Raw genomic sequence first — 57,671 nt, 5'->3', positions numbered from 1 at the left:
AACATTCAAACTCATCTCCATTAGATCAAACGGATCTAGATCAAGTCATTGAGCAGCAAGCTGAACAAGAACAGCAAAAAAACAATTCATCATTTGATCCTTTATCTTCTCTAGATTTGACCGACTTAGCTGAAATTGGTTCGAATATTATAGAATTGGGTTCAGATGCTTTAACATGGGTGAGCGATGCACTCAGCGATATCAGTATTGATCTATAAATTATCTATTATTTCAATTAACTTCATAATAAACAGCCTTTATTGAAAAATCTCCGAGGAAATATTCCGTGATTTTTCAAGTTTATAAATTATTTCTAAATAAATTAATCAAATACCTTTGAACCGTTAAATTATTAAATTAGGAAAAGGCAAATTAGAACGAATATTTCGGCGTGAGAGCTTGCATCTTTTTCTAAATAACATATTATAAAAACATATAATGTTTTGTGGCTGATGAATATGCATCCATTTCTAACTGCTTTTCTCGGTGGGACCTTATTGGGCCTGGCCGCAGTTGGCTACCTATACGTACATGGTCGAATCGCAGGTATCAGTGGTTTAATTGCGCAAACGCTGAATCGCCAAACGATTTTAAAAACACCCGCGATCTGGTTTTTAGCAGGACTTTTTATTGTGCCTTTTATCTACGGGCAATTGACCTCTGTGACAATCGAGCTGGATGCAAGTCCATGGATGATGATCATTGCCGGTGTTTTGGTTGGATTCGGAACTCGATTAGGCTCAGGTTGTACTAGCGGTCATGGCATTTGCGGTATTAGTCGTCTTTCTAAGCGTTCATTCTTTGCAACTGCTAGTTTTATGTTGGCTGGGATTATCACAGTTTATGTAATGAGACATGTAATCGGAGCTTAATGATGAAAAATATATTGGCTTTTATTTTTGGTGGAATTTTCTCATTAGGTTTAATGATTTCGGGCATGTCTAATCCAGAAAAGGTCTTAAGTTTCCTTGATATTACAGGGCAGTGGGATGCGAGTTTAGCTTTTGTGATGATGGGAGCCATTGCAGTTGCATTTATTCCATTTCAAATGGTAGTTCGTCAATCAAAACCGACAACCTTTGATAGGAAGGCGATTGAATTACCGAGTAATAATCAAATTGATGCAAAACTCGTCATGGGGAGTGTTATCTTTGGAATAGGTTGGGGGATTGCAGGGATTTGTCCTGCGCCAGCCTTTACTTTGATCGGGCTTGGCTATTATCAAGCGATTTATTTTGTTATAGCGATGTTTGCAGGCGTCTATCTACATCGAAAATTTGCGGGAGCAAATTAATGTCAAAGCGTGCACAGGTACAACCTTTTTTTGATGAAAATACCAATACATTTAGTTATGTGGTATCCGATCCGCAAACAAACCGATGTGCGATTATAGACAGTGTATTGGATTATGATGCTGCTTCTGCAACTACTCAAACGAAGCATGCAGATTTGATTATTCGTTATATTCAAGAAAATAGCCTAAGCGTAGAATGGATTTTAGAAACGCATGTGCACGCAGATCACTTAACCGCATCTCAATATTTAAAACAGGTTCTTGGTGGCAAAATTGCGATGAGCCATAACATCAAGATTGTGCAGGAAACATTCAGCGCCATTTATAATTTTGATGTGAAATATTTTAATTCACATCAGTCTTTTGATTATTTATTTGCAGATCATGAGGCATTTAAAATCGGTGAGTTAAAGGCCTATAACATTCCAACGCCTGGACATACACCTGCTTGTCTGAGCTATGTGGTTGGTGATGATGCTGTGTTTGTCGGTGATACCTTATTTATGCCTGATTATGGCACAGCACGCTGTGATTTTCCCAAGGGCAGTGCAGCAGTATTATTCGATTCAGTACAAAAGATTTATCAGTTAGCACCTGAAATGCGCTTGTTTTTATGCCATGACTATTTACCAGAAAATCGGTCAGAATACTGCTGTGAAAGCAGTGTACATGCGCAAAAACAGCAGAATATTCATATCCACGTTGGTACGAAAAAAGAAGATTTTGTCAAAATGCGAACTCAGCGTGACGCAAAATTGGCTATGCCAAAACTGATTTTACCTGCAATACAAATCAATATGGATGCAGGTAAATTTCCAAAACCAGAAGGGAATGGTATTCGCTATTTAAAAATTCCTTTTAATCACTTTAAATCTGCAAATTAAAGACAAAGATCTTTTAGGTTGATTGCGGTTGGCTATTTTATTTATAAAATAGCCTAAGCAAGTTAAATCATATACCACATACAAATAGCCTAAGTAAGACTAATAATTTTTAACTGTCATTTGATTTCATTCCATCAACTAGGCATCATAATATCAACATAGCAAAGTATTCAAAAATGATCCTAAATTACGAATATCATCAAAAATTAGAGGGCGAAACGCATCCACTAGTCTTTATTCACGGTTTATTTGGCAGCCTCAGTAACTTAGGGATGCTTGCCAGAGCTTTTCAAAATTCACATTCTGTCATTCAGCTTGATTTACGAAACCATGGTAAATCACCTCAAAGTACAGAAATGGATTATCGTGAGATGGCAAACGATGTACTTGAGACATTAGATGCGATTGGCATCGATAAGTTCTCAGTGATTGGCCATTCCATGGGTGGCAAGGTCGCAATGCAATTGGCTTTAATCTCAGAGCGGGTAGTGCAACTTGTTGTACTGGATATCGCGCCCTTTGCATATCAAGAACGTCATCATGATGAAATATTTAAAGCTTTGATCGCTGTACAAAATGCACAAATTCAATCTAGACAACAAGCGGTTGAAATTATGCGTGAGTATATTCATTTCGATATGGTGATACAGTTTCTGCTCAAGTCTTTTAGCAAAGGACAATGGTTGTTTAATGTAGATGCGTTGTATAAACAATATGACCAGATTATTGGTTGGGAAAATATTGAAAATACTTGGCAACAGCCTGTATTGTTCATCAAAGGTGGACAATCACCTTATATTTCAAAAGCGGAACATACTAAGGCGATAGAACACCAATTTCCACATGCGAAAATTGTAGAAATAGAAGGTGCAGGCCATTGGTTACATGCAGAAAAAACAACTGAAGTTATAGAGCAAATACAAAATTTTTTAAATTAATACGGTGTGCCTTCAAATATATTTTGCAGGCACAACATCGAAATATTACTCAATCGAAATGTTATTGGCTTGAAGCTGACCTTCAGAGGTGAGTAATGCCGCCATCTCTGCAGTTTTTTTCAGGCCTGGCATACGATATTCTGTATGACCATAATCTTGAATAGATTTCCAGCGTCCACCCCATGTTAAACCGACAGACTCAGCGGCTTGACCATAAAGTTGATAACCACGCATAGCCCAAGGATCTCGCTCAGTAATGACCACTTTGCCATTGCGTTTAAAGGCGACATCGGCTGCTAAACCAAACTGATGATAACTTTGGAAACCACGCGCACGAGTGGTATTTTTATTGGTGGCTAAATTATTTTGACGCTCTGGACTACGATAACCTTCAAGCAAAACCATTTCATAACCATGTTGTTCACGCATGATTTTGAACACCATCAATAAACGCTGCTTATAACGTGGGTTCATTTTATGCCATTTACGATCTGCTGAAGGCACATCTGTAGAGTATGAATGCGTATGGATATCTTGAACTTCTGGGTTAAAGCTTGAAGCCATAACAGATGGCTGCTCAATCATTGCCGCTTCTTCAGCGATTGCTTCTTGAACAAGATATTCTTCGACTTCAGGAGGCGCATCTAAAACCTGTCCATCGAGCATGGCGTAAATTTGTGGATCGACTTTACGTAAATAATCCGCTTCAACTTTGCTTGCAGTAATCGGGCGAGTAAAAGCAAATAATAAAATACTGGCAAACAGTAAGAAGCCTGCAAATAAAATCCACCATTGTTGTAAATGCCAGTGTGATTGAATCTGTTGTGGTGCTGCAGCATAGTTCAGTTCATAAGCAAAATTTTTGGCGTGTTGAATTCTTTTTTTACTTTGTGGAATGATTTGAAAGAAAAAATCTTGAACTTTAATTCTTAGCTCATAAGAAAAGCAAAGCACTGTCACCAGTGCTAAGACAAAGAAACAACTAACCAAAAAAATGATCATGGAGAAACTGTAGCGCTCACAGTCGCATTGGCAGTGCTTGTTGCAGCAACCACTTTTGGACGTTTGGTTTCAGAAATTTGCGTTCCGCCCATCGGTTCTTCGAAGTGCTCATCTTCTTTTACTGCTTTCGTAGATGGCTCTGTAGGCTTGGTCACCTTGGCTGTTGTTGGCGCAGCTTTAGGTTTTGCTAATGTGGTTGGAATATGTTGTTTAACGGTTGTTGTAGCAGCTACAACAGGGCGCTGCGGTTGGGTAATTTCAAAAGGCGAACGGTTATTCGCTACAGCTTGAACAGGCTGAGTCACTTTTGTTGTATTTCCATGATTGAAAGCGGTAGCTAAATCATTCGAATATAAACCATTATCCGGATCTTTTTCTTCAGTTGCATGAACGGTTTGCGGTGCTTTTTCAGCTGAAGCTTGTTCATTTTCACTTTGACGGGGCGCAGCGGATACCTCAGTTTCAGTTTTATCTTCAGTTGAGGTAGAAGTAGTCATCTCTGTATTTGCAGGCTGATCGTCAGAACTTAGATAAAAATATCCCAGGCCAGCAACAATAATGACCGCTGCACCAACAAGAAAGCCAATCGCAGCATGAGCTAAAGGCGGTAAATTATTCTTTTGAGTCGACTGTAAAATTCTAACGTTATTCGATTTTTCGTTTGCCATGGTGTCTAAGTCTTATGGTAAATGAATGGTGATATAAGCCTGTTCCGATGGTGCAGTTATGACATTTTGATATTGTGATAACGCCTGATTATTTTGACTGGATAACATATATTTCAGTCCACCAAATGCTAATACAGCAAACAAAGCCCAAAAGATAATGATCCAAAAAAATGGTAATTCACGGTGAATAATGTTTTTAATTTGATCCGGCAGTGCCGCGAAAGGCGAAAACGCCTTTTTACCTTTCATATAATCAATTTCATCACCGACACGTGCAACGAGTGAATTGAGCATTTCAATCGATTCAAGTCGGTATTTACCATGAAAACCAAGGAGCATGCAGTAATGATAAACTTCAAGTGCTGCTAAACGATCTTTATTCTTAGAACGAATTTGCTCTAAATTTTCGAAAAAGCGGTAACCCGCAAGCTGTGAACCAAAAAGACTTAATTGCAATGGATTCATCATCCAATTGTTTTGTAAATCAAAAAAGCGTGCATCTTGTTGGGTGACAATGGTTTCATCTAATAAAGCGCAATAGGCATATTTTGCGTCCGTGATATCTTCATTGCTGAATTGAAGCTTACGGGCTTGGCTTTCAAATCGGTTTAATAGATCCATAATTTTTGTCCTGAAACTTTCAGGGCTGGATGGAACATATTGATTTTTGAGTAAGAAAACAATGTAAAACCCATCATGCAGTAGATCAACTAAATTAGTTGAACTGTTGATTTTCGGTTCAGCACTTGGTTTTGAAGAGCCTAATCCTATTTGACCGTCGTCAAAAAGTGAAGGGGCATTATTTGAAATATTCATGATTGCTCCTTAACCATTCATCACAGCAATAAGTTCAATCGAGATATCTTGGAAGCCAGCTGGTATGTAAACGCAGATGGATTCAGAATCAAGCATACGTTGATACAAATCATTATTTGGCTCAACTTCAAAATAACTCACACCTGAACGTACCGGAATTGCTGTTGGCACTTGCATCATATGTTGCAATGGCACAGCCGGTAATGCCGCCATGACACGCTGTTCAACATCAACGGTATTACCGACTTTAAAGCGCAGCGGTACATAAGAAATAATGTCATGTGTAGGCATCACACTACTTGAAACAGCTAAATACAGGCGAGAATCGCGAGTAATTTTGTCACTTTCAAGGCTGCCCACCCAGTAGGATTGACGCGTTTCTTTCAAGTTAATACTGATATATCGATTTGAAATAATCGTATCGAGCAACTCACGTAAAATCACATCTAATTGAGCAAAACTTTCTTGCAAATTATGATGTTGATACTGTGGGAGTTGATCTACTTCATAAGCTGTAGAGAAGGTGAGTAAAGAACCTGTCAGACGTAATAATTCAAAATATAAACGTTCAGGATGAATCAGTGGATATTGCAATAAATGGTTCAGGGTTGCATGCGCAGTATTTAGCGCATTAACCAACCAAAATGACACGATATCACCTGAACGGAATTCAATTAACTTTTGTTCGTTTTCACGATTATTCGATTGAATGGTTTTTATTTTAGCTTTGATAATATTTAGCGTTCGTTTAAGCCCCGTAATCAGCGAATCACACGAACTAATATGTAATATTGGTGGGATAAATTGATAATCTAAAACAAAATTACCAGAACTTTGGCGCTTGATTCGGCCAATAGGCATGTAAAGGAAACCATCAAGATTATGCTGTGGTTCTTGACCTAATTCAAAGATTTTAAACTCTGCACGGCGGCGTAATAAAGTGATTTCAGCAGCCGTCGCATCTGTAAACAAATCATGAGTTTCAGTCAAATGTGAATGATAGCGACTCGATTGGGTATTTTCTTCAAAATTGACGTTTCGTTTATTCGGTTGAACGATCGGTAATGCTAAATAAATTTGCATTTCACCACGTAAATTTAATGAATCAAGTAGTACAGGCTCAGGTAATAAATCTTGTGCAGGTGCTTGATAAATCTCGCCATCTTGCCAAATCATTTCGACTTTATTCAAAGCCAAAATATTGGTACTGAGTTGTGATTCATCAAAAATTAAACTTTGAATACCATAAGCGAACGGTATCGTTGCGCGAACCGTATGGTTTAAACGCTGTTCATGATAAGCATCTTGTAATTGAAAGTGTTGTGGGCGTAAAAATAATCCTTCACCCCATAAAATTTTTTCTGCTTTAAACATTGTTTTTACCAGTCGCTATTCGATTCATTGCTTTGTTGCTGAACACCTAACATTTCTTGTACAGCTTCAAGAGGGTTTTCATCCTTAATCACATGAGTTAACCATTCATGCAGTGGCATTTGTGACCATTTAATGGTCTTTTGCAGCATATAACTGACAGGGCTATGCGGCTCATTCACTTGGAAATAGTCCGCAATATCTTGCAAGACTTTCATGGCTTGTTCACGGTTTTCAAGATGATTTTGCACTTGAGGTTTAAATTGCTGCGTATGCTGTTGTTGTATTATTTGCATATCATTCTGCACGGAAGTTACAGTGGAAAGTGTCTGGCTTTCAATTGGAGAATTTGATTGAACCTGTTCAGCGCTCGATGAATTGATAAAAGCATCTGCTTTATAGATTTTTTTTAAGCTCAAGTGAATCATTTCGATTTGAGAGTCAATGCCAGCAAAGCTTGGCGCATCTAAACCCATCAAATCATCAAGAGTCGTTTTTAAGTTTTCCCAATGGTTTAAAATATCTAAAAACTGTTGGTAATACTGGTATTGAATTGATTTTGACGTATTGAACAAGGCATGTTCAAACTGTTCCATACCATTAAAAGACTCTTCTTGATCATCATCTTCATGGTTGGATTTACGTCTTTGGTTTTGAACATGAAGTAGTCGATCATAGTCGGATAGGGAATACGCTGCCGCGCCATGAACGATTGAAACTGATTTAATTAATGTTGGGATTTGATTAATTATTCCTTGTAATAAACCTAGACGTTGATCAAGGTCATCATCTTCAATTTCAGGATGAAGTTGTAGCCAAAAGTCTTGCAAACTTTTTTGTGTAAGTTCAATCCCTTTGGCAATCCCTTCGAAACCATGAATGTGAGTCCACGCTTCAAGCAACCAACCATATAAGCGAATATCTTTAGTTTGTTCGCGAAGTAGATCTGACGATTTTTGGTGCACAAAGCCCCAATCTGCTTGTTTCGGTTCTGCGATCCAGTCGCCTTGATCCAAGAGTGGGTCATCTTGTGTTTTAGCTTTTTTAATTGCATGAAAATCATTGGAAAATGAAAAATCACTACCGCAAGGTAAATCATCCGTAATCGGTTGCAATAAAGCGTCGAGCTCTAAACTCATATTCTACATCGTTCCTAGCTTATGCTTCTAAGGTTTTAGTCTTTTTGCTGCTGCGTTTTTTCGCAGGTTTACTTTTAGGATCTAAAACATAAATAATTTCATCGTCTTTGACATCGATTTCAATGACCGATGGAATCTTTTGCTCACTCATTGCCATGAGTAATTCAGTGGCTAAAGCAGGCAAGACCGTCGCATTTAAAATGTTGTCGACATTACGCGCACCACTATCGACCTCAGTACAGCGACTTAATAATAATTCGACTAAATCATCGGTATAGCGTGTTTGCGTACCATATTGTTTTTCAATACGCGCGGTGATTTTGCCTAATTTATGCTGAATAATGCGTACAAGCAGATCATCGTGTAAAGGGAAATACGGCACAATACGCATACGACCTAAAAATGCCGGCTTAAATTGTTTATACAATGCTGGTTTTAATACATCTAAAAGTTCTTCTGCTGACGGCCATTCTTCTACTGGCTGATTTAAACAAGCCTGCATAATGGCACTTGAGCCTGCATTTGAAGTCAATAAGATCGTGGTATTTTTAAAATCAATTACACGACCTTCGCCATCTTCCAAAGTACCTTTATCGAATACTTGGTAGAATAGCTCTTGAACATCGCTGTGTGCTTTTTCAATCTCATCGAGCAAAACCACACTATATGGATTTCGGCGAACTGCTTCTGTCAGTACGCCGCCTTGGCCATAACCGACATAGCCCGGAGGAGCACCTTTTAAAGACGACACGGTATGTGCTTCTTGATACTCAGACATGTTAATGGTGATTAAATGTGACTCACCACCATATAACTCGTTTGCTAACGCAAGTGCTGTTTCGGTTTTACCCACACCACTTGGGCCAACCAGCATGAAAACGCCTTGAGGTTTATTTGGATCTTCCAATTTTGCCTTAGAGGTTTTAATGCCTTGTACCAGTTGATGCAGTGCATAATCTTGACCCATCACACGTTGTTCTAACTGTGCTTCAAGCTTCAAAATTTGCTGAATTTCATCATTCACCATTTTACCAACAGGGATGCCGGTCCAGTCTGAAATGATTTCATTAATAATTTGAGCATTTACACGTTCAAAAACCAGCGGCGTTTGACCTTGTAAAGTTGCCAGTTGGTTACGAATATTGCTTAAAGTTTCAATATTTTCTGGTTTTTGCTCGGACTCTTGTTCAAGCGTTTTAATCTGTTGAACGATTTCGAGTTCTTTTTTCCACTGCGTTTCTGTTGACTGAATCTCTTGTTCAAGCGCGGATATTTGTGTTTTTACACTTTCAATGCGTTCGTGGTGAATCGGAATATTCTTATGTTCATTTTCAAGAATCGCCAATTCAAGCTTCAAATTATGTAATTGAGCTTGAAGTTGATCCAATTTTACTGGTTGTGCATTTTGCGTTAACGCAACACGCGCAGAAGCTGTATCTAAGACACTTATCGCTTTATCAGGCAATTGACGGCCAGTGATATAACGGTGCGAAGCATGGACTGCAGTAACGATAGCTTCATCGTCAATTTGTAAATTGAAATGTTTTGCCATCACTGGAATCATGGCACGCAGCATATCGATTGCGACTTCTTCAGTCGGTTCTTCAACCTGAATTACTTGGAAGCGTCGGCTTAATGCGGCATCTTTTTCAAAATACTGCTTATATTCAGCCCATGTGGTTGCGGCAATGGTTCTTAACTCACCACGTGCAAGCGCCGGTTTTAACAGGTTTGCTGCATCATTTTGACCTGCTTGACCACCCGCACCAATCAACGTGTGTGCTTCATCAATAAATAAAATGATTGGATGTGCAGAGGCTTGAACTTCATGAATGACTTGTTTTAAGCGATTTTCGAACTCACCTTTAACACTGGCGCCCGCTTGTAGCAAGCCCATATCTAAAGTATGAATGCTGACATTTTTTAAAGCATCTGGAACTTGGTTGGTTGCAATTTTTAATGCCAGACCTTCAACAACGGCCGTTTTACCAACACCAGGCTCACCCGTTAAAATCGGATTGTTCTGACGACGACGCATCAAAATATCGAGCATTAGGCGGATTTCAAACTCACGACCAATCACAGGATCAATGCCACCATTTTTAGCTTTTTCAGTTAAATTAATGGTGTATTGGTCTAGAGCAGGTGTTTTAACTGGCGTTGTTGCATTCGTTTGAGCAGCTGATTTTTCATCTGGTGATGCAGTTGCTAAATCTTCATTTTCAATGCTCTTTAGGCAAAGATCTAAAAATTTATGTTTAATCGTATCGATAGGTAATAAATCGAAAAGAGAAGAAGCTCTTGCTGCAATTTGGTATAAATCTGGCGCGGTAAGGAGCGCAACAAGTAAATGACCACTACGAATTTGTGGATCTTGTTCAGCAGATGCTAATAACCAAGCTTGTTCAAGTAAGCGCACAATGGATTGGGCAAAAATAGGGGTGCGCGTATTTCCTTTTGGTAGTTGAGCAATACTTTCTTTGAGGTCATCTGCCAAACCGTCTGCAGAAACTTTGTATTTTTCTAAGAGTATTTGGAGGTCATTTTTATTGTTATAGGTTAATAATTCGAGTAAAAAATGTTCAATTTCGATTTCATAATTTTGCTGTGAAATACATGTATTGGCTGATTTTTCGAGTGAAATGCGGGCGTGAGGTGAAAGTTTAGTAATTAAAACTTTTAAATTATTCATAAATAACTCATCAAATTTAGAATCCACAGTACGAAATTTTACAAGTTTGACTGTGATCTCTTTTTTCTTGCTATAAAAATAAAAACTTTAAAATCAACACCTTATATATTATTAGTGTCTTGCTTTAGGCGATATAATACAGACTAAATAAAAAAAGGAAAAAGATTTTTTTATAAAATGAAACAAAAAAAAACAAATAGTCGACAAACTTTGGAGCATTTGGCACATTTTTGTATTGACTCTATGTGCTTATTTTTTGTTAAATCTGCAGCATATTTTTAATTTTGATAAATGAAGAGAAAACCCACGGGAAAATAAGTGGTGATTTCTCCACATAAATTAAGTTTTAGCACGTAGAAATACAGAGGAAATTTTGAATAAATTTAGTGTTTTATTACCTATAATTTTAGCAGCCAGTTTAACACAAACCGTTTTTGCAAAAGATAAAGCGGCATCTGTGAAAAAATCCTGTTTAAAGGATTATCCACTGGCAGTAGGTGATACAGATCCAGAGATTATTGGTTTTTATAATCAGTTATGCGACAAAAAAAATAAGAAAAATGAGAACTTAAAAAATGAAATTTTTGTAGATATTGCCAAAAAATATCAAGCTAATGGTTACAATTTAAAAGCATTGCAAGCGGTCAATCTGCTGCGAGAAAAGAACTATCAGTCGCCTGAACTTACTGATGTCACTTTTTTAGCAGGTATCGCTATTTCTTATAATGCGCTGAATCATATGCGGAGTAATGAAAATCGTACTCTAGATGAACAGACCTATTCTCCTGCCAAAGTGTTGTCGGATAATATTCGTTATATTCAGCCGACGATTGATAAATCTACGTCTGCTGCAGCAGATGTTCGTGAAAAAAGTACAGAATCTTCGAGCAATGTGAAATCTAAACAGACAACACCAGCTAAAAAACGAACCAATACAGCGTCTACCAAGTCTAAACAAACGACTACAGCAGCAAGCAAAAAGAAAACTACCACGACAGCAAAAACGCAGACTACAGCGAAAAAACCTGCTGCCAGTGGTTCACCTTTCGATACATTAAAAAATAAATAACAAGGAAAAGCACTCATGGCAAAACGTGAAAGTGTACAGAAAAAACTTCAACGAATTCGTCCTCCTCGTGTTCAATTGACTTACGATGTTGAAGTTGGCGACGGTAAAGAAATTAAAGAATTACCATTCGTTGTAGGGGTGTTAGGTGATTTCTCAGCGGCATCTGAAGTAGAGAAAACCAAATTAAAAGACAAGAAATTCATTAATGTTGATTTAGATAATATTGATGAGGTAATGGAGTCTTTAGCGCCACGTGCTAATTTTCAAGTTGAGAATACCTTGACTGAAGACGGTGGAAAAATGTCGGTAGATCTTACATTTAAGAGCATGGCCGATTTCACTCCAGAGCAAGTTGTACAACAGGTTGATCCATTACAAAAGTTAGTTGCTGCACGTGAGCGTCTGTCTGACTTGCGTAATAAAATTTCAAATAATGAACGCTTAGAAGATTTACTGGATGAAGTGTTACATAACACTGATCAAATTCGTAAGTTGAGCGTGGAGGCAGAAAATGAGTAATTTTAATACTGCAACTGCTGCAAACCTTGAAGCAACCGAAGAATATTCACTTTTAGATTCAATTGTCGAACAAAGTCGTATCGCGCGTACAGATCAAGAACATGATCGTGCAAAAAGTTTGATTGGTGAACTTGCCAAAGAAGTCATGGCAGGTACCATCACCGTTTCGGACAATATGACTTTATCAATTGATAAGCGTATTGCTGAAATTGATGCGTTGATTTCATCTCAGTTAAGTAAAATCATGCACCATGCTGAATTTCAAAAAATTGAATCGACATGGCGCGGTTTGTATTATTTCTGCCAAGAAACGCCTTCAAACTCTTTAACAAAAATTCGTATGTTAAATACGACGAAAAAAGAATTGATTAAAGATTTCCAAGGTGCGACCGATTTTGACCAAAGCACATTGTTCAAAAAAATCTATGAAGAAGAATATGGATCGTTCGGTGGTGCGCCTTATGCAACATTGATTGGTGATTTTGAGTTTGACCGTACACCTTCTGACATGTATTTGCTTGAGCAAATTTCACATGTCGCGGCGGCTGCACATGCACCGTTTATTTCGGCAGCAAGCCCGAATATGTTGGGTCTAGAATCTTTTACAGATATTGATCGTCCACGCGATGTGTCGAAAATCTTTGAAACCGCTGAATATGTACAATGGCGTTCATTCCGTGAAAGTGATGATGCACGTTATGTTGCATTGACAATGCCACGTGTATTGGGTCGTTTGCCATATGATCCAAAAGAAGGCATTGCCACTGAAGGATTTAATTTCGTCGAAGAAGTTTCAGGTGAAAACCATAATGAATATTTATGGATGAACGCGGCTTATGCCTTTGGTACGCGTTTAACCAATGCATTTGATATGCACGGTTGGTGTGCTGCGATTCGTGGTGTAGAAGGTGGTGGTTTAGTTGAAGGCTTGCCTGTCCATACATTCAAAACCAATGATGGCGAAGTGGTCTTTAAGTGCCCAACTGAAATTGCAATTACCGACCGTCGTGAAAAAGAACTGAGTGACCTTGGTTTTATTCCGTTGGTACACTGCAAAAATACGGATTATGCAGCATTTTTCGGTGCGCAATCGACGCAAAAACCTAAAAAATATGACAGCGATACAGCTAATGCAAACTCTGCATTGTCTAGCCAGATCCAATACATCATGGCAGTTTCACGTATTGCACATTATTTAAAAGCAATGATGCGTGACAAAGTGGGTAGTTTTGCATCAGCGGGTAATGTTGAGACTTTCTTAAATGAATGGTTGTCGCAATATGTATTACTCGATGATGGTGCATCTCAAGAAGCTAAAGCTCAGTATCCATTGCGTGAAGCTTCTGTAAAAGTTGTAGAAAATCCAGCTTTGCCTGGTCACTACAAATCTGTGGTTTTCTTAAGACCACATTTCCAGTTGGATGAGTTGTCTGTTTCATTACGACTTGTGACCGAGTTACCTCAGTCCTCAAATTAATTTTGGGTCAACACTATAATAACTTTAAATAAATAGGTATTCAGAACAATGAAAGATATATACATTCAATTTCGTGGTAAGTACAAAGTAGACGGCGAATCTCGTGATGCAGAGCACAAGAGTTGGTTAGAAGTAAACTCTTGGACGCATAACATCCGTCAACCTAAATCTGCGACTTCTTCAAGTGTGGGTGGCCACACTGCAGAACGTGTAGAACATTCTGATATGGTTTTTGTTAAAGATTTAGATGCGACAAGCCCTAAACTTTGGGAAGCGTGTTCAGCAGGTTATACATTTGATGAAGTTCAAATTGATTTCTACCGTGCGAATGGCGACAAACGTATCAAATATCTTCAAATCAAACTGAAACATGTGTTGGTTTCTAGCGTGACTCCAACTGTAAATGATGAAGGTGTTCCACACGAATCATTTGGTTTGAAATATGCTGCAGTAGAGTGGACATATAACCAACAAGATATTAACGGTACTGCGAAAGGTGCTGTTACTAAGAAGTGGTCATTATCTAACAACACTGCTTCATACGCAGCGTAATAGATGGATTCAGATAGAGGCTAACTTGGGTAGCCTCTATTTTCATTTTTTTAAATATTTATAAGAAGATATGAATCTCGATCAGCTTTATCCTTATGGTTTTAGAACGACTTTATTTGACCGCTTATTACCAGCTGATGCTCAGCAGACTCAAGGTCTGTCTTTGCAAGAACTTCGTGAATCTGTTGCTTCCGATTTAGAGGATCTCCTCAATAGTCGTGTGGCAAAATTAGATGAACTGATTGATGACTTTCCATTAGCAAAAAAGTCTATTTTGCAATTTGGCATTATCGATTTTGTGGGCTTATCGACAGCAAATCCATCGGATCGCGACAAAATTTGCCAGTCAATTGAGCAATCGATTGCTGCACATGAACCGCGTTTAAAACAGATTCGAGTCGAAATGCTCATGGATGGCCATAATATGGGGGCACTATGTTTAAGTATTCAGGCATATTTAAATATTCATCCTTTATACGAACCAGTTATTTTTGATGCCTTATTAAAACCAACAACACAACAATATGTTATTTCTCCAAGAGCTTAATGAAGTGGGTTATCTGTGATTGAAGAGCTGTTACCGTATTACGAAAAACAACTACAGGAATTTGGACAACAGTCCCGTGAGTTTGCCAGTAAATACCCCAAAATCGCCCAGCGTTTGTCTTTAAACCAAGAACAAATAGATGACCCGCATATTGAGCGTTTAATTCAAGCATTTTCTCTAATTTCTGCACGGATTGACAAAAAACTTGCAGATAGTTATGACGTTTTTACCCGTTCAATTTTTGAGGTGATGTTTCCTCAATATTTAAAACCATTTCCTGCATGTTCTGTGGTGAGCTTCGAAGATATAAATAAAATTAAGCAATTAACAGATCGACACGTTATTCCAAAGGCGACCAGTCTAAAAGCCAAAAGTACGCGCGGTGTTCAATGTGAATATCAGACGGTACAAGAAGTCACATTATTACCGATTCAATTAAAACAGCTCAATTTCAAAACTCATCCATCGGCACATATGCATTTAAATCAAAATGCCACATTGAGCTTAGGATTTGAAATTTTTTCGAATAAGCACGCTTTACTCAAAAATGAAACTTTGCCGATCTTTTTAGACGCTATTTCTAATTTTCCTTTGCAGGTTTTGGATAGTATTTTTAAATCCACTACAAGTTTTTCGATTCGTGTAGGGCAGCACATTTTTGATATTGCCAATCCATTTGAAATTATGGGCTTTGAAGAAGTTCAAAGTGTTCTACCTATCGATCAACATACGCATCATGCATATCGTTTACTGATGGAATATTTTTGTGTTCCTGAAAAATTCAATTTGTTAAATCTAAATTTAGATTTCATTAAGTTTTTAAGTTTAGAACATAGTGAATTTGATGTTCAAATGCACTTTAAACTCAATTTAAATGATCAAGCAGCGATTCGAAATTATTCTGAATTAAATGCTGCAAATTTTAAATTGTTTGCTACACCAATTGTTAATCTTTTCAATAAACAAGCAGAGCCGCAAAAGATTAATCATAAGCGAATGGAATATCCATTGGTGACAGATGCACACCATCCTGAATATTTTCAAGCCTATAGCATTTTAAAAATGAATATGGTGCGTGAAAAAAGTAACCAAGATGAAGTGTATTATCCGGTACTGCCTTTTTTTGCAATGAGTCATTATCATCAGGATAAAGTCCAGTTTTTTTATAGTTTAAATCCGCAGCAGATGAAGAATAAACATCAGGAATTAAACTATTCAATCATATCTCGTGCTTTAGACCCACATAGCACTCAGTCCGATTTTATTAGTACTGAACTACTATGTAGTAATCGTGAGTTACCTTACGAAAGTTATAATAAAGATCAAAATGCATTAACTCTGAATGATAGTAATTTGGCACGTCGTGCTCTGATGCTCAAACGACCGTCGTTACCGTATTATTTTGAGCAAAATAAACAAGAACAGTGGCGGGTCATTTCACATTTATCTTTGAATAATATGTCTTTAATGAAAGGCGATGCGGTCTCTCATATTAAAGAACTTTTGGAATTGTATAATTTACCTAAATCGAAAGAAAACCAAATTATTATCGACTCCATAAAAAATATTCAGTTTTCTACCACGCAGAAACTTGTGGATAGTAAACCGTTTCCCTTATTTGTCAGAGGTTTAAAAGTACAGCTCGATATCGATGCGGATATATTTAGAGGACATAGCCTGTATATATTTAGTCAATTACTGGCACATATCTTTAATTTAAAAGTCAATATGAACAGCTTTGTCGATGTCTCGGTTTTTGATGCAAATAGTCAACAGGAGTTATACCAATGCGTGCAGAACGTTGGTGGCAAGAAAGCTCTGTAATTGACGGACTTTTCCAAGAACCGAAAGCCTACGAGTTTGTTCAAGCTACTCGTTTGTTAAGACATGCACCTTATGGAGCAGCTCAAGTCCATTGGGCCAATGACTTTGAGTTTAATAGTTCACTTAATCTGAACTTCCCGAACACTGAAATTGAAAGTTTAGAGTTCAACGATGAGAAAGTTGAACTGACAAATTTAATGGTGGGTTTAACGGGTATTCAAGGTGCATTACCTTATAGCTATACCAATAAGATTAAGTTCAGCGGGCGACATCAGCGACACGAAACACAAAAGTTTTTAGGGCTGTTTAATCATAAATTAACAGCACATTATGTTGATGCCAGTTTAAATTATCATTTACCTATTCGTTATGAAATCGAGCAGGATAATCACTATCTTGATATTTTACATGCATTAAATGGTTATATCAGTAGCCAGCATGATCAGCCAGATTTAGATGATTATTTTGCTGAATTCTCAGGTTTAATGCAGGGGCAAAACAATACAGCTTATGCATTAAAAACCATGCTGAATTGTATCTTTAAGCAGAAATTTGATATTCGAGAATTTATCCCTGAAACTTTTGTATTTGAAGAAGATCAGAGAACATGTTTAGGTGGATCTCAGCCGAGCTTATTGGGGCTGAATACTTTTTGTGGTGAAAAGATTCAACAGATTGACGAAAAAATTGAAATCGTGATTGGACCTTTAAACCATGAAGATTATTTAACATTTTTACCGAATCAGTCACACAGCCAAAAATTAAAACAAATGATTCAAACTTGGTGCAGTCCAACATTAATGGTGGATGTGCGCTTAATTTTACAAAAAGAAGAAATAAAACCGGTGTGTTTAAATTCTTTGAGCGGAATTGGTTTAGCTCAGGGAGCATTTTTACAGCCGAATAAACAGGTCGATAATACAGAAACCTGTTATGCCTTAATGGGGAATTCATAATAATGCTGAAATTAATAATTGGAACCTTTAGTACGCTTTTTGTTTTGTGTACTGCTTTCGTGATTTTTTACTGGCGAGATACAGGCTATGACCCGACGGCTTTGGATCTGGTCACCTATTTTCTACTTCTTCCTGTCGCATTATGTGCGATTATTTTGTCGCCTTATTTGATTTATAAGAGCATTCAACATCAAAAAGAAAAAAAGCTTGAAGCTGAAAAACGTGCCGAGGAACAAGCTGAGCAACAACAACTTGAGGCCATTGAACAAGCAAAACCGAAGCCTGTCGATGTACAGCAATTTCGTTTAAATGTTTATTCTTCAGCGGCTTGGCATAGTTTTGGTGAAAATGAACAAATTATCCAAGATATTCAACAATTCAAAAGTCCTGAACTTGATGATAAATTATTCAATGCATACGGTTTGCCTGTTCTTTCATTTCGAATCAAAGATTTAGATGAACTTACTAGTGAAGAAGCAGATGATGAATTTAGTGCCATCACCATGCGTGAAAAACGAATCCAGTCACTTATTCAGCAACAACTAGAGCAACACGTAGAAAGTCTATTTTTAATCGCTGAGCATCTGAAGCAATCTGCACTCTTTTATGATAGTGAATTGGCATATCAGTACCGTATGCATCCGGGTTGGGTGGACCCAGATTATACGCAAGATGAACATCCAGAACATTTGGCGAACACTGCACAGCAAGTTTCACGTCTAAACCGTTTAAATGTCCATATTTTGCTTGCTGATAATTTGATTCATCAATGGAGTGATGATTATGCTCAGATTATTCAGCAGTATCTTTCCGACGGGTTTTCGATCATTCCTGAACAAATTCATATCGAGCCACATTTTATCGGCACTCAAGTCGCTTATTCAGAATGGTTAAGCATTTTAGAAATGATTTCAAAACAAAAGTCTGAAGTCAGTTTGATTCTCAATGCTGACTCTGAAATCGATCAAGAATGGATTGATGAAAAGATGTGGCTACAAGAAAAATACATTGCTGCAGAGTTTACATCGAGTTGGTGTTTGGCTGCTTCAGACGTTCAAGTTCGAGGCTTAATTCCAAATAAAGTGCTACAAGTGGTGGCACATGAGCCTGAGTTGAAACGTCATTTAGAGCTTCAAGCACTGAATAATTTAGATCAGTATGATCAAGAACAACCCTTTTTATTGATGTTAGATGATGCTACAGATATAAAAGTGGTGAAAAAATTACAGTATAAATTTAATGAAACCGCGATTGAAACCTATCATTTTTTATATACAAAACAGAATCTTGGAAATACCCAGCAATTGGCAAAAATTTTTGGATTCATGTTGGGTATGCACTTGCCAGAAGAGTTAACTGCCATGATTTATAGCACAGACCAAGAATCGACATTTGCTTTTATTCAAGCATTTTCAGTAGAAGATGAACTTGAACAAGAAACTGTTTAATTAGAATTAAGACGAAATTGAGAACATTGTGAACACACTATTTTATACGATCCTCGGTTATGTTTGGCAGTACGTCACCAATCCTAAAGCGATGGTGGCTTTGTCATTTTTTGTGGCCATTGTTGCCATGCATAATTCGATTCCGCAAAAGACTTTTTACATTGTGGTTGCTGTTTATATTCTCGGATTAATTCTGTGGGGTATATATGAATTAGTACAGCATTATCGTCATAAAAAGCAAGGCGAGGAACTTGCTGAGGCGATTGCCAAGGATAATGAAGCTGAATACGGTAAACAAAAAAATAAAGAAGAACTTGCGCTGATCAATCAGCAAATGAAAGACTCGATTCAACTTATCCGTAAATCAAAACTCGGCGACAAAAAGGGTAATGCAGCCCTATATGAATTACCTTGGTACATGGTGATTGGTAACCCAGCAGCGGGTAAAAGTTCAGCGATTTATAATTCTGGTCTTAGATTTCCATTTGAAGAAACTCATCAGAAAATGGTGTCGGCAGGTCTAAGTGGTACTCGTAACTGCGATTGGTTTTTCTCTACAGATGGTGTGTTACTCGATACCGCAGGTCGATATTCTGTTTATGCCGAAGACCATTCAGAATGGTTAGGTTTCTTAAATATTCTCAAGAAAAACCGTTCTAAAGCACCAATTAACGGTTTAATCGTGATTGTTTCTGTGGCGGAGCTTGTTAGTCAAAGTCCTGAAAAATCAATCAAATTAGCCAAAAACTTACGCGCACGTATACAGGATTTGACGGAACGTTTAGAAATTTTTGCGCCAGTGTATATCGTTTTTTCAAAAATGGATTTGATTGCTGGCTTTACAGAATTTTTTGATTGTTATGATAAAGATGAATTTGATCAAGTTTGGGGTGCAACACTGCCTTATGATCCAGACTCATCTGAGCATGCCGTTGAGATGTTCGAAAAGCATTATTCAATTTTATACGATGGTTTGAAGAGCGTCAGTACGACACACTTGAGTCGTCGTCATTCGCAAAATATTTCTCCAAGTGTAATGACATTTCCACTTGAGTTTAAAAGTTTAAAGCCAGTGTTAAAAACTTTTATTGGTACGTTGTTTCAAGACAACCCTTATCAGTTTAAACCGGTATTCCGTGGGTTCTATTTCACCAGTGCGTTACAAGAAGGTGTGATTGAAAGTCCAATGACCGAGCAAATCGCTGAAGACTTTCATTTGGTGAAAAGTACGGATAGTGAGTTTGGCATTCCGACAAATTCTGTTTCGCAAGACCATGGTTATTTCTTAAAAGGACTCTTTTCAACCGTCATTTTAAAAGATAAAAATCTAGTTAAACAACATATCAATCCTGCACGTAAACGTCAGCGCTTTATGGCATTTATTGCTGCATTGTTATTGGTTGCTGTGGTGCTTGGGTTATGGGTTTGGTCGTATCGTAATAACCAACAACTCGTGGCGGAAGTTCAGGCAGACCTAGACAAAGTTGTACAAATGGAAAGCCGTAGCGGAAGTGAGCTTTCGACTCAATTGGATGCATTGCTGATATTACAAGGACATTTACAGCAGCTCGATCATTTTGATGAAGATCGTCCATTGAAATATAGTTTTGGTTTATACCAAGGGAATAAAATCCGTGAAAAACTCAAAGTTGAGTATTTACGTGGTATTCAACAAATTGTATTGGCACCATCTCAGCAAAATATGGCGCAGTACTTACAACGTGTCAAAGCCAATGAAGCGACGTTGAAAGAAAATCACGTCAATGTGCAAATCACTCAAGCTGTGAAATCAAATCAGCCCTATTTAGAACCATCAGATACTAACCCTCAGGATGCCTACAATGCACTGAAGGCGTATTTGATGATGAGCAATCATAAATATATGGAATCGAGCCATTTGAGTGACCAAGTTACTCGTTTCTGGCGTTCATGGTTAGATTCAAATCGTGGTCAAATGCCACGTGGGGAAATGATTCAAAAAGCAGAACAAGTTTTATCTTATGCGATGACTTTAGCTGCTGATCCTGCGTTCCCGCAAATGGAATCTGATCCTTTATTGGTTGATCAAACACGTCAATTATTGACGGCTGTTACCATGGGTATTCCTGCACGCGACCGCGTTTATAATGAAATTAAAATGCGTGGTTCAGTACGTTTCCCAGCAGTAACTGTGAAGCAAATTTTAGGTGAAACAGGCCAAAATAGCATGTTGGGTAGTTATGCCTTGCCGGGTATCTTTACTTACCAAGCATGGAATGATTATGTAAAAGATGCGATTAACCAAGCAGCGAATAATCCGACGGATACTCAAGATTGGGTACTCAATACCAATCGTTCTGATGACCTGACATTTAGTGGCAGTCCAGATCAGATCAGTAAACAGTTAACCGAACTTTATAAGCAGGAATATATCGCTGAATGGCGTAAATTCTTAAATGCTGTGCATTATGGCAAAGGCGCAGATGTCGCTCAGCAGTCACGTTTTATCGATATTTTAGGTGAACCTGAAAATTCGCCAATTCGTAAAGTGGTTGACCGTATTGCGAAAGAAACCAGTTGGGATAATCCAATTGTTCAAGCAGAACTGGCTGCACCTCAGAAAGGCTTTATTGCGTGGTTTAAACGTAAAGTCCTTAGCCGTGATGATGCGCAGCAGGCACAGCAAGTGGCTTCAAAAGCCGGTCAAGGTGTTATTGCAAAAGAATTTGATGTGTTCTATCAATTGGTTCGTAAGCGTGATGATCAGCAAAACAAATCTATTTTAGATGAATACATGCTGTCTTTGAGTCAAGTACGTAGTAAGTTCAATGACTTGAAGAGTGGCGGTGATATGGGGCCTGCAAGCATGACATTGGTGAAACAAACCATCAATGATCAAAGCTCTGTCTTTAATAGCACGCAAAAATTTGTGGATGAAAAAATGTCTGTGGGTCTGAATGAATTAGAGCAGCAGTTGATTCAAAAACTCTTTATGCAGCCAGTGACCCAGTCATTTGAAGTATTACTGATCCCAGCTCAAAACGAAATTAATAAGTTGTGGGCAATGCAGGCGTATCAACCTTTTACAACCAATCTTGCACCTAAATATCCATTTAACAGTAATGCCACTTTACAAGCGACCAGTAATGAAATTAGCCAAATTTTTGGTGAAAACGGAAGTATCGCGCGCTTTGTAAAAGAATATTTAGATCCATTGGTGATTCGTCGTGGCTATACCTTAACCACGAAAACATGGAAAGATTTGGGTATTGGTTTAAATCCACAATTTGTGGCAAATTTCCAACGCTATGTAGCGCCAAGTAATGGCGTTGCTACAGGGGAATTGAGTCAAGTAGCACCTGCAGCAACTAATCAATCGAACTTCCAGTTCTTCCCATTAGAAAACACACAGTTACTTTCATATACCATTGATATTGATGGTCAACGTATGGTGTATGAAAATGGTGTTCAGCAATGGGTGAACTTCGTATGGCCAAATAAAGGGGCAATTCCGGGTGCACGAATTACCGCGATTGACTTAGATGGTCAAACTCATACCATTTTTGATGAGCCGGGTGAATATGGTATTAACCGATTGGTTGAAGGCGCTCAGCGTACACAAAATGGTAATTCATTTGAAATGGTGTGGCGTAGCAAACAAAATCCAAAAGTGTTTGTAAAAGTGAACTTCCGTTTAATCAGTGGTAACGCATCTGGCCCAACTACAGGTTCAGGCTATTCAGGTATGACTCTTGTTGATCAAGTGGTGACGAATAAAGGTGTTCGTGTCGTAGCAGCGCAAACGATGCCAGCAGGACAAGCGCCTGCAGCGCCGCCCGCGACTTCACCGATGAGTGTTGTACAAGGAACAGCAACACCATGATGATGAATTTAAAAATGAGAGCGGTGGCATTCGTGCAAAAGAACAAGGAGTGTGACGATGTATGAAGTGAGAACGACACCGCTGTATTATGGAAAATGTCCAGCTCGTGGTGACTTCTTAAAGAGCCGTGAACAATATTCACTGATTCAGTTAATTGATCAGTGGATCACGGAGGCGCTTGAGTTCGCTATGCGTTCAGACAATTTTAATGCAGCGTATAACTCACTGCCTTCATTAGATTTCTTTATTGCCAGTCCAAAAGATAAGCGTTTTTTGGTTGCCAATTTGATTAGTAGTGAAGACAGTTCAAAGCGTCAATTTCCAATGGTGCTGGCTCATCTGCTAGAAATCGATGATCCTTTCGATAATATTTTGTATGCACCATATCGTTATAAACAGACTTTGATTGACTTATATCAGCGTAACCGAGTGATGCGTTCTATTCGCGATCCCGATATTTTGCTCGATAAATTAGGCAAACTGAATAACGAAATCCAAGTGTTCGGAACAGAGGAAACCTCTTCTTTTTATGAGCACCATACGTTGCATTCATTTGCACGTTTATTGAATTTTACGCCTTATCAGTTGGCGCAAAGCATGATTGGTCTCGGTTTGCTGCTACAACCGATTATTCATCAGGGTACGTCTCGGTTGAATAAAGTGTTGATCTTACCGATCAATAATATTAGTTACTGCTATGAAATCGCGGCTTTTTGGGTCAATTTAATTAGTCGTTTTGTCGAAAACCAAGATGCTGAGTTACTCATTGGCATCCTACACAGTGATTCACCTGTTTTACTATTTGGTTTTCAAGGTGCTGATATTACTGCACTCAATGATGTTTTTACCCAAAATATGCAAAGTGATCATTGGGTTTCCCTGATCGATGCCAGTTGGATTGATCCTTATCTTGAACAAAATGCAGGCTTAGCCGTTTTGGAACAGTCTTTGAGTGAGCGTCAGATCAGCCTTATTCATGGCATTAAACTTTTTAGACAGACTTTTATAGAAGAATAATGATGCAAAGAATCTTACCAATGTTGCCCAAATTTCTTGCGAGTGTGTGCATTTTAGGCTGTTCGGCTTTGCTCTGGGCAGAGCCTATTGTGATTGAAGGCGCTGTACCGAATGAAGCAACCAAGCAAGAAATATTAAATAAAGCCTATTTGACTTATGGTCAGGCAAATGTGGTTGATAAAATTCAGGTTCGAGCGGTTACTGCACCCAATGGTTGGGGCAATAGCGTAAGCCAGATGATTAATGATGACTTAAAGAAAGTAAAACAGGGGAAACTCTCTGTACGCGGAACGCAAGTCGATTTAAGTGGAAAGATGTCAAATCAAGATGATATCCAACCCACGACCACCAAGTTTCAGTCTTTGGTCACAGCACCTTTTCGTTTCAATGCACAGCTTTCTGTCAATCAGGCTGAACAGGCCATTATTGATGCGGCTTTACGTAATCGTATTATTGAATTTGAATCTGGAAGCGCGATTTTAGCACCATCTGGGGTACAGATCTTAGATGAAATGGTTATCGCACTGAATCGCGTCGGTGGGAAAAAAGTACGAATTATTGGTCACACAGACAGCTCAGGGAATCCTGAGAAAAACTTAAGTTTAAGCCAAGATCGTGCTAATACAGTTAAAAACTACCTGATTTCAAAGAATATTGCGGCGGCGAACTTAAGTACTGAAGGGATGGGCTCAAATAAGCCTGTAGCAGACAATGCTACGCCTGAAGGCCGTAAGAAAAACCGTCGTATTGAGTTTGAAGTGCTGTAACTATTTCAACTTAACTACAACGGCTAATGCGTCGAACCCAGTGTATCTAGACTGGGTTTTTTTATGCTAATTGACTCAGTCAATTATTTGATAACTGAAATCGACATTTTTTAAAGCAACAGAGCGGAAACAAAATAGGAACATATTTTGAATTGGGATGATGCTATTAATTTTTGCATTATATACCACTAAAGCATTCATATTTTGAGCAATAAAACAGTGGATTCTAAAATCAATTAAGGTTAAAACATAAGAATCAGTTTTGGATATGTGTTTCATATCTACTGCTTTAACCTTGTCGATAAAGAATAATCACTTTTGACATGGTGCAAAGTTTTAAAAAATCTGCAGGACAGTGCGGAAAAACAACAACTCAATATGGATGAATGTGGGAGCAAAGAATGCTTGGTAATATGATGTTTAAACCGCTTTTGATTAGTAGCATGATTGAACATGCGGGTCGCTATCATGCGGATAGTTTAGTCATTTCAAAAAATACAGACTCGACGATTACGGAAACCACTTGGGGTGAAGTCCATAAAAATTCAAAACGATTTGCCAATGTTCTTGCATCACTCGGTTTAAATTTAGGGGATCGTGTTGCGACCATCGCTTGGAATAACCATCGTCACTTAGAGTCTTGGTACGCTATTTCAGGTAGTGGTTATGTATGTCACACCATTAATCCACGTTTATTTCCTGAACAATTAATTTTTATCATCAATGATGCCGCAGACCGCGTCATGTTATTTGATAAAACCTTTTTGCCGTTAATCAAAGCAGTAAAACCACTATTAAAATCTGTTGAACATTTTATTTGTTTAGATGCACCGGATGCAGCAATTGTCGAAGCGGTGCCAGATGTTAAATTTTATGATGAACTTATCGCGGGACAATCTGCAGACTATACATGGCCAGAATTAGATGAATTATCGGCTAGTTCTTTATGTTATACCTCGGGTACCACAGGCAATCCAAAAGGCGTGTTGTATAGCCATCGTTCAACAGTCTTACACAGTTATGCGATTTGTATGCCGGATTCATTAAATATCTCAGCGCGAGATATTATGATGCCTGTTGTGCCGATGTTCCATGTCAATGCATGGGGTACGCCATATGCTGCGGCAATGGTGGGATGTACTTTAGTGCTGCCAGGCCCAGGTTTAGATGGTGCGAGCCTAACGCAAATGATTGATGACTATAAAGTATCTGTTGCATTGGGCGTTCCAACGATTTGGCAAGGTTTAATTAATGCTGCGCAGCAAGCGGGTAGTCAGCTCCAGAGTTTAGTGCGTAATGTAGTTGGTGGATCTGCTTGCCCACCTGCGATGTTAAAAGTATTTAAAGAACAATTTAACTGTGAAACGATTCATGCTTGGGGAATGACCGAAACCAGTCCATTAGGTTCTTCAAACCAGTTTAAAGCCAAACATTTGTTATTATCTGAAGAAGAACAATTACAAGTACGATTGTCACAAGGTCGTCCGCCATTTGGGGTCGATTTACGTATTACCGATGAAGAAAACGGTACACACGAAGTTGCACGTGATGGCGAAACGACGGGTAATTTACAGATCCAAGGGCATTGGATTATTGGCAATTACTTTGGCAAAACAGAGTCTGCATTAACCTCAGATGGTTGGTTTGATACAGGGGATATTGCAACTCTTAACGAAGACGGTTTCTTAAAAATTAGTGACCGTTCAAAAGATTTGATTAAATCGGGCGGTGAATGGATTTCTTCTGTTGAGTTAGAAAATTTAGCTATGGGACATCCTAAAATTGCAATGGCGGCAGTGATTGCAGCGACCCATCCGAAATGGGATGAGCGTCCTGTATTGATTGCGATTAAAAAGCCAGATGTCGATTTATCTGATACAGAAATTTTGGATTATTATGCAGATAAAGTTGCTAAATGGCAGGTACCTGATAAAGTGATTTTCGTGGATGCTATTCCTTTGAGTGGAACAGGTAAAATGCTGAAAAAAGATCTACGTGAGCAATTTGGTGCTGTATTACTAGAAAGCTAACTTAATGTAAGTTACTAACTATATTGGTAAAGAGCAAAACGCAAAGGTGACATGCCTTTGCGTTTTTTTATAAAAACTTCCCTTTCGATACATACCAAGTTCTTAATATCAGGTTTTTAAATAAATTTTTTTCAACGAATCCATAACCAAGTTCAATGAATAATCTAGCCGTGTTGGGTCGCATTCAATTCAATAAAAGCGTAAATTGATGAGGCATCCACCGTTAAACCACCTTTCTTATGTTTCCAGTTTGGATCTTATTCACTTTAATGGCTGCTTTTATGCAGTCATGGCGCAATGCATTTCAAAAGCAACTCAGTACCACTGTTGATGTGTATGGTGTCACCCTTGCTCGGTTTATTTTTGGACTCCCATTTGCCTGCATTTATTTATTTGTACTGTACCAACAACAGCCTGTGAGTCAGGTAACCACATTTATACCTATGTTTTGGGTCTATGTGGTGATTGCAGGACTAAGTCAAATTTTAGCGACGATTTTAATGGTCTTGCTTTTTAAACAAAAGAATTATGCCATCGGCGTCGGTTTAGCGAAAAGTGAAGCCATATTTGCGGCCATTGTTGGGGTGATTTTCTTAAGTGAACATTTAACTTTATTTGGTTGGATTGGTGTTTTGGTTGGTGGTGTTGCCGTTTTTCTTTTAAGCAAAGGTTCTCAACGACAAAAATTATCTCTGCCAACGTTATGCATTGGTGTAGGGAGTGGATTAAGTTTTGCTATTACCTCTTTATTGGTTCGTGAAGCCAGTTTAGAGCTAAGTGATTTACCGACTTTGCATCGTGCGGCGTGGGTGTTGTTGAGTGTAATTGGCTTTCAATGTGTGATTATGCTGCTGTACCTCAGTCTATTTAGCCGCAAAACGCTCATTGCCATGTGGGAGAGAGTCGGTATGACCTTTCGCGTTAGTGTCTGTAGCTTTCTAGCGTCATTGGGCTGGTTTACTGCTATGAGCATGCAAACGGTTGCGATTGTCAAAACCCTAGGTCAAATCGAAATCTTATTTAGCCTCTTAATCTCTGCATATTTCTTTAAGGAAAAACTCGCAAGAACCGATCATTGGGGATTAGCCCTTGTGGTGATTGCGGCCATTATGGTGATTTGGGCTTAATCTGTGCTTTAAACAGTCATGAAGGCAAATAAAGGCCGAATTTAAGTCAGTTTTTCGAATATATTTTTAATTAAAATATGAGAAAAATTAATGTTTACTAAGATATTTATCATGGAATTGTTTATGATTTAAAAGATGATTAAACTTTGAACATGATTGAAAATGCTCAATTTGTCCAATTTATATATTTATTTTTCGAATTTTAGCGTTAATTTTTTTTATTTATATTACCAAAATAATCAATGTTTTGATGGGAGGGCTTAAATTTGGAAATACTCATACAAACATTATCCTTCCCCGCATTGTTAACGATTTTAGCTTCGGCTTTAGGCTGTGGATTGCTCATCGGTTTGGAGCGTCAACGTAACAACAATTTAGACAGTGAACAGAGCTTTGCCGGTTTACGCTCATTTACCATTTGTGCATTGTTAGGAGCACTGTGTTTTTTAATCCATTTAGCTGTTGGTGTGCTCGGTGCAATTGTCGTCAGTATGTTTAGCTATTATGGATTAAGCCAACAAAAACAAGATATTGGAACAACCACTGAACTTGCTTTTGTCATGACTTATTTAATCGGCGCCGCTTGTGTTTTTAATATTCCATTGGCTGCGTGTTTGGCTGTGGTGCTGACCCTCATATTATTTGGAAAAAAAGGCTTACATCATTTTGCAGCACATTGGATCAAAGACTATGAGTTAAGAGATGGGGTCTTTTTACTGGCATTGATCCTAATTGCCTTACCTTTAACTCCAAATCAAGCCTATTGGGGTTCAGTATTAAATCCCTATGTGATTTTAAAATTACTGATATTGATCTTGGTGGTGCAGTCATTAGCGCACATCGCCAAGCGGCTTCTATCTTCTGATAAAGCGATTATCTTATCGGCCTTGGCATCAGGTTTTGTGTCGAGCACAGCAACAATCGCAAGCTTAGGCATGGAAGTACGAGCAGGAAAAGCCAGTGCCAAAAGTAATGCAGGGGCAGGACTTTTTTCATGTGTTGCGACATTGGTTCAACTCTTGATCATCGTCCTTGGGGTGAGTTTTGCATGGTTTAAAATATTAGTTATACCAAGTATCGTCGGCATCTTGATATTGGTCCTTGCTGCGCTATATCTGATTTATGGCTCATCTCAAGTTCAGCATAATAAAGAGACAGAACCCGAAAAACTTTGTGTAGAAGCGAATGAACCAGCGCCGTTAGAAAATACCGATAGTCGAATGTTTAGCTTAAAACAGGCGGCAATCATTGCCATCACGCTCACTTTGATCCAAGCACTTGTGTATGGATTAAATCTCGCTTTAGGTGATAAAGGATTAATTTTAGGGACATTATTAGCATCACTCTTTGAAGTCCATGCAGCTATGGCAACCGTTGTGATGCAAGGTAATATCGATAATTTGACACTGGTTTATGCTGTGGTGATTGGATTATCAGCCCATGCAATTTCAAAATGTGTGAATGCATTTCTCACAGGTGGCTGGAAATATTTTCTATATTTTGCACCAACACAGTTACTTCATATGCTGTGCCTAATCGCGGTTTTGTTATTCAGTTTAAGATAAATGAGCCAAGTGACTGCTTCATATTATTCATGGCGCAATTGCATTAATTTGGCTTTTATTTGTGGCCAGCTGGTTGAAATCCAACATACCAGCGAACCGAATGTCACTAAAATGGCACCATGCCAAAAACTTAAACTCAGTGGTGTCTGTAATATAAACATTGAAATAACCGAAGAAAAAATCGGACTAAAATACGATAAAGTCACCAATATCGTAATATTGCCTTTAATAATACCTACATTCCACGCTGCATAACCCAAAGCGGTTACAATGGACACGGTCAACATATACATACCGGTATGTAAGTCTACGGCAGGCATTCGCGGAATACCGTGAAATATCAACATTTTTAGCCATAGCATAATCGTGATCACGACGAAAAAGAATGAAATAGGGTTATGTCCAAGACTGTATTTACGTGTAATCACACAGTAGAGTGACCATAAACTCGCTCCCATAAAAGCAAGAAAATAGCTTAATGGATTAGACTGAATGTTCGTAAAGACTGTAGACCAGTTAAAACTTCCATTACCCGTTTGGATCAAAATGATGCCACCCAAACTAATGACTAAACCAATGATTACGAAAAAGTTAAATTTTAATTCTTTAAATAAAATTAACGCGGCAATTGTCAGACTCGGCCATAAATAATTGACTAAACTGATTTCAATCGCTTGTTGAGCAGTTTGAGCCAAAGCAATGGCATACGAAAAACACAACTCATAAATCACAAATAAAAGGGTGGCGTATATCAAAAATTGGCGCGGAACCAGTTTAAGGTTTGGAATTTTAAATAAGAGCAATAGAATAATTGCGCTCAAGGTATACATAAAGAGCACAGCAAGATCAGGGCTAATACTGAAACTAATTTTCTTAAGTAAACCAACAATAGAAGACCATTGTAAGATTGCACTGAATCCAATCAGCGTTGCAAGATTTTTGGACATGATTGCTCGAAGATTTCGCAAATGGCGAATGAATTTTTAATTTTTATTATAGTCTTTATTCAGTCGTTTAGTATAAGCGTGAAATTATCAAACTCTATTTAATTAAAAAGATTTAGAGCTCGTCGTACGTCAAGAGCAGCATGGCGATGAACTAGGTTTAGGTTCTGGTTTATTAACACAAGATTTAAAATTTGGTCAATATATTCATACCTGTATTCGTGCGAATCCAAATTTTCACTTAGCAGAAGGCGTTCACTCTGCGATTTTGATTTGCAATGGCTCAGGAATGGCGAGTTTGCTTTCACATCTAAGGCAACGCGTCGCAACGGTGCACTATCAAAACTGGTTTATTTATGGTGAACGTCAACAAGCTTTCGATGCAATTTTTGCTGATGAACTGCATGAATTACAAAACCAAGGTAAAATTTCAGAAATCGATCGGGTATTTTCTCGTGATGGATTTGCTGAAAAGTATGTGCAAGATGTCCTAGTTGTAAAAAAAGCTGAATTGATTGATTGGCTAGAGCAAGGGGCTTGTCTCTATATCTGCGGCAGTTTGAATATGGCTAAAGCGCTAGATGCCACTTTGCAAGAGATACTGGGCATTGAACAACTGCATACACTGCGTAAAGCAGGTCGTTACCGCCGTGATGTGTATTAAATAATTGATGTCTACTGAAGAGGTAAAGTAATGATGCAGTTCGTAATGAGATGGATCGATAGTTTAAAAAGGAATAATAATGGATAAATTTGTAATTAGAGTTTATCACGATTATAAAAGGCTAATTATAGCTATTTTTTTTATTATTGAGTTTTTGATTTTTTTAATAAAGTATTACTTTTTTGGGGTAGGTTTCTGGAGTTTTATTGGTGCAGTAGTTTTTTTTATTATCTTTGTTGATCTAATTTATAATGGGAGTTATTTGTTGATCGGGAAGATAAAAAAAGAAAGTGAAGTTTATGAATATTATATTAGGTTTATCTATATTTTTGTAATTTATTTATTTTCAATATATTGCATTGTTGAGTGAAGAGTAAAATTTAAAAATTATGAGTAAATATTTTTTTTAATATTTTGTAGAGTTTTGCTCGTTTATGGCTCTATTGGGCTTTGTTGCACAAACCTATCTGTAAAGGCTTTTTCAGCGATATAATTTTCAAATGAAGAAGCTTACACACAAAATCTACCGCACAACCAATTGGCCCGCATATAACCGAGCACTCATGAGTCGCGGAAATATTGCCATTTGGTTTGATCCTGCTACGCAATGGTATGCTCCATCAAAAGGCAAACAAGGGCGAAATCAAACCTACTCCGACGCAGCTATCCAATGCTGCTTAATGATTAAATCCTTATTCCGTCTATCTTTACGTATGGTCACTGGCTTTGTGCAAAGTCTGATTAAACTTTGTGGATTAAATTGGACCGCACCAGATTACAGTACGCTTTGCAGAAGACAAAAACATATTGATATTGTAATCAGCTACCAAAAAAGTAGCGATGGGCTGCATCTACTCATAGACTCTACAGGCATGAAGTTTCTAGGTGAGGGCGAATGGAAGCGCAAGAAACATGGACCTGAATATCGTCGCCAATGGCGTAAACTTCATATTGGTATAGATGCTGAAACCCTTCAAATACGCGCCATTCAACTCACTACAAATAATGTGAGTGATTCACAAGTGCTTGGTGATTTACTCGATCAGATTCCACAAGATGAGCAGATTGACTCTGTTTATACCGATGGAGCTTATGACACCAAGCAATGCCGTCAGGTCATTGCAGATCGGCAAGCGCATGCGGTGATTCCACCTAGAAAAAATGCGAAACCATGGAAAGATATAAAGAGTAGCTCGCTAGAGCGAAATGAATTACTTCGAACAGTTACACGTTTAGGCAGGACACTATGGAAAAAATGGTCAGGCTATCATCGGCGAAGTTTGGTTGAAACTAAGATGTACTGCATTAAATTATTAGGAGATAAACTCAATACAAGGAGTTTTGATAGCCAAGTGAATGAGATACATACACGTGTAGCAGTCCTCAACAGATTTACGGAATTAGGTCGACCACTTACCCAAGTTACGCCTTAAATTTGGCTCAATTAGGGGCGTTTTGCATTTCCAATCTTTGTGCAACAAAGCCATTCTCCAAAGCGTGGATTAATCAATTGCAAGCCAATCTTATTGTTTGAATCTTTTATTTGGAACTGAGTGAAAAATGACTTATGAATATAAATTAATTTTCAGAGTTAAGTGTTTTGATTTTACAAAGATATTTGATCATGATGCTTTAAATTTATGTATTTTTAAGTATAGTTATACCATTAAAAAATTTACAAGATTAAAAAATCAATGAGAATGCATATTTTTTTAAATTCCTTACTTACGATGTATTGTTCAATTTCAATATTTATGGTCATTTTTATATATTTTTTATCTAATTGGCAAATATGGGAAAAACATTTTACATTCATTGGCTTAATATCATTTTTAATACTGGCAATTTGTTTTTACTTTAAATATAACGAAAAATTGAATGATGATGATATTTTGTTCAAGCAGTTACCAATGAAATTACGGTTGCCAATAAGTACTTCAACTATACTATTTTTAAACATAAATTTGGGTTTTATCTTATTTATATTGGCAGTGCTTACAATAGTAATTACAGCTAATATATGGTTTATTACACTTTGTATTTTTATTATTTGGAATGCAATAATTTGTCATCCTCATATTTGGTTTGTAGATTCAATTGATTTAAAACAAGATATAAAAAATAAAACAAACGAATTTGAAATTCTAAGACAGGAGAAAGGTGATTTTGAATATTTAAATGATGGTTTCACATACACTATAACTGGGCCTGAAATAAGCACTAAAACTATATTATGGAAAGATATTCAAAGTATAGATGTCGTACGCCAAGATCTTGGAACCATTGATGAGATTCAACTCTATATATTGTGTTCAAATACAATCATTTATATTGCCGAAAATACACCGGGTTATTACTATTTCATTGATCAACTGCATCAGAATTTTCCAGAAATAGATGAAATTTGGCAAATTTCAATCATTGCAGATGATTCAGGGCAACCATTCAATATTTTAAAAAAAGGCAATGGTCATTGATATGAAAAGCTATTTAGCCGTCTACGACATTGGCGCATAATTTGCTTGTTTCTACCTAATTTTTTACTGTTTGATATAACAAATTAGGAAGTTGAAGTGACTACAGGCTACTTACGTGGACAAGACTTAATTGACCAGATCCAACAACAGGATTATTCCAGAGACCTAATTGGATATCATGGCGATGTACCTCAAGTCGTATGGCCTAATCAGGCACGTATCGCAGTGCAGTTCGTGTTGAACTATGAAGAAGGTGGAGAAAACCACATCGAACATGGGGATGCAGGATCAGAACAATTCTTATCCGATATTATTGGAGCGGCCAGTTTTCCTGCCAAACATATGTCGATGGACTCGATGTATGAATATGGCTCCAGAGCCGGTTTTTGGCGGATTCATGAAGAATTTAAAAAACGTGATTTACCCATGACGGTCTTTGGCGTTGGTATGGCTTTAGCACGCAATCCTTATATTGTCGATGCGATCAAACAAACCAATTATGATGTCGTTTCACATGGTCAACGCTGGTTACATTATCAGGATATGCCGATAGAGTTGGAACGTCAGCACATGGATCAGGCAATTAGTGTGCTTGAAGCATTATTTGGAAAGACGCCTATTGGTTGGTACACAGGGCGTGACAGTCCCAACACACGTCAGCTATTGGCTGAATTTCCGCAAATTAAATATGACTGTGATCACTATGGTGATGATTTACCTTTTTGGAGTCGTTTGACAAATGAAAATGGTCAAACCCGTCCTCATTTAATTATTCCTTATACACTCGAAAGCAATGATATGAAGTTTTGTTCACCGGGTGGTTTCAACAGTGGTGAACAATTTTATCAATATCTTAAAGATGCTTTTGATGTGCTATATGAAGAAGGTGAAAGCGCGCCAAAAATGTTATCGATTGGGATGCATTGTCGTATTTTAGGGCGACCAGGCCGTTTTAAAGCACTACAACGATTCTTAGATTATGTGCAATCACATGAAAAAGTGTGGATCTGTCGCCGTGGTGATATCGCGGAACATTGGTATACACATCATGCAGTCTAATAAAAAAATAGTTGGATAAAGAGGAGCTTAGCTCCTCTTTTTTTAGGCCTGTACATAGGTAACTGACATCATAGACCTAGGTTGGCACTGATATTGCAAAACTAAATTTGAACAATCATTCAATAATTTTAGGCGATTTTATAGTGCAACTTGTTGAATTTAATAAAGCATCCGAAGCAGATGTAAAAACTTTTTTAAAGCACTGTGTGCAAATTGAAGGCTGGGCAGAACACATTGTGGCGCAGCGTCCTTATACCTGTGTCACGCAAATCACAGAGCAAGCAGTAAAAGCTGCAAATGCTTGGACTTGGGATGAAATCAAAAATGCTTTAGATAACCATCCACGGATTGGTGAAAAAAAGGCACAGGCAGAATTAAGTTGTTTGGAACAACAATTTTCAAATCAAGAACAGTCTGAAATTTCAGCAGATGAAGAAACTCAATTTGCATTGCTCAAAGGCAATGTCGCGTATGAGAAAAAGTACGGATACCTCTTTTTAATCAAAGCTTCTGGCCTCAGTAGTGAAGATGTACTACAGGCGCTGCAATATCGATTATTGAATGATCCTGAAACCGAAAAACGAATTGTTCATCATCAACTGGCTGAAATTGCCTTATTAAGATTAAAACAGGAGCTTAGCGCATGATTAGCTCACATATTTTAGATACCAATCTAGGCAAACCCGCAGCAAACGTCAGCATTCAATTATTTAATGCACACGGAGAGTTACTAGGTTCAGCCCAAACCAATGCAGATGGTCGTGTCAATGATTTTGCGCTGAAGGACTTTACAGCAGGTGCTTATAGCCTTGAATTTGCGACTGCTGAATATTTTCAGACTTTAAATACCGAAACCTTTTTTCCAAAAGCTGTGATTCATTTTTATGTAAAAGATGCCTCGCAGCATTTTCATATTCCTTTACTCATCAGCCCATTTGCATATTCAACGTATCGTGGCAGCTAAGAGCAAAGTTAAAAAATAGGGGATATAAAAATGACAGAACAAAATAAAACAGTTTCACCAGAACATGAATATTTAGGCGCAGGGAAAAGCCTTGCCTATGGACTACAGCATGTATTAACCATGTATGGCGGTATTATCGCTCCGCCATTGATTATTGGTACAGCCGCGGGACTTGAACCTGCGCAGATCGGTTTATTGATTGCGGCGGCGCTTTTTGTCGGTGGCTTGGCGACCATACTACAAACCGTCGGTGTGAAATATATCGGTGCAAAATTACCCTTAGTACAAGGTGTTTCATTTGCAGGTGTGGCGACGATGATTGCCATAGTAACCGCAGGCGGTGGCCTTTCTGCTGTTTATGGTGCGGTGATTGTTGCATCTCTAATTGGCTTTTTCCTAGCACCTTATTTTTCAAAAATTATTCGTTTTTTCCCACCGATTGTGACAGGCTGTGTGATCACCGTGATTGGTCTTTCATTGCTTCCTGTAGCGGTACGCTGGATGATGGGGGCAATAATAAAGCACCAGACTGGGGAAATGCTGAGAACATCAGCTTGGCATTTTTAACTTTGGGTATCGTGATAGCGCTGAATTTAACACGTAATGCAACCATCCGACGTTTATCTATTTTGTTAGCCATCGTCTTCGGTACAGTGCTCGCTTATACCTTTGGCTTTGGAGATTTTTCTAAAGTTGCAAATGGTAACTGGATTCAATTTCCAAGCTTCTTTGCTTTCGGTATGCCAACTTTTGAGTTAAGTGCCATTATTGCCATGCTGATCGTAACTTTAGTGATTATGACTGAAACGACGGCAGACATTATTGCTGTCGGGGAAATTGTAGGTACCAAAGTGGATGCTGAGCGTATTACCAATGGCTTACGTGCAGATATGCTATCTAGTGCAGCAGCGCCAATTTTCGGTTCATTCATGCAAAGTGCTTTTGCACAAAATGTCGGTTTAGTAGCGATTACAGGTGTGAAAAGTCGCTTTGTTGTCGCAGCGGGTGGAATGATTTTAGTCGTATTAGGCGTTCTACCAATTATGGGGCGACTGATTGCAGCGATTCCAGTCCCTGTATTAGGTGGTGCTGGTTTAGTTTTGTTTGGAACGGTTGCGGCAAGTGGTATTCGTACCTTGGCGAAAATTGACTATAACGAGCAAAAGAACCTCATCATTGTTGCGACTGCAATTGCAGCAGGGATGATTCCAATTATCGATCATTCTTTCTATGCAAACTTCCCGAAATGGGTGCAAACACTCTTTCACTCAGGTATTAGTTCAACTTGTTTGATGGCGATTATTTTAAATATTGTGTTCAATCATTTGAATTTATTTAAAAATAAAGAAGTGAATATGAGCAAAGATCAGGTTAAAAACCCAAGCATGGCGATAGATGTGCATCATTAATCATGGCAGATCTTGGGTCTTGAACCATACGATGATTCATAGAATATAGTTTGTATCGAACAATAAAGCCCTCGAAGTAGAGGGCTTTTTTATTGCGATATTTTTTAATTAAACTATATCAAGAGGTGAAATAAATTATGTATTAACAGATGGTTAGATGGTTAGATGGTTTTTAGTCTATTTAACTCTAAGTATTTAAGCTAAATACATTAATTTGAAATGTGAATAGGCATTGGGAACTGGAACACATCACAATTATGCCCAGTCCCAATACGATCGATGACGGCAAAGCTACTTGGTGCTTCGAGTGTCAGGAGAGGATGATGCCATGTTCCTGCACGATAGTTGACTCCTTGGCTACCATCAGTGATGAAAGCACATAGCTGTGTAAGATCGGGGCTGTGATCATCCAACGCAGGTGCAACTACCACTAAAAAAGCCTGTGCTTGCATTGGAATAAACGCTTGTGAGCCGTTGGGATGCCGCTCTAACATCGAAATCGTAAAAGGCAATTCAGTGGTTTTGATATTTCTAAAGATGCTAATTCCAGCAACCGCATCACCTGAAATTTCTGTTTCTACGAGGGCATGATATCGCTCTGTATGTGCATCATTGATGTGGAAAAAATCATGTCCAGTCGTACAAATAACCTCACCAAAAGGTGCAAAGCCTTCAATACTTAGAGCTTGTATTTTTATGCTGTGTGTCATGTTTAGATATCTTATAGGGCATTTAATTAAAAAAATTGAAACCATACACATAGGAAGCACGAAGGCTTCCTATTTTATCAATATTGCAATTAAGGATGTATTTTTCCCCATAACCGTATGCGACTAATCCCCCCGTCAGGAATCATATTGATGCGGATATGCGATATTTTTTCATGCTTTAAAATCTCACTGACGAAGCTATGAATGTGATCCATCTGCATGTCTTGTGAATCTAGCAAAAACGGCCAGAACATACTTTGCGGAATCAGTTGAGGGTCAGTGGCATCTTCCACATAAATAGCTTGTATGGACACTTGCGCAGGGAAGTTGCCTTTAAAATGGGCAGTATCAATATCAATTTTCTCTATTGCACCAGATTGACCCAAAGCCAAAATACACCAGTCAAAACCTGGTGCACGGCGACGTTTAGTTTCCCAACCATCTCCCATATTGATACCACGACCAGGGTTAATTAAGTTTCGTGGATGTCCAAAATGAGCATCACTATAAGCAATTACGCGTCCACCATTTTCCAGTGCAACAAGGTCTAATGTGCTCGTACTGTCTTGAATTTGAACCTGAACTTCACCATAGACTTTAAATCGTGCAATACCACCGTCTGGATATATATTTAAACGTACATGGGTAAAAACCTGATCATTTGAGACCTTCAATATATGGTGTTGGCTCGGGCCCAATACGGTATTGTCTAAGATATTGACCCATGCTGCCTGTGCTAGCTCACCACTTGGTGCAAAACAGGCTTCAACTGATGCGGAAGCTGGATAATTCCCTGTAAAGAATGTTGTATCAATATCTAAGGCTTGAATTCGACCAGCAACACCGAGTTGCATAATTGCCCAATCATAACCTGCAAGGCGTTTACGACGCGTTTCCCAACCATCCATCCATTTGCCATGATCATCAAATTTATCTTCGACAAAGATAGGTGCATTAAATTGAAGCATGCGTTTTGCTTCTGCAAAAAAATCATCTGAACATTCAAGTATTTTTGCACCAATACGGTCATCTGCTAAATTTGTAAGTGTCTGTAATTGTGCAGGAATATCAAAACTAGGTGCAAGTAAAGTTGCCATATATAAAATCCATTCACTATTTTCATTTAAAACATATGCATTTAGTTTTCAGTGTTAAAAATTTAACATTTGATAAAAACAAGCATTTACACGTGTTTAGAAGCACAGCGTGTGCCAACTTTAGAATTTTTTATTGCTTGTTTGAAAAAATGGCATGCTTTTCGCTTTTTAGGAGAAAGATATTTAAAAAAACACAGGGGAGTTATAGATGGACATTACAATTATTGGTGCAGGTATGGCGGGCCTAACGACAGGGATCGCTTTGAAAAAATTTGGACACCAAGTAACCATCTATGAACAGGCAGAACAAATTTTACCTGTTGGAGCCGCTATTTCTTTATGGTCTAACGGTGTCAAATGTTTGAACTATTTGGGGCTAACCGAACAAGTCGAAAAGCTCGGTGGCAAGATGGATCACTTAGCCTATATCGATGGTTTAACGGGCGATGTTATGACACAGTTTAGTCTGTTTCCTTTAATCGAAGAAGTTGGTCAGCGACCTTATCCAGTTTCACGCGCAGACTTACAAAATATGCTCATGGATGAATTTGGTCGTGAGAATATTCATCTAGGCAAAAAAATGGTGAGCTTCTCAGAACAAGATGATCAAGTGATCACCCGTTTTGCTGACGGAAGTGAGGTTCTGGCTGATTTATTGGTTGGCGCCGATGGTACACATTCATTGACACGGGCGTATGTATTGGGGGAACAAGTTGAGCGCCGCTATGCAGGTTATGTCAATTGGAACGGTTTAGTCGATATTTCAGAAGAATTTGCTGCGGCAGATCAATGGACGACATTTGTAGGAGAAGGTAAGCGCGTTTCGCTGATGCCCGTTGCCGACAACCGATTCTATTTCTTCTTTGATGTACCTTTAGCAGCAGGCTTAGAAAATGACCGCACACAATATAAGGCCTTATTTAAAGAATACTTTAAAGGTTGGTGTGAACCGGTTCAAAAGCTAATTGATGCTGTAGATGCCAAAAAAACCAATCGGGTAGAAATTCATGATATTGAGCCTTTTGCAGATTTCTACAAAGGTCGTGTGGTGATAGTGGGTGATGCAGCACACAGCACAACGCCTGATATTGGACAAGGTGGTTGCCAAGCAATGGAAGATGCAATTTATTTAGCTCGTTCTTTGCAAATCAATACTTTGGGCTTACAAGATTCATTGCGTCGTTATCAAAATAAACGTAATGAACGTGCTAATGAATTGGTTCTGCGAGCGCGTAAACGTTGTGATGTGACGCATATGAAAGATGAAAGTGTGACGCGCGAATGGTATGCAGAACTGCGTAAAGAACAAGGCAATCATATTATGAAAGGCATCATTAGTAATATTGTAGGCAATCCATTGGATTAAAAAAATAAACTAATAAAACTTTAGCTTTCAGCAGCCAGTACGGGTTATTCGCACTGGCTTTTTTTTACAAAAAAATATGTGACAAAAAAAGCTTAAATAATGGTTTTAGGGGTTCAAAGATTTTAAATTGATCTTAATTTCTTCCATTTTTTCCACCAAAAGATTAATCATGATCTGAGAAATTCGAGAGGTTTGGCGTTTCGATGCGACACATAAAGCAATGGTCAAACTGTGTAAGCCTTTTTCACGGATCGGTTTAAAAATAATCTTATTATTCTCAAGCAGTGGCAAAGCATCCATGTATGACATCAAACTGATGCCTAATTGTTGTTGAATCAATGACAGTATCATTCTAATGTCATTACATTCGATCTTTTGAATAGGACTAAACTTATGATGTTTATATAAAGTCTGTACATATTCACTAATAATGAGTGGATCACTCGGCAAAATATGCCGTTCATTTAACGTATCTGAAAGATAAATTTTATCCATCCCACCCAAGGTATGATGCGGCGACATCACAAAGCCCAACGGAATTTCTATAAAGGATAAAATCTCTAATTGGCTATGGCTTTTGGGATTTAAAATAATGCCAAAATCTAATTCTGCATCGACGATTTTTCTGGAAATATCTTCACTGCTATTCATGCTGATATTGAGGTTGATCCACGGATAGGTTTCAGCCATCTTTTGAATGCAGTCGACGACGAAACTGTCATTCAAAGCTGCAATAAAACCCATTTCAATGTTTCCACGGTTTAAGCCTTGGATTTCATCAAATCGAGTTCGCGTCAGTTGATATTCTTTTTGCCATTTTAATAAATCGGCATACAGTAATTCACCCGCAAGCGTCAGTTTTAAGCCCTGAGGTAGTCGTTCAAATAGGGCAACCCCCAGTTCTTCCTCTGCCAAAACGATTTGTCGATGTACTGCCGAGACTGAAATAAAAAGTTGTTCAGCAGCTTTGCGTAGACTTCCAGTCCGTGCAACCGCCATAAAATATTCAGAAAATCTAGAAAAAGTAATCGACATACAGGCTTCAATCTCTATCGCGTAAATAGCGAATCATAATGTTATGCATTTTAAGCGATATTCATGCCAGCTTTATCAAATCAAGCAGGGATCAATGCTTAATGTTCTAAAAAACAGAACAATCTATGCAAATCATTCTAATAGACAGAAATGTGTTTAGAATTTAATTTCGACTTAGAAAATAAGGATTTAGCAAAATTTAAATAGCGCTAAATGCTAAAGAAATATTGCAATTGTCGAGATGAACTATGAATGCCATTCCAGTACTCAATTTATTTACCCAACCTCAGTGCAGTACATTTGATGCCAACGACTGGAATATTTTGGCGCAGCATTGGTATCCCGTTGCACGTGTAGAAGATGTTTCGACTGAACCGCAACAAGTGCAATTACTCGATGTAAAAATGGCGTTATATCAAACTGAAAGTGGAAAAATTCATTTGGTTCGTGACATTTGTCCACATCGAGGGGTGCCATTAACTAAAGGCTGGGTCAAGGGTGAAGACATTATTTGTCCATATCATGGTTTACATTATAACGGCGCAGGAAGGTGTGTAAAAATTCCCGCACAGCCAGAGCTGACTCAAATTTCAGAGCGTTTTTCATTAACTAAATTTCCAGTTGTATTGAAATATGGATTGGTGTGGACCAGTTTATTTAATCGCGATGAATCTACGGCCAATTTTCCAGATTTAGACACGTGGGATAACGAGCAGCACCAATCTATATTGCCACCTTATGTAGATATTGGTGGTTCAAGTGGACGTCAGCTCGAAGGCTTTATTGATGTTGCACATTTCGCATGGGTGCATCATGAGAGCTTTGCAGACCGTGAAAACCCCAAAGTGAAAAAATATTCGACAGTGCGTACAGACTATGGACTACATACAGAATATCTTAGTGATGTGAGTAATTATCCGCATGGCTTACAACATTTAGCGCCAGAAGATTTTTTATGGAAAAGAACGTTTGATGTCTATCCGCCATTTTCTGCAATTTTAACCATCGATTTTCCTGAAAATGGAGTGTTAAAAATATTAAATGCCTGTTGTCCTGTATCGCATAATAAAACCCGTTTATTTGTGCCTTTAACTCGTAATTTTGATACCACAGGCGATTTACAAGCGGTCTATGATTTTAATGCACAAATTTTTGCTGAAGATCAGGACATGGTGGAAAGTCAAAAACCTGAGGAATTGCCACTGGATATCAGTATGGAGGCGCATTTCGAAGCAGATCGCTCATCGACAACCTATCGTCGAATATTAGCCGAATGGGGGCTAAGCAAACGTTATACCGTTTAATTTTTATTTTCGAATAATTTCATTCTTGGTTTTCATACAAAAAAAGCGACTCAATCGAGCCGCTTTTGACTTTGTACATAAAGGATTAGTTTACACGTATCCATGTTTGGCTGCGTCCAAGCGCAGATACACCAATATAGCCACGACCATTCAAGGTCTTGCCGTCATTCGACATTTTGGCATTGAAACTATAGGTTTTACCATTTTTCGGGTCAGTAATTTTACCGCCGTCATAGGTATTTTTACCGGTATTTTTCAAACCATTCACGATTTGCACACCGAGTAGTGGTTTATTGTGGAATTTACCTACACATTTTTGGCAGTTTTCTGCTTCACCCGGGGTGAGTACATCAACGATTTTTGCAGATAAAACGCCCTTTGATATTTCATTAAATTGAACTACAGATAAAGGTTTTTTGGTTTGGTCATCGATGGTTTTCCATTTAGTACCATGCAATGGATCAGCAGCCAAAGCTAAGCTAGACACCAGTGACAAACCGATTAGGCTAAGAGTTGTTTTTATCATTTTAGAACCTCTATTGAACATAGTAAGAGATGTGCATCCCTGATCTTCCAAAGGGTGGATACACAAGACTTGGAAAATTACAAAGCATCAGCCTTGTTGTCTTCAAGGGCTATATTCACAAAAAAATAAGTATATATTGTGGATTTTATATACTGATTTTGAATATGTAGAATCTGGATCGTGTAGAAAAATAGAATAAATGTTGAGCTTTGTTTATAACATTTGGGATTTGTATCACTTTTATAAATATCAAACGCTGTTTGAGCTGAAAAATTTAGAGCTACAATCCCAAAAAAAGCCGGAGCTAAAAGGCTCATTTAAGTTTTCAATTTTTGCTCTAATCATGTTGAATTACATTAATTTGATTTGAAGCAATAACGCTAAAGAGCTATGTATAGCATTCATATTTTACAATTAAATAAAATCATTTCATTCATAGATCAGTTCTCGTTAAGCTTGTGTTATGAATAATATGAAAATGCAGCTTGTTCACTGAACGAGATTAAGTGTGTATAGGAATAACGATGAAAAATTTTAACAACAAAGTCGCAGCCATTACTGGAGCAGGTTCAGGTATTGGGCAGCAGTTAGCCATTCAACTGGCTCAATCAGGTGCGCATCTAGCATTAAGTGATCGCAACCTTGACGGTCTTGCACAAACGGCTGAAATGATTAAGCACACCGGTGTGAAAATAATTCAGACCCAATTAGATGTGTCTGATCGTGCCGCTGTAGAGCAATGGGCGGCTGCAACCCAAGCTGAATTTGGCCAGGTCAATTTGATCTTTAATAATGCAGGTGTCGCGTTAGCCAGTACTGTAGAAGGTATGCATTATGATGAAATTGAGTGGATTATGAATATTAATTTCTGGGGCGTGGTATATGGGACAAAAGCATTTTTACCGTATTTAAAACAAAGTGGCGATGGACATATAGTTAATATTTCCAGCTTATTTGGTTTGACGGCTCAACCGACTCAAAGTGCCTATAATGCAACGAAGTTTGCGGTACGAGGTTTTACTGAATCTTTACGCCAAGAATTAGACTTGGAAAATGCTGGAGTCAGCGCAACTTGCGTGCATCCGGGTGGGATTCGAACCAATATTGCAAATAGCGCGCGTATGAGTGACAGTATTCGTGCGTTAGGGATGAACCCAGATAGGGCAACCAAAGCATTTAATAAAGTGCTAAAAACACCGCCTGAAGTCGCAGCAAAAGTCATTTTAGATGCGGTAAAGCAGAATAAACGTCGAGTTTTAATTGGTAATGATGCCAAAATTATTGATTTAATTCAGCGAATTGCACCTACACGTTATGCCCAAGCCATAGATCTACTTAGTGGTAAGAAAAAACGTAAATAATTCAAAGATAAGTAAAAAAGGGATGATGCAACATGATCCCTTTTTTATCCTATAGAGCTCTTAATTTCGAATATTGAATTTTTAAGTTTAAATGACAAGAAAATCAAAAAATTGAGTTTTCGATTAAACAAAGAAGATGTAGTGTTCCATCTTCTTTGTATTGGCAATGCGTTTGGACATTATGAACTTTTAGAATCTTGAGTCGTTGTCATCGGTGCTTGTGTGGCTACTCGTTTGGTCAAAATGACATGTGCAGCGACACCGATACAAATCCCCCAAAATACTGAGCTTAGCCCTAAAAAATGCATACCTGAGGCTGTCGCTAAAAAAGTGATTAGCGCCGCATCACGGTTGGCCTCATTTTTCATCGCAACGGACATGTTTGTTCCAATCGCACCTAATAACGCTAAACCTGCAAGTGCGGCGACTAACTCTTTAGGTAATAGGCTAAATAACATGACAATACTGCCTGCAAATAAGCCGCCTAAAATATAAAAAATACCATTGGCAATACCGGCTATATAACGTTTTTCTTTTAGTTCATGTGCATCTTTGCCCATACACATGGCTGCGGTAATTGACGCTAAAACAATGGTAATGCCGCCGACACATGCGACAGCGAGCGAGGCAATACTGGTCGCTGTGATAATGGGCTTAGCTGGCGTGTCATATCCACTGAGTTTCATGATCGCCATCCCCGGAAGAAATTGACCACTCAGACTGACTAAAATTAGGGGAATCGCCAAATTTAAAGTCGAGTTCCAAGTCCAAATTGGGGCAATAAACTGCGGTATAGCGAGTTGAAAATTCACATCAACAGGATTAATTTTTCCTAATGTAAAACTCAGGATGACACCAGTCAGTAAGACCCAAATCATCGCGTAGCGTGGCGATAGTCTTTTAGAAATAAGAAAGACCAATAACATGCCAAAGACAATGATCGGCATACTATCTGTCGCAGTGAAAAGCCCAAGACCAAACTGAAATAAAATACCTGCCATCATCCCCGCAGCGACATCTTGAGGAATCCATTTTAAAAGTTTGTCAAAATAGCCAGTGATGCCGATCAAAAAAATAACGATAGCGGATGTGATATAAGCCGCTATGGCTTCATTCAGCGAAATATTCGGAAATAGGGTCACTAAAAGAGCCGTACCAGGCGCTGACCACGCGGTAATTACCGGGGTTTTATATTTAATTGAGAGATAAATACCCGCCAGCGCTGCACCAATAGAAATCCCCCAAATCCATGAAATCATCATGGTTGGGGAAACTTGAGCTTTTTGTGCGGCTTGGAAAAAAATAATCAGTGGGCCTGAATATGAAATCAGCACGGCTAAAAATCCTGCAACCGTCGCTGAGATCGACCAATCTTCTTTTAATGTTTTTAACAGGGGTGCCATCGCTTTTGCCTCCATGCGACTATGCCAATGAGCCTGTTGAATTAAACCAATGACGGTATAGCGTTTAACCTTGATCTCCACCACCAACAGGGACGACTGTTCCTGTCATATAAGATGAATCATCGGATGCCAAAAATAAGATGGCATTCACTTGTTCCTGAATTGTGCCATAGCGTCCTAAGAATGTACGGTCAATGGTTTGATCGACCACGTCTTGCATCCATTGTTTTTCATGATCTGACAATGGATTGGTATTTCTTGGTACTTTTCGTGGTGGGGCTTCTGTGCCACCTGTGGCTACGGCATTGACTCGAATACCATCTTTGGCATGTTCAAAAGCGAGAGCAGCGGTTAAGCCATTAACCCCACCTTTTGACGCTGAATATGGCACTCGGTGAATTCCTCGGGTTGCAATAGAAGATACATTTACAATTGTCCCTTGCTGATTTTGAATCATTTCAGGTAACACGGCTCGGCAGCACCAGAGGGTTGGAAATAATGAACGATTAACTTCCTTAATGATTTCTTCTTCTGAAAATTCTTGGAAGGGCTTCATCCAAATCGCACCGCCAACGTTATTGATTAAAATATCAATTCGGCCATATTTTTCAATGGCTTGAGCAGCAACTGATTGAGCGCCTGCAAATGTTTCAAGATTGGCTTTAACAATAATAGCATCGCCATTGTGGGCTTGAATATCGTTAAGCGTCTCTTCAACAAAATCTGAGAGATCTGCCAATACCACTTGAGCGCCTTCTCGAGCCACTTGTAGTGCTACTCCACGACCGATACCTTGAGCGGCACCGGTAACGATGACAACTTTATTGTTAAATCTGGCTTGTTCTGACATTAAACTATTCTCCCTTAATTCGCTGAGAATTTTTCAAACAAAAAGTTTGCAGGTTTAACGCCTTCGGTATCTAACCAGCCACGTACCGCTTCGACCATCGGTACAGGACCACAGAGGTAAATATCCACATCGCCATTGTTTAACCAATCTTTTTCAACATGACTGGTCACATAGCCTTTACGTTCATGCTGTGACTCAGGGTGAGCGACCACAGTACGGTATTCGAACCACGGGAGTTTGCTTTGTAATTCATCGAGCTTGTCTTTTGCTACGATGTCAAAGTCATTGGTTACGCCAAATACAAGACGAACAGGTTGTTCAGAACCTTTTTCTTCAAGCACTTGTAACATGGACATAAACGGCGCAATACCTGTACCACCTGCAAGCATGACCACAGGGCGGACAACATTACGCAGATAAAAACTACCAAAAGGTCCTTTGAAGGTCATTTTGTCGCCGGCTTTCGCATCGGCACTCAGGAAAGTACTCATTTTGCCTTCAGGGACATTACGAACCACGAAGCCTGTTAAACGATTGCCCGGCTTTGAACTAAACGAATACGAACGAGTTTCTTCAGTCCCCGGAATGCCGACATTGACGTATTGACCTGCCAAGAAGTTAATGTCAGGTTGACCTTCATCCAGTTGAATATCAAAGGTAATCGTAGAATCCGACATATTTTCAACACGAGACAATGTGCCTTGAAACTCATGAATTTCAGTTTTACACACGTCAGATGATGCACTGATTTGGAAAACCGCATCTGAACTAGGACGACATTGGCAAGCTAAAATATAACCTTGCTCTGCTTCTTCGGGGGTTAAAGCGTCTTCGATATAAGATTCTTCAGGCATGTCGTAAGTACCCGACTCACAAAATGCACGGCATGTCCCGCATGCGCCATCACGGCAATCTAGAGGGATATTGATTTTTTGACGATAGGCTGCGTCGGATAGGGTTTCACCTTGAGCAACACTAATAAAACGAGTAACGCCATCTTCAAATTGAAGTGCAACATTATGGTTTGACATGGCTGAATATCCTTTTGAAAATCTGGTATAACGTGTCCTTTCAGCCAAATATCCTTCTGGCTGAAAGTTAAACCTTGCTTAGTGAAATAAGCTTTTATAGGTGATAAATATCAATAACTTGGTTGATATAATCGTTTTTCAGAACAACATATTTGCTGAGGATTTTTGGCTGCTCGCCTGAAAAATCAATTTCATAACGTGACATGCCAAAGTAGCTATAGTTGGTTTTGTAGCGGAAACTTAAGGTGTTCCAGTTAAAACGCACCGTCACTTTTTCGCCATCACGTTCAATAATCTCGACATTATTAATGTTATGGCTGGTGCGGGTATCTGGCATCGTTGCAGATGAACGCTCAGTTTTAATGCGGAAGACACGGTCTTCTAAACCTTGGCGGTCTGGATAATAAATTAAAGAAATCTCAGACTGAGGATCTTCCGTTAGGCGGTCGTCGTCATCCCAAGCCGGCATCCAAAATGATGCAGATGGGGCATAGCACTCTAGCCATTCATCCCACTTTTCATCATCTAAAAAACGCGCTTCGCGGTAGAGGAACTGAGATACAGCTTCAATACTTACGCTGTCTAAATGTGCAGTTGCATTCATGCGACATCTCCTTGTTCATTTGCGACTTGTTGTGCCAATTCTTTTTCTTCAGCGATGGCATGTTTCATGGTTTTTAACCAATATTGATGCTGAGCAAGGTAAAGACCTTCATCTTCCGTTTTGATGCCACTTAATAGCGGTTTTAATCCAATTTCATTGGCTGCATCATCCGGTCCATGAATCCAGTGTTTTGAACCACGGCACATGTCGTTCCATTCCAGCTCAATTCCTGCATAACCGGCTTGGCAGGCACGGAATTCTTCTAAATCATCAGGTGTTGCCATGCCTGAAGCATTAAAGAAGTCTTCATATTGACGAATACGACGTGTACGTGCTTCTGGCTCTTCACCAACAGGGGCGATACAGTAAATGGTGACTTCAGTTTTATTGACAGAAATCGGACGTAAAACTCGAATTTGTGAACCGAATTGATCCATCAAATAAACGTTTGGATAAAGACATAGGTTACGTGAACGTTCAATCATCCATTTCGACATCGGCGCGCCAAATTTTTCAGTATATTCATCGGCTTTACTAAAGTTTGGACGGTCTTCTGGGTTTGCCCATTGGGTCCATAACAACATGTGACCACTGTCAAAACCATAAGAACCACCGCCTTGCTTGCCCCAAGAACCTGCACTCATGGCACGAATATTATCTGCTGCTTGTGCTTCTTTACGGTGCTGTGTGGTCGCTGCATAGTTCCAATGTACGGCTGAAACGTGATAACCATCTGCGCCATTTTCAGCTGTCAGTTTCCAGTTACCTTCATAGGTATAGGTAGATGAACCACGTAAAACTTCCAAACCGTTTTCAGATTGACCTTCGATCATGTCGATAATTTTGGTGGTTTCACCTAAGAATTCTTCAAGGCTTGGCACATCAGGATTTAAGCTACCAAATAAAAAGCCTTTATAACTTTCAAAGCGCGCGACTTTTTTCAAGTCATGTGAACCATCTTGGTTAAAGCAATCTGAATAACCAGCTTCAGCAGGGTCTTTAACTTTGAGCAATTTACCTGAGTTATTAAAAGTCCAACCATGGAATGGACAGGTGTAGGTTGCTTTGTTGCCTTTTTTATAACGACATAACTGTGCGCCACGGTGTGAGCAGGCATTGATCATGGCATTCAGTTCACCATTACGGTTACGTGCAATGATGATCGGCTGGCGACCGATATGAGTCGTGTAATAATCATTGTTATTTGGAATTTGGCTTTCATGTGCCAAATACACCCAGTTACCTTCAAAAATGTATTTCATTTCAAGATCAAATAACGCTTGATCAGTAAATACTGAGCGGTGCAGTTTAAATTCACCAGTGTCAAAATTATCGACAAGAAGTTCATCAATACGATCTAGATGGCTGGTGTTAATTACAGGAATACGTGGCATGTCCATTCTCCGACTGTCCAATGAGGGGATAGTCGCCGAGTTGTCAAACTTGGATGAGACAGCTCGGCTTCCTTTGAGTGAGTAATTAAGCGCTAGCGCGTCGACGATCAACTTCAGTATTTGGTGCTGCAGCTTGTTCTTTAACTAACTCAACATTAAAGCTAATGTGCTTAAACGGTTGGTTTAGACCACGACGCGCAATTTCAGCTTCGTCTGTGATATCAACAGCAGTTGCTACCAGACCATCACGAGTTGCAAAGGCAAAGTCGTCCCAAAGGTATTTATCACCTTCGATGTTGAATTGAGTGGTTAGCTTGCGGTAACCTGGTGCAGAGATAAAATAATGTACATGTGATGGACGGTTACCATGACGGCCTAATTTGTCTAAAACAAATTGAGTTGTACCTTCTGGGGGGCAGCCATAACCAACGGGCATCGTAGTTTGTGCAACATATTTACCGTCTTGGTCAGAAAGAATCGTACGGCGAAGGTTAAAGTCAGATTGAGACTTATCAAAGAAAGAATAGTTACCTAGGCTGTTGGCATGCCAAATTTCAACTTTAGCACCTTCAATGATGTTGCCTTCGGTATCTGTTACCGTACCTTCAATAAACAGAGTTGGAATTTTATCGGTTTCCGTACCATCATCCATACGAGCAAAGCCCACTGATTCAGGTGCGCCAGCCACATATAAAGGGCCTTCAATGGTACGTGGTGTACCACCTGTAATACCTGCTTTCGCATCAGCTTCATCCGCACGTAAATCAAGATAGTGCTCTAAACCTAAACCTGCGGCTAAAAGACCTAATTCGTTTGCTTGACCCGCGTCTGTAAAATACTCTAGACCTTTCCATAGTTCAGTTTGAGTAATATCCAGATCTTCAATCGCTTGGAATAAATCACCCAATAAACGTACCACAACTTGCTGTACACGTTGGTCAACAGGCCCTGTCGCTGTATCTACGTTCATTTGTTTAACCAGAACATCAATCTCTTGACGGTTCATACTATATCTCCTTAAGTATGCATTTAAGTTTGGGTGGCTATCACTCGATAAAAGAGGTCTTTGGCTGCCACGTTCCTTGTTTGGTTGTCTAACAATACTTTTTAAGTTGTTTCGTGTAGCGGCTGAAGCTTCTTTCAGGTAATGCGCTGCACGATGTTTTTGATCTGTTGGATGGGATTAAATTTGCTTAATCCTGTCTATGTGATATACCTTAAAAGAATAAAATCTTCACGTCGAAGATCAAATTTGCATTTTATTATACTTAATAGGTATCGATAGCCATGGAACTAAGACACTTAAGATACTTTGTCGCGGTGGTTGAAGAGCAGAGTTTTACCAAAGCGGCAGAAAAACTATATATAGCTCAACCACCTTTGAGTCGGCAGATTCAAAATTTGGAACATGAGCTTGGAATTCAGTTATTTGAACGAGGTAGCCGTCCGCTTAAGACTACAGAAGCAGGTCAGTTTTTTTATCATCATGCTTTAAAACTTTTGTCTAATGCAGAAGAAATTAAATCAATGACGAAACGAATCGGTTTGACAGAAAGGACCGTGACAATCGGTTTTGTGAGCTCTTTATTGTTTGGTTTACTCTCGAATATTTTGTATTTATTCAAACAACAACACCCACATTTAAAAATAGAAATGGAGGAAATGGCGACCACTGAACAAATTAAAGCATTAAAAGAAGGTCGTATAGATGTCGGCTTTGGGCGTTTGCGTATTTCAGACCCCGCGATCAAACGGGTTTTACTGCGTGAAGAACGCTTAGTGGTAGCCTTACATGCCAGTCATCCTTTTGCACAAAAAAAGGAAGGTATATATCTTGCAGATCTGATCGATCAGCAATTGATTTTTTATCCAAATCACAACAAACCAAACTTTTCGACCCAAGTGCGTGGCATATTTTCAGAGTATGGTTTGGAACCTAAAAAAGTACGTGAAGTTCGTGAATTACAACTGGCACTGGGCTTTGTTGCAGCGAACGAAGGGGTTTGTATCACCCCAATGAGTGCCCAAAGTGTGCAATTAACACATTTAACCTTTGTTCCTATCTTAGACGAAGCCGCGATTAGCCCTGTATTTATGGCTGTGCGTAATATGGATGAAAGCGAAGATATTCGTGGTTTATTTGATAGTGTTTATCAAGTGTATGATTTAGAAGCGATTCCATATGATCGTGCTGTGTTTTAAGTAATGTGTTGATAGACGTTCAGATGAACTGCAGTTATGAAATGATCTATTTAAATAAAGCGGAATCAAGGGATTAATTTGTATTTAACTTTTTAGGTATACAAACATGCCTAATCGGTTTTGGACATTAAGCACCAACTTATTCATTGTGAAAAGCGAATTTTACAAGCTTCACAATTAGGAGGTGGGCTATGCAAAACCAGAAAATTAATATTAATACCTTGGTTGATGAAGCCAAATTTACGCCATTTCATTGGGGTGTTTTGATTTGGTGTCTTTTGATTATTATTTTTGACGGTTATGACTTGGTGATCTATGGCGTTGCCTTACCTTTGTTGATGCAAGAGTGGTCATTATCTGCGGTACAAGCCGGCTTACTGGCAAGTACGGCTTTATTTGGCATGATGTTTGGTGCCATGTGTTTTGGCACACTGTCCGATAAAATTGGTCGTAAAAAAACCATTATGATCTGCGTCGGTATTTTTAGTGGTTTTACCTTTTGCGGCGCTTTTGCAAGTACTCCCGTTGAGTTTGGTATTTTACGCTTTCTTGCCGGTCTAGGCATCGGTGGCGTTATGCCGAACGTGGTCGCGTTAATGACAGAATACGCGCCAAAACGTATACGTAGCACCTTGGTTGCACTAATGTTTAGTGGTTATGCCATTGGTGGTATGGCTTCAGCATTATTGGGTGCTTGGTTAGTGCCAGTATATGGCTGGAAAATCATGTTTTATATTGCGATTATTCCATGTCTTGCACTGCCTTTAATTTGGAAATTCCTCCCTGAATCATTGATGTATTTAACCTCTAAGCATCAAACAGATACGACTCGAACAATTGTCTCTAAAATTGCCCCTGAACAAGTCCTCACAACAGATACGCAATTTGTACTCAATGAAGTTTCTGAGGAAGACAACGCTCCGTTAAAAGCATTATTTCAACAAGGGCGTAGTTTCAGTACGTTCATGTTCTGGATTGCATTTTTTATGTGCTTATTGATGGTTTATGCACTTGGAAGCTGGTTACCAAAATTGATGATTCAAGCTGGCTATTCACTTGGTGCAAGTATGATCTTCCTCTTTGCGCTGAATATTGGTGGAATGGTAGGTGCTATTGGTGGTGGTGCTTTGGCTGACCGCTTCCATATCAAAAAAGTACTGAGCATCATGTTCATGTGTGGCGCTTTGGCTTTAATCTTACTGGGCTTTAACAGTCCGCAAATGGTTCTGTATACCTTAATTGCTGTAGCAGGCGCAGCTACCATCGGTTCGCAAATCCTACTTTATACCTTTGTCGCACAATACTATCCAACCACGGTACGTTCTACAGGTATGGGCTGGGCATCGGGGATTGGACGAATTGGTGCAATCGTTGGACCGGTACTTACTGGTGCGCTGTTAACCATGAATTTGCCACATCAAATGAACTTCTTGGTGATTGCCATTCCGGGTGTCATAGCTGCATTAGCAATCTTTATGGTGAATTTACAAGCGTCAGTAGAGGTATCTACTCAAGGTCAATCACGAAAGATCAATACGCAAGCCATCAAAAATCCAGCGAATTAAGCCGGTATTTAAAGATTTAACATTACCCCAAAATTTTAGTTTCCAGGCCTGATGCACAGCATGAGGGCTAGTGGGAATTGTGACAAAAAATAAGGAAAGGGCATCGCCCAAATCGAGGTCAGGATGAAAACTCAAAAGCTAAATTTAGTCAAAAAAACCTTTAAAATTAAACCGATGCTACTGGCTTGTGCAGCTGTGTTCCCCATGTGGACACATGCGGCAGTCAGCGAAGCTGAAGTTGAACAGTTGCGTGAAGAAGTCAAAGCGTTAAAAGCCATGATGCAGCAATATGTTCAACAGCAAAACACTTTGTCGAGTGAAATCAAAGACGTAAAACAAGGATCTGTAGTTGCTGTGCAGAATCAAAAACCGACTCAAACACCGAGCCTGAGTTTAAATACCAAATCGGGCGCTGAGTTTAGCTTGTATGGCAATGTGCGTGCAGATGCATCTTATCAGGCAGAAGGCGGCAGCTTATCTCGCCTGTATAACCAAATGAATAGTGTTCCGCTAGAAGGGAATGCTGAAAGTTCAGATCGTTTAAAAGCAACACTTGCTGCCACACGTTTAGGACTAGACTTTAAAACGCCAACTCAAGTGGGAGATGTAGGCGGTAAAATTGAAGTCGACTTTTTGGGCGCAAATGATGGACTGCGGATTCGTCATGCCTATTTGACCTATGGTGATTGGTTGGTGGGGCAAACATGGTCTAACTTTGCTATACCTGATTATATGCCTGAAACTATTGATGCATTGGGCTATGTTGGTGGTGCTGTTAAACGTACACCTCAAGTTCGCTATAGTCACAAATTTAGTCCAGAGACAAATCTAGTACTTGCCGCAGAAGATTCTAAGGATGACAGTTCAAATATGCGTTTGCCTGCATTAACAGCGCGGTTAAACCATAAAATGACAGATACACTCATGTTGAGCGCACGTGCGATGGGTGCTGAAAAGAAAACGGATACGGATACAGAAACCGCATGGGGACTTGGTCTGGGCGCAAAGCTAGATTTGACGGATAAAACAGTGCTCAAAGCGGATTATTACCATGTCAAAGGCGACAGTAGTTTTGTGTCATGGACCAACCAAGGTTTTGTGACCAATGCGGATAAAGACATCATCGCCACCAATGAATTTGACTCGATTACAGTAGGTTTAACTCAACAAATTTCAGCACAATGGCGCGGAACATTGGGCTATGGTTATATGAAAGCAGATAATAATGCAGATTATGTCAACTCATTAGTCGATAAAACCAAGACCAATAAAAACTTGTGGCAAGCTTGGGCAAATGTATTTTATAGCCCTGTTAAGCCGATTTGTTTAGGTCTGGAATATGTCTATGGTGAACGTGAAGCTTTTGGCGCTGCACCAAATGGCAGTACCAAGGGGGAAGATAACAGAATCAATGCAGTCGCGATGTATAACTTCTAATGTCGTTACAGAGAATTGTTTAATTTAAATTGGCTTAGAAATTTCAATATCAATTTAACGAGAGCGTGATTGAAAGTATGTTCAGGATTTGACATCTAACTTTCCGACAATCTTTCAATTCGTGCTCTCAATCCATACATGCCCTTGATCTTTATCGATTGAGGGCTTTTATCTTATTTAGAAACTTTTATTTTTTGACTAAAAAATATAATTATCTGTTTTATTTCATTTAACAAATCATTTGAATATAAAAATACGAAGAAGGATATTGATAAAAATCATGAATTTTGAAATATTTTGATACATACATGACGATAAAACATACTACAATCCTTGCCGTCAATTTCGTTTCACTTAGAAGACGCAATCATGGATGTCCCTCAATTTTCCAAATATAACAACACGTCACTTAAGCTTTTAAGCCTAATGATGCTCACCGCGATGGCACCATATAGTGTTGCAGATAGCAATGTATTACCTGAAATTATCATCAACGTTGAACAAAGTTCAATGGATGAACAAATAAAAAAAGCACTAACCAAAGTAAATGGTGCAACCAATGCGATCGTTGCAGCAGACATTCAAGATATACCGAAGCGAACAAATGCTGATTTATTTAAAAATCAACCGGGGATTTACGCGGCATCTTCTGGAAATGAAGGGGTAAAACTGTCGATACGTGGCTCGGGGATCAATCGTGCACCGGGGGCGCATGCTTCAGGGTTGTATGTGACCTTAGATGATTTGCCATTTACAGGGCCGGGTGGGACACCTTATGAACTGCTTGAGCCGCTGTGGGTAGACCATATAGAGGTTTTACGGGGGGCTAATGGTTTAACACGTGGTGCATTAAGCCTGGGTGGTCTAATTAACTATGCTAGCCCAACTGGAAAAAATGCAGCAAAACTGTCAGTGCACCATGAAATGGGTAGCCACGGTTATCAAAAAAGTGAAATCAATTCAGGACAACAAATTGGCGACTTAGACTATTATCTTTCCTTAACGCAAAGTGATGATGACGGTTTTCAAGATCATGCTTCAAGCCAGAGCAAAGGTTTATCGGCCAATGTGGGATATAAAATAAACCCTAACCTAGATACACGTTTTTATCTGCGTTACCGAGAGACTGAACACCAAACGCCGGGACGTCTAACCCAACAACAGATTGAACAAAATCCAAAACAAGCAGTAGCCCAAAATATCTCGCTGAATAATAATCGTCCGCAGCCGGGAAGTCTTTGGTTGGCGAATAAAACCAATATGACTTTGGACACAGGTGATCGCTTACAGTTGGGTCTGGCCTATCATCATTATCCGATGGATTTGCAAGAAGGTTTGTATAGTACCGATGTTGACTATGACGATATCATTACCTTATTTAACTACCAATTTGACCGAACGCTATGGGGGCATGAAAGCCAAAATACTTTAGGTTTTCGTAGTACCACGCATTTGCCAGATGGTCAGGTCGTTGAACGCTTGCGTGTAGCGCAAGGCGCCTATGCTGCGGGTACAGAAACGCGGCATTATACCTACCAAGGTGGTGACTATGTTTTACATTATGCCAATGCCTTGGCACTACACCCACAGTTTTGGCTCGATAGTCGTGTCGCATTGGCGTACACCCATCGTGAAAGTGAAGTGACATGGCCTGTGCAAAGCCATAAAGAAAATATTCGTGAATGGAATGTCCTGCCATCGCTAGGTTTTCGATATCAAATCCAACCTGAAACACAGCTCTTTGCCAATGTCAGTCGAAGCTTAGAAGCACCACATCCATGGGCTTTAATTTGGGGGTCGGATCAATACTCCCCAGATGGTAGTGGTGCAGCAACGGGACGCCAAAGTGCTCCGATACATTTGAATAGTCAGACAGCGAACACTCTTGAACTAGGTGGGCGTGGTCAACATGCACTGGGTGAGTGGAATATTGCATATTACTATTCACAGGTTAAAAATGAACTGTTGGCTGTTGAAATCCAATCAGAGCCTAAAAAGATTATTGCCGAATCGAATGCTTCAGACACCATTCATCAAGGGATTGAATTCGGTTTAAACAGTTCACTTTGGCAAAATGATGAATATGGACAAGTTCAACTGAAACAAGCCTATACCTTGAATGATTTTCACTATAAAAATGATGCGGTATTTGGAAAAAATGAGCTTGCAGGTATACCAAAACACATCTATCAGGCTGAACTGAAATACGAACATCCTTTAGGCTTTTATGCTGCGGTTAATACACTTTATGCCGCAAAGGTCGCATCCGACTATGCCAATAGCTTCTACGCAAAAGATTGGCAAATTTGGGGAGCATCATTCGGCTATATGCAACCACAAAAACAGTATTTGGCTTGGTTGGATTTCAGAAATATGGCCAATAAAAAATATGCATCTACCGTGACATCGGGCTATAACGATGCCGGCAAAGATCCTGCTCGTTTAACACCGGGTGAAGGTCGGGCGGTATATGCAGGACTGACGTATCATTTTAATTAAGCATCTTATATTCAAATACAGCGAACAATTGAAAAGCCTTATGCTGCGGATCTGAAAATAAAAAAGGGAGCCAATCAGCCACTGCTGTCCCACAATTTTTCACAAGAGGAAGCTCATTTGAGCTTCCTCTTGTTTTATGGGTATTTTATCGGGTGAAAATAAAGCTTTTAAAGTTCTTCTTTCAAACAAATTCACTTGAATTATTC

At 38.9% G+C, this 57,671-nt stretch carries 49 protein-coding genes and 1 pseudogene (1 of these 50 running past the window's edge); 33 read left to right on the top strand and 17 right to left on the bottom strand.

Features of this window, described 5'->3' with window-relative positions; all coding sequences use genetic code 11:
* The 5 genes from FTT98_RS08605 to FTT98_RS08585 all read left to right on the top strand — a co-directional run.
* Positions 1 to 218 carry the 3' portion of a hypothetical protein gene (locus FTT98_RS08605; RefSeq protein WP_180008109.1) on the top strand. Its footprint begins 28 nt before the window's first position, so 218 of the gene's 246 nt are visible here — the last part of the coding sequence; its start codon lies off the left edge, out of view; the stop codon is at positions 216 to 218.
* Positions 219 to 458: 240 nt separating this feature from the next.
* Positions 459 to 872: a YeeE/YedE family protein gene (locus FTT98_RS08600; protein WP_180054639.1), complete on the top strand. Its 414-nt coding sequence runs from the start codon at positions 459 to 461 to the stop codon at positions 870 to 872.
* Positions 873 to 874: 2 nt separating this feature from the next.
* Positions 875 to 1,294, top strand: coding sequence for a DUF6691 family protein (locus FTT98_RS08595; RefSeq protein ID WP_180054914.1), 420 nt, complete (start codon positions 875 to 877; stop codon positions 1,292 to 1,294).
* The gene (locus FTT98_RS08590; protein ID WP_180177266.1) at positions 1,294 to 2,178 is read left to right on the top strand and encodes an MBL fold metallo-hydrolase; all 885 of its coding nucleotides are present in this window, start codon (positions 1,294 to 1,296) and stop codon (positions 2,176 to 2,178) included. Before FTT98_RS08595 ends, FTT98_RS08590 begins: the two co-directional genes overlap by 1 nt.
* A gap of 176 nt (positions 2,179 to 2,354) precedes the next feature.
* Positions 2,355 to 3,116, top strand: a complete 762-nt coding sequence (locus FTT98_RS08585) for an alpha/beta fold hydrolase (protein ID WP_180177265.1) — start codon at positions 2,355 to 2,357, stop codon at positions 3,114 to 3,116.
* 45 nt (positions 3,117 to 3,161) lie between these two features.
* On the opposite strand, the gene FTT98_RS08580 is transcribed toward FTT98_RS08585, so the two are convergent.
* From FTT98_RS08580 to tssH, 6 genes are read right to left on the bottom strand one after another with little or no spacing between them, the layout of a single operon-like run.
* A complete protein-coding gene (locus FTT98_RS08580) occupies positions 3,162 to 4,118 on the bottom strand; it encodes a M15 family metallopeptidase (protein WP_180008112.1) in 957 nt (318 codons plus the stop codon).
* Complete coding sequence (locus tag FTT98_RS08575; RefSeq protein WP_180116904.1) at positions 4,115 to 4,786, bottom strand: hypothetical protein; 672 nt, start codon at positions 4,784 to 4,786, stop codon at positions 4,115 to 4,117. Before FTT98_RS08575 ends, FTT98_RS08580 begins: the two co-directional genes overlap by 4 nt.
* Positions 4,787 to 4,798: 12 nt before the next feature.
* Positions 4,799 to 5,602, bottom strand: a complete 804-nt coding sequence (gene icmH, locus FTT98_RS08570; protein WP_078190778.1) for a type IVB secretion system protein IcmH/DotU — start codon at positions 5,600 to 5,602, stop codon at positions 4,799 to 4,801.
* Between the two features lie 9 nt (positions 5,603 to 5,611).
* The gene (tssK, locus tag FTT98_RS08565; protein WP_180152698.1) at positions 5,612 to 6,976 is read right to left on the bottom strand and encodes a type VI secretion system baseplate subunit TssK; all 1,365 of its coding nucleotides are present in this window, start codon (positions 6,974 to 6,976) and stop codon (positions 5,612 to 5,614) included.
* 5 nt (positions 6,977 to 6,981) lie between these two features.
* Positions 6,982 to 8,112 (bottom strand): type VI secretion system protein TssA, encoded by a 1,131-nt coding sequence (tssA, locus tag FTT98_RS08560; RefSeq protein ID WP_180027198.1) that lies wholly within the window; start codon positions 8,110 to 8,112, stop codon positions 6,982 to 6,984.
* Positions 8,113 to 8,131: 19 nt separating this feature from the next.
* Complete coding sequence (gene tssH, locus FTT98_RS08555; protein WP_180177264.1) at positions 8,132 to 10,804, bottom strand: type VI secretion system ATPase TssH; 2,673 nt, start codon at positions 10,802 to 10,804, stop codon at positions 8,132 to 8,134.
* Between the two features lie 373 nt (positions 10,805 to 11,177).
* Between tssH and FTT98_RS08550 the strand changes: the two genes are divergently transcribed.
* From FTT98_RS08550 to FTT98_RS08485, 14 genes are all read left to right on the top strand, one after another.
* Positions 11,178 to 11,873 (top strand): hypothetical protein, encoded by a 696-nt coding sequence (locus tag FTT98_RS08550; RefSeq protein WP_111885475.1) that lies wholly within the window; start codon positions 11,178 to 11,180, stop codon positions 11,871 to 11,873.
* A 15-nt stretch (positions 11,874 to 11,888) separates the two neighbouring features.
* Positions 11,889 to 12,392: a type VI secretion system contractile sheath small subunit gene (tssB, locus tag FTT98_RS08545; RefSeq protein ID WP_078193364.1), complete on the top strand. Its 504-nt coding sequence runs from the start codon at positions 11,889 to 11,891 to the stop codon at positions 12,390 to 12,392.
* A complete protein-coding gene (gene tssC, locus FTT98_RS08540) occupies positions 12,385 to 13,869 on the top strand; it encodes a type VI secretion system contractile sheath large subunit (RefSeq protein ID WP_168379480.1) in 1,485 nt (494 codons plus the stop codon). The genes tssB and tssC overlap by 8 nt, the downstream gene beginning before the upstream one ends.
* 48 nt (positions 13,870 to 13,917) lie before the next feature.
* Positions 13,918 to 14,421 carry a type VI secretion system tube protein Hcp gene (locus FTT98_RS08535; protein ID WP_078190771.1) on the top strand — a complete coding sequence of 168 codons (504 nt, stop codon included), beginning with the start codon at positions 13,918 to 13,920 and terminating at the stop codon, positions 14,419 to 14,421.
* Between the two features lie 70 nt (positions 14,422 to 14,491).
* Positions 14,492 to 14,968, top strand: coding sequence for a type VI secretion system baseplate subunit TssE (gene tssE / locus FTT98_RS08530; RefSeq protein ID WP_078190770.1), 477 nt, complete (start codon positions 14,492 to 14,494; stop codon positions 14,966 to 14,968).
* A 15-nt stretch (positions 14,969 to 14,983) separates the two neighbouring features.
* On the top strand, positions 14,984 to 16,792 hold the full coding sequence (tssF, locus tag FTT98_RS08525) for a type VI secretion system baseplate subunit TssF (RefSeq protein ID WP_180008117.1): 1,809 nt from the start codon (positions 14,984 to 14,986) through the stop codon (positions 16,790 to 16,792).
* A complete protein-coding gene (tssG, locus tag FTT98_RS08520; protein WP_180177263.1) occupies positions 16,756 to 17,748 on the top strand; it encodes a type VI secretion system baseplate subunit TssG in 993 nt (330 codons plus the stop codon). Before tssF ends, tssG begins: the two co-directional genes overlap by 37 nt.
* A 2-nt stretch (positions 17,749 to 17,750) precedes the next feature.
* Positions 17,751 to 19,196 (top strand): hypothetical protein, encoded by a 1,446-nt coding sequence (locus tag FTT98_RS08515; RefSeq protein WP_180177262.1) that lies wholly within the window; start codon positions 17,751 to 17,753, stop codon positions 19,194 to 19,196.
* Positions 19,197 to 19,224: 28 nt separating this feature from the next.
* The gene (gene tssM / locus FTT98_RS08510) at positions 19,225 to 23,058 is read left to right on the top strand and encodes a type VI secretion system membrane subunit TssM (protein ID WP_180177261.1); all 3,834 of its coding nucleotides are present in this window, start codon (positions 19,225 to 19,227) and stop codon (positions 23,056 to 23,058) included.
* 57 nt (positions 23,059 to 23,115) lie between these two features.
* Positions 23,116 to 24,075: a type VI secretion system-associated protein TagF gene (tagF, locus tag FTT98_RS08505; RefSeq protein ID WP_168379476.1), complete on the top strand. Its 960-nt coding sequence runs from the start codon at positions 23,116 to 23,118 to the stop codon at positions 24,073 to 24,075.
* Between the two features lie 20 nt (positions 24,076 to 24,095).
* Complete coding sequence (locus tag FTT98_RS08500) at positions 24,096 to 24,842, top strand: OmpA family protein (protein WP_257230200.1); 747 nt, start codon at positions 24,096 to 24,098, stop codon at positions 24,840 to 24,842.
* A gap of 401 nt (positions 24,843 to 25,243) precedes the next feature.
* Entirely contained in the window at positions 25,244 to 26,872 is a 1,629-nt protein-coding gene (locus FTT98_RS08495; protein WP_180177259.1) for a long-chain-fatty-acid--CoA ligase, read from the top strand.
* 239 nt (positions 26,873 to 27,111) lie between these two features.
* A complete protein-coding gene (locus FTT98_RS08490) occupies positions 27,112 to 27,999 on the top strand; it encodes a DMT family transporter (protein WP_180177258.1) in 888 nt (295 codons plus the stop codon).
* A gap of 266 nt (positions 28,000 to 28,265) precedes the next feature.
* Positions 28,266 to 29,564, top strand: coding sequence for an MgtC/SapB family protein (locus FTT98_RS08485; RefSeq protein WP_180170519.1), 1,299 nt, complete (start codon positions 28,266 to 28,268; stop codon positions 29,562 to 29,564).
* Between the two features lie 23 nt (positions 29,565 to 29,587).
* Here FTT98_RS08485 and yddG read toward each other — a convergent pair whose 3' ends face one another.
* The gene (gene yddG, locus FTT98_RS08480; protein ID WP_180177257.1) at positions 29,588 to 30,511 is read right to left on the bottom strand and encodes an aromatic amino acid DMT transporter YddG; all 924 of its coding nucleotides are present in this window, start codon (positions 30,509 to 30,511) and stop codon (positions 29,588 to 29,590) included.
* Between the two features lie 265 nt (positions 30,512 to 30,776).
* On the opposite strand from yddG, the gene FTT98_RS08475 reads away from it, so the two are divergent.
* The 7 genes and pseudogenes from FTT98_RS08475 (at position 30,777) to FTT98_RS08445 (ending at position 37,081) form a co-directional block, all read left to right on the top strand.
* Positions 30,777 to 31,172, top strand: a complete 396-nt coding sequence (locus FTT98_RS08475; protein ID WP_257230195.1) for a hypothetical protein — start codon at positions 30,777 to 30,779, stop codon at positions 31,170 to 31,172.
* Positions 31,173 to 31,672: 500 nt separating this feature from the next.
* Entirely contained in the window at positions 31,673 to 32,605 is a 933-nt protein-coding gene (locus FTT98_RS08470) for an IS5 family transposase (protein ID WP_180177255.1), read from the top strand.
* A 477-nt stretch (positions 32,606 to 33,082) separates the two neighbouring features.
* Positions 33,083 to 33,649, top strand: a complete 567-nt coding sequence (locus FTT98_RS08465) for a hypothetical protein (RefSeq protein WP_180177254.1) — start codon at positions 33,083 to 33,085, stop codon at positions 33,647 to 33,649.
* 96 nt (positions 33,650 to 33,745) lie between these two features.
* Positions 33,746 to 34,708: an allantoinase PuuE gene (gene puuE / locus FTT98_RS08460; RefSeq protein WP_180177253.1), complete on the top strand. Its 963-nt coding sequence runs from the start codon at positions 33,746 to 33,748 to the stop codon at positions 34,706 to 34,708.
* Between the two features lie 143 nt (positions 34,709 to 34,851).
* Complete coding sequence (uraD, locus tag FTT98_RS08455) at positions 34,852 to 35,355, top strand: 2-oxo-4-hydroxy-4-carboxy-5-ureidoimidazoline decarboxylase (protein ID WP_180027189.1); 504 nt, start codon at positions 34,852 to 34,854, stop codon at positions 35,353 to 35,355.
* Positions 35,352 to 35,672 (top strand): hydroxyisourate hydrolase, encoded by a 321-nt coding sequence (gene uraH / locus FTT98_RS08450; protein WP_180023718.1) that lies wholly within the window; start codon positions 35,352 to 35,354, stop codon positions 35,670 to 35,672. Before uraD ends, uraH begins: the two co-directional genes overlap by 4 nt.
* Before the next feature lie 30 nt (positions 35,673 to 35,702).
* Positions 35,703 to 37,081: pseudogene (locus FTT98_RS08445) on the top strand (nucleobase:cation symporter-2 family protein).
* A 209-nt stretch (positions 37,082 to 37,290) separates the two neighbouring features.
* Here FTT98_RS08445 and FTT98_RS08440 read toward each other — a convergent pair.
* Both FTT98_RS08440 and alc read right to left on the bottom strand, forming a co-directional pair.
* The gene (locus tag FTT98_RS08440; protein WP_180170524.1) at positions 37,291 to 37,791 is read right to left on the bottom strand and encodes an ureidoglycolate lyase; all 501 of its coding nucleotides are present in this window, start codon (positions 37,789 to 37,791) and stop codon (positions 37,291 to 37,293) included.
* Positions 37,792 to 37,880: 89 nt separating this feature from the next.
* The gene (alc, locus tag FTT98_RS08435) at positions 37,881 to 38,888 is read right to left on the bottom strand and encodes an allantoicase (protein ID WP_168379621.1); all 1,008 of its coding nucleotides are present in this window, start codon (positions 38,886 to 38,888) and stop codon (positions 37,881 to 37,883) included.
* A 208-nt stretch (positions 38,889 to 39,096) separates the two neighbouring features.
* Here alc and hpxO point away from each other — a divergent pair, with 208 nt between their 5' ends.
* Complete coding sequence (hpxO, locus tag FTT98_RS08430; RefSeq protein ID WP_168379620.1) at positions 39,097 to 40,254, top strand: FAD-dependent urate hydroxylase HpxO; 1,158 nt, start codon at positions 39,097 to 39,099, stop codon at positions 40,252 to 40,254.
* Between the two features lie 105 nt (positions 40,255 to 40,359).
* On the opposite strand, the gene FTT98_RS08425 is transcribed toward hpxO, so the two are convergent.
* Positions 40,360 to 41,289, bottom strand: coding sequence for a LysR family transcriptional regulator (locus FTT98_RS08425; protein ID WP_180054679.1), 930 nt, complete (start codon positions 41,287 to 41,289; stop codon positions 40,360 to 40,362).
* Between the two features lie 248 nt (positions 41,290 to 41,537).
* Here FTT98_RS08425 and FTT98_RS08420 point away from each other — a divergent pair, with 248 nt between their 5' ends.
* Entirely contained in the window at positions 41,538 to 42,593 is a 1,056-nt protein-coding gene (locus FTT98_RS08420; RefSeq protein WP_180050827.1) for an aromatic ring-hydroxylating dioxygenase subunit alpha, read from the top strand.
* A gap of 85 nt (positions 42,594 to 42,678) precedes the next feature.
* On the opposite strand, the gene FTT98_RS08415 is transcribed toward FTT98_RS08420, so the two are convergent.
* Complete coding sequence (locus FTT98_RS08415) at positions 42,679 to 43,119, bottom strand: DUF2147 domain-containing protein (RefSeq protein ID WP_180041614.1); 441 nt, start codon at positions 43,117 to 43,119, stop codon at positions 42,679 to 42,681.
* A 524-nt stretch (positions 43,120 to 43,643) separates the two neighbouring features.
* On the opposite strand from FTT98_RS08415, the gene FTT98_RS08410 reads away from it, so the two are divergent.
* Complete coding sequence (locus FTT98_RS08410; protein ID WP_180035226.1) at positions 43,644 to 44,480, top strand: SDR family oxidoreductase; 837 nt, start codon at positions 43,644 to 43,646, stop codon at positions 44,478 to 44,480.
* A 179-nt stretch (positions 44,481 to 44,659) separates the two neighbouring features.
* On the opposite strand, the gene benE is transcribed toward FTT98_RS08410, so the two are convergent.
* From benE to catA, 6 genes are all read right to left on the bottom strand, one after another.
* Complete coding sequence (benE, locus tag FTT98_RS08405) at positions 44,660 to 45,883, bottom strand: benzoate/H(+) symporter BenE (RefSeq protein ID WP_180177269.1); 1,224 nt, start codon at positions 45,881 to 45,883, stop codon at positions 44,660 to 44,662.
* 64 nt (positions 45,884 to 45,947) lie between these two features.
* Positions 45,948 to 46,733, bottom strand: coding sequence for a benzoate diol dehydrogenase BenD (gene benD / locus FTT98_RS08400; protein WP_168379614.1), 786 nt, complete (start codon positions 46,731 to 46,733; stop codon positions 45,948 to 45,950).
* Positions 46,734 to 46,747: 14 nt separating this feature from the next.
* Entirely contained in the window at positions 46,748 to 47,764 is a 1,017-nt protein-coding gene (gene benC, locus FTT98_RS08395) for a benzoate 1,2-dioxygenase electron transfer component BenC (protein ID WP_078190731.1), read from the bottom strand.
* A 94-nt stretch (positions 47,765 to 47,858) separates the two neighbouring features.
* Positions 47,859 to 48,368: a benzoate 1,2-dioxygenase small subunit gene (benB, locus tag FTT98_RS08390; protein ID WP_180109337.1), complete on the bottom strand. Its 510-nt coding sequence runs from the start codon at positions 48,366 to 48,368 to the stop codon at positions 47,859 to 47,861.
* On the bottom strand, positions 48,365 to 49,762 hold the full coding sequence (benA, locus tag FTT98_RS08385; protein WP_180106481.1) for a benzoate 1,2-dioxygenase large subunit: 1,398 nt from the start codon (positions 49,760 to 49,762) through the stop codon (positions 48,365 to 48,367). The genes benB and benA overlap by 4 nt, the downstream gene beginning before the upstream one ends.
* 85 nt (positions 49,763 to 49,847) lie before the next feature.
* On the bottom strand, positions 49,848 to 50,768 hold the full coding sequence (gene catA, locus FTT98_RS08380; RefSeq protein ID WP_078193335.1) for a catechol 1,2-dioxygenase: 921 nt from the start codon (positions 50,766 to 50,768) through the stop codon (positions 49,848 to 49,850).
* A 281-nt stretch (positions 50,769 to 51,049) separates the two neighbouring features.
* Between catA and FTT98_RS08375 the strand changes: the two genes are divergently transcribed.
* From FTT98_RS08375 to FTT98_RS08360, 4 genes are all read left to right on the top strand, one after another.
* Entirely contained in the window at positions 51,050 to 51,964 is a 915-nt protein-coding gene (locus tag FTT98_RS08375) for a LysR family transcriptional regulator (protein ID WP_180073804.1), read from the top strand.
* A 191-nt stretch (positions 51,965 to 52,155) separates the two neighbouring features.
* Complete coding sequence (locus FTT98_RS08370) at positions 52,156 to 53,529, top strand: MFS transporter (protein WP_180177252.1); 1,374 nt, start codon at positions 52,156 to 52,158, stop codon at positions 53,527 to 53,529.
* Between the two features lie 123 nt (positions 53,530 to 53,652).
* Positions 53,653 to 54,966 carry a DcaP family trimeric outer membrane transporter gene (locus FTT98_RS08365; protein WP_180177251.1) on the top strand — a complete coding sequence of 438 codons (1,314 nt, stop codon included), beginning with the start codon at positions 53,653 to 53,655 and terminating at the stop codon, positions 54,964 to 54,966.
* A 369-nt stretch (positions 54,967 to 55,335) separates the two neighbouring features.
* A complete protein-coding gene (locus FTT98_RS08360) occupies positions 55,336 to 57,465 on the top strand; it encodes a TonB-dependent receptor domain-containing protein (protein WP_180177250.1) in 2,130 nt (709 codons plus the stop codon).
* Positions 57,466 to 57,671: the final 206 nt, after the last annotated feature.

Source organism: Acinetobacter sp. YH12039 (genome assembly GCF_013420015.1).
Taxonomy (GTDB): Bacteria; Pseudomonadota; Gammaproteobacteria; order Pseudomonadales; family Moraxellaceae; genus Acinetobacter; species Acinetobacter amyesii.
The sequence above is the reverse complement of the archived record's forward strand: the minus strand, read 5'-3'. Positions and strand labels throughout refer to the sequence as shown.

Coding starts and splice junctions, on each gene's coding strand:
- FTT98_RS08600 (WP_180054639.1), top strand. CDS start 459: ATGCATCCATTTCTAACTGCTTTTCTCGGTGGGACCTTATTGGGCCTG.
- FTT98_RS08595 (WP_180054914.1), top strand. CDS start 875: ATGAAAAATATATTGGCTTTTATTTTTGGTGGAATTTTCTCATTAGGT.
- FTT98_RS08590 (WP_180177266.1), top strand. CDS start 1,294: ATGTCAAAGCGTGCACAGGTACAACCTTTTTTTGATGAAAATACCAAT.
- FTT98_RS08585 (WP_180177265.1), top strand. CDS start 2,355: ATGATCCTAAATTACGAATATCATCAAAAATTAGAGGGCGAAACGCAT.
- FTT98_RS08580 (WP_180008112.1), bottom strand. CDS start 4,118: ATGATCATTTTTTTGGTTAGTTGTTTCTTTGTCTTAGCACTGGTGACA.
- FTT98_RS08575 (WP_180116904.1), bottom strand. CDS start 4,786: ATGGCAAACGAAAAATCGAATAACGTTAGAATTTTACAGTCGACTCAA.
- icmH (WP_078190778.1), bottom strand. CDS start 5,602: ATGAATATTTCAAATAATGCCCCTTCACTTTTTGACGACGGTCAAATA.
- tssK (WP_180152698.1), bottom strand. CDS start 6,976: ATGTTTAAAGCAGAAAAAATTTTATGGGGTGAAGGATTATTTTTACGC.
- tssA (WP_180027198.1), bottom strand. CDS start 8,112: ATGAGTTTAGAGCTCGACGCTTTATTGCAACCGATTACGGATGATTTA.
- tssH (WP_180177264.1), bottom strand. CDS start 10,804: ATGAATAATTTAAAAGTTTTAATTACTAAACTTTCACCTCACGCCCGC.
- tssB (WP_078193364.1), top strand. CDS start 11,889: ATGGCAAAACGTGAAAGTGTACAGAAAAAACTTCAACGAATTCGTCCT.
- tssC (WP_168379480.1), top strand. CDS start 12,385: ATGAGTAATTTTAATACTGCAACTGCTGCAAACCTTGAAGCAACCGAA.
- FTT98_RS08535 (WP_078190771.1), top strand. CDS start 13,918: ATGAAAGATATATACATTCAATTTCGTGGTAAGTACAAAGTAGACGGC.
- tssE (WP_078190770.1), top strand. CDS start 14,492: ATGAATCTCGATCAGCTTTATCCTTATGGTTTTAGAACGACTTTATTT.
- tssG (WP_180177263.1), top strand. CDS start 16,756: ATGCGTGCAGAACGTTGGTGGCAAGAAAGCTCTGTAATTGACGGACTT.
- FTT98_RS08515 (WP_180177262.1), top strand. CDS start 17,751: ATGCTGAAATTAATAATTGGAACCTTTAGTACGCTTTTTGTTTTGTGT.
- tagF (WP_168379476.1), top strand. CDS start 23,116: ATGTATGAAGTGAGAACGACACCGCTGTATTATGGAAAATGTCCAGCT.
- FTT98_RS08500 (WP_257230200.1), top strand. CDS start 24,096: ATGTTGCCCAAATTTCTTGCGAGTGTGTGCATTTTAGGCTGTTCGGCT.
- FTT98_RS08495 (WP_180177259.1), top strand. CDS start 25,244: ATGCTTGGTAATATGATGTTTAAACCGCTTTTGATTAGTAGCATGATT.
- FTT98_RS08490 (WP_180177258.1), top strand. CDS start 27,112: ATGTTTCCAGTTTGGATCTTATTCACTTTAATGGCTGCTTTTATGCAG.
- yddG (WP_180177257.1), bottom strand. CDS start 30,511: ATGTCCAAAAATCTTGCAACGCTGATTGGATTCAGTGCAATCTTACAA.
- FTT98_RS08470 (WP_180177255.1), top strand. CDS start 31,673: ATGAAGAAGCTTACACACAAAATCTACCGCACAACCAATTGGCCCGCA.
- FTT98_RS08465 (WP_180177254.1), top strand. CDS start 33,083: ATGAAATTACGGTTGCCAATAAGTACTTCAACTATACTATTTTTAAAC.
- uraH (WP_180023718.1), top strand. CDS start 35,352: ATGATTAGCTCACATATTTTAGATACCAATCTAGGCAAACCCGCAGCA.
- FTT98_RS08440 (WP_180170524.1), bottom strand. CDS start 37,791: ATGACACACAGCATAAAAATACAAGCTCTAAGTATTGAAGGCTTTGCA.
- alc (WP_168379621.1), bottom strand. CDS start 38,888: ATGGCAACTTTACTTGCACCTAGTTTTGATATTCCTGCACAATTACAG.
- hpxO (WP_168379620.1), top strand. CDS start 39,097: ATGGACATTACAATTATTGGTGCAGGTATGGCGGGCCTAACGACAGGG.
- FTT98_RS08425 (WP_180054679.1), bottom strand. CDS start 41,289: ATGTCGATTACTTTTTCTAGATTTTCTGAATATTTTATGGCGGTTGCA.
- FTT98_RS08420 (WP_180050827.1), top strand. CDS start 41,538: ATGAATGCCATTCCAGTACTCAATTTATTTACCCAACCTCAGTGCAGT.
- FTT98_RS08415 (WP_180041614.1), bottom strand. CDS start 43,119: ATGATAAAAACAACTCTTAGCCTAATCGGTTTGTCACTGGTGTCTAGC.
- FTT98_RS08410 (WP_180035226.1), top strand. CDS start 43,644: ATGAAAAATTTTAACAACAAAGTCGCAGCCATTACTGGAGCAGGTTCA.
- benE (WP_180177269.1), bottom strand. CDS start 45,883: ATGGCACCCCTGTTAAAAACATTAAAAGAAGATTGGTCGATCTCAGCG.
- benD (WP_168379614.1), bottom strand. CDS start 46,733: ATGTCAGAACAAGCCAGATTTAACAATAAAGTTGTCATCGTTACCGGT.
- benC (WP_078190731.1), bottom strand. CDS start 47,764: ATGTCAAACCATAATGTTGCACTTCAATTTGAAGATGGCGTTACTCGT.
- benB (WP_180109337.1), bottom strand. CDS start 48,368: ATGAATGCAACTGCACATTTAGACAGCGTAAGTATTGAAGCTGTATCT.
- benA (WP_180106481.1), bottom strand. CDS start 49,762: ATGCCACGTATTCCTGTAATTAACACCAGCCATCTAGATCGTATTGAT.
- catA (WP_078193335.1), bottom strand. CDS start 50,768: ATGAACCGTCAAGAGATTGATGTTCTGGTTAAACAAATGAACGTAGAT.
- FTT98_RS08375 (WP_180073804.1), top strand. CDS start 51,050: ATGGAACTAAGACACTTAAGATACTTTGTCGCGGTGGTTGAAGAGCAG.
- FTT98_RS08370 (WP_180177252.1), top strand. CDS start 52,156: ATGCAAAACCAGAAAATTAATATTAATACCTTGGTTGATGAAGCCAAA.
- FTT98_RS08365 (WP_180177251.1), top strand. CDS start 53,653: ATGAAAACTCAAAAGCTAAATTTAGTCAAAAAAACCTTTAAAATTAAA.
- FTT98_RS08360 (WP_180177250.1), top strand. CDS start 55,336: ATGGATGTCCCTCAATTTTCCAAATATAACAACACGTCACTTAAGCTT.